Annotated in this window: 53 protein-coding genes, 7 tRNA genes, 1 pseudogene and 1 other annotated feature (2 of these 62 running past the window's edge); of the genes and pseudogenes, 19 read left to right on the forward strand and 42 right to left on the reverse strand. The window is 32.2% G+C overall.

Features of this window, described 5'->3' with window-relative positions:
• From SYNTR_RS07100 to SYNTR_RS07205, 22 genes are all read right to left on the reverse strand, one after another.
• On the reverse strand, positions 1 to 1168 hold the 5' portion of the coding sequence (locus SYNTR_RS07100; RefSeq protein WP_156203866.1) for an Rne/Rng family ribonuclease. It extends 242 nt beyond the left edge of the window; the window shows 1168 of its 1410 coding nt (coding positions 1-1168); it begins with the start codon at positions 1166 to 1168; the stop codon falls past the left edge of the window.
• 2 nt (positions 1169 to 1170) lie between these two features.
• Positions 1171 to 1851 (reverse strand): TIGR03936 family radical SAM-associated protein, encoded by a 681-nt coding sequence (locus SYNTR_RS07105; protein ID WP_156203867.1) that lies wholly within the window; start codon positions 1849 to 1851, stop codon positions 1171 to 1173.
• Positions 1829 to 3688, reverse strand: coding sequence for a TIGR03960 family B12-binding radical SAM protein (locus SYNTR_RS07110; RefSeq protein ID WP_156203868.1), 1860 nt, complete (start codon positions 3686 to 3688; stop codon positions 1829 to 1831). Before SYNTR_RS07110 ends, SYNTR_RS07105 begins: the two co-directional genes overlap by 23 nt.
• 319 nt (positions 3689 to 4007) lie before the next feature.
• Positions 4008 to 4868 carry a M50 family metallopeptidase gene (locus tag SYNTR_RS07115; RefSeq protein WP_156203869.1) on the reverse strand — a complete coding sequence of 287 codons (861 nt, stop codon included), beginning with the start codon at positions 4866 to 4868 and terminating at the stop codon, positions 4008 to 4010.
• Between the two features lie 5 nt (positions 4869 to 4873).
• Entirely contained in the window at positions 4874 to 5470 is a 597-nt protein-coding gene (locus tag SYNTR_RS07120) for a M23 family metallopeptidase (RefSeq protein ID WP_156203870.1), read from the reverse strand.
• A gap of 197 nt (positions 5471 to 5667) precedes the next feature.
• Positions 5668 to 6804 (reverse strand): rod shape-determining protein RodA, encoded by a 1137-nt coding sequence (gene rodA / locus SYNTR_RS07125; protein WP_156203871.1) that lies wholly within the window; start codon positions 6802 to 6804, stop codon positions 5668 to 5670.
• A 164-nt stretch (positions 6805 to 6968) separates the two neighbouring features.
• The gene (gene minE, locus SYNTR_RS07130) at positions 6969 to 7244 is read right to left on the reverse strand and encodes a cell division topological specificity factor MinE (RefSeq protein ID WP_156203872.1); all 276 of its coding nucleotides are present in this window, start codon (positions 7242 to 7244) and stop codon (positions 6969 to 6971) included.
• Between the two features lie 14 nt (positions 7245 to 7258).
• On the reverse strand, positions 7259 to 8059 hold the full coding sequence (gene minD / locus SYNTR_RS07135; protein ID WP_156203873.1) for a septum site-determining protein MinD: 801 nt from the start codon (positions 8057 to 8059) through the stop codon (positions 7259 to 7261).
• A gap of 16 nt (positions 8060 to 8075) precedes the next feature.
• Complete coding sequence (gene minC, locus SYNTR_RS07140; RefSeq protein ID WP_156203874.1) at positions 8076 to 8717, reverse strand: septum site-determining protein MinC; 642 nt, start codon at positions 8715 to 8717, stop codon at positions 8076 to 8078.
• A 159-nt stretch (positions 8718 to 8876) separates the two neighbouring features.
• Positions 8877 to 10943, reverse strand: a complete 2067-nt coding sequence (locus tag SYNTR_RS07145) for a penicillin-binding transpeptidase domain-containing protein (RefSeq protein ID WP_156203875.1) — start codon at positions 10941 to 10943, stop codon at positions 8877 to 8879.
• 11 nt (positions 10944 to 10954) lie between these two features.
• Entirely contained in the window at positions 10955 to 11449 is a 495-nt protein-coding gene (gene mreD, locus SYNTR_RS07150) for a rod shape-determining protein MreD (protein WP_156203876.1), read from the reverse strand.
• 6 nt (positions 11450 to 11455) lie between these two features.
• The gene (gene mreC / locus SYNTR_RS07155; RefSeq protein ID WP_156203877.1) at positions 11456 to 12316 is read right to left on the reverse strand and encodes a rod shape-determining protein MreC; all 861 of its coding nucleotides are present in this window, start codon (positions 12314 to 12316) and stop codon (positions 11456 to 11458) included.
• An 18-nt stretch (positions 12317 to 12334) separates the two neighbouring features.
• Positions 12335 to 13339 carry a rod shape-determining protein gene (locus tag SYNTR_RS07160; protein ID WP_156204724.1) on the reverse strand — a complete coding sequence of 335 codons (1005 nt, stop codon included), beginning with the start codon at positions 13337 to 13339 and terminating at the stop codon, positions 12335 to 12337.
• Positions 13340 to 13383: 44 nt separating this feature from the next.
• Positions 13384 to 14067 carry a RadC family protein gene (gene radC, locus SYNTR_RS07165; protein ID WP_156203878.1) on the reverse strand — a complete coding sequence of 228 codons (684 nt, stop codon included), beginning with the start codon at positions 14065 to 14067 and terminating at the stop codon, positions 13384 to 13386.
• Positions 14018 to 14659 carry a Maf family protein gene (locus SYNTR_RS07170; protein ID WP_156203879.1) on the reverse strand — a complete coding sequence of 214 codons (642 nt, stop codon included), beginning with the start codon at positions 14657 to 14659 and terminating at the stop codon, positions 14018 to 14020. Before SYNTR_RS07170 ends, radC begins: the two co-directional genes overlap by 50 nt.
• Before the next feature lie 18 nt (positions 14660 to 14677).
• Positions 14678 to 14938, reverse strand: a complete 261-nt coding sequence (locus tag SYNTR_RS07175; RefSeq protein WP_156203880.1) for a DUF4321 domain-containing protein — start codon at positions 14936 to 14938, stop codon at positions 14678 to 14680.
• 126 nt (positions 14939 to 15064) lie between these two features.
• Complete coding sequence (locus tag SYNTR_RS07180; RefSeq protein WP_156203881.1) at positions 15065 to 15694, reverse strand: redox-sensing transcriptional repressor Rex; 630 nt, start codon at positions 15692 to 15694, stop codon at positions 15065 to 15067.
• 122 nt (positions 15695 to 15816) lie between these two features.
• Positions 15817 to 16806: an inorganic phosphate transporter gene (locus SYNTR_RS07185; protein ID WP_156203882.1), complete on the reverse strand. Its 990-nt coding sequence runs from the start codon at positions 16804 to 16806 to the stop codon at positions 15817 to 15819.
• Complete coding sequence (locus tag SYNTR_RS07190; protein ID WP_156203883.1) at positions 16799 to 17431, reverse strand: DUF47 domain-containing protein; 633 nt, start codon at positions 17429 to 17431, stop codon at positions 16799 to 16801. The genes SYNTR_RS07185 and SYNTR_RS07190 overlap by 8 nt, the downstream gene beginning before the upstream one ends.
• A gap of 84 nt (positions 17432 to 17515) precedes the next feature.
• Entirely contained in the window at positions 17516 to 18832 is a 1317-nt protein-coding gene (locus tag SYNTR_RS07195; protein WP_156203884.1) for a Mur ligase family protein, read from the reverse strand.
• Positions 18799 to 21450, reverse strand: a complete 2652-nt coding sequence (locus SYNTR_RS07200) for a valine--tRNA ligase (protein ID WP_156203885.1) — start codon at positions 21448 to 21450, stop codon at positions 18799 to 18801. The genes SYNTR_RS07195 and SYNTR_RS07200 overlap by 34 nt, the downstream gene beginning before the upstream one ends.
• A gap of 153 nt (positions 21451 to 21603) precedes the next feature.
• Positions 21604 to 22350, reverse strand: a complete 747-nt coding sequence (locus tag SYNTR_RS07205) for a YlmH family RNA-binding protein (RefSeq protein WP_243140275.1) — start codon at positions 22348 to 22350, stop codon at positions 21604 to 21606.
• Positions 22351 to 22536: 186 nt separating this feature from the next.
• On the opposite strand from SYNTR_RS07205, the pseudogene SYNTR_RS11770 reads away from it, so the two are divergent.
• Both SYNTR_RS11770 and SYNTR_RS11815 read left to right on the forward strand, forming a co-directional pair.
• Positions 22537 to 22596, forward strand: a pseudogene (locus tag SYNTR_RS11770) (SEC-C metal-binding domain-containing protein); the annotation flags it as partial.
• A 21-nt stretch (positions 22597 to 22617) separates the two neighbouring features.
• Complete coding sequence (locus tag SYNTR_RS11815) at positions 22618 to 23781, forward strand: DUF7986 domain-containing protein (protein WP_478210246.1); 1164 nt, start codon at positions 22618 to 22620, stop codon at positions 23779 to 23781.
• 47 nt (positions 23782 to 23828) lie between these two features.
• Here the strand turns inward: SYNTR_RS11815 and yihA are convergent, their stop codons facing one another.
• The 8 genes from yihA to SYNTR_RS07250 form a co-directional block, all read right to left on the reverse strand.
• Positions 23829 to 24407 carry a ribosome biogenesis GTP-binding protein YihA/YsxC gene (yihA, locus tag SYNTR_RS07215; protein WP_156203887.1) on the reverse strand — a complete coding sequence of 193 codons (579 nt, stop codon included), beginning with the start codon at positions 24405 to 24407 and terminating at the stop codon, positions 23829 to 23831.
• Positions 24408 to 24420: 13 nt separating this feature from the next.
• The gene (gene lon / locus SYNTR_RS07220; RefSeq protein WP_156204725.1) at positions 24421 to 26724 is read right to left on the reverse strand and encodes an endopeptidase La; all 2304 of its coding nucleotides are present in this window, start codon (positions 26722 to 26724) and stop codon (positions 24421 to 24423) included.
• A gap of 136 nt (positions 26725 to 26860) precedes the next feature.
• On the reverse strand, positions 26861 to 28519 hold the full coding sequence (gene lonB, locus SYNTR_RS07225) for an ATP-dependent protease LonB (RefSeq protein ID WP_156203888.1): 1659 nt from the start codon (positions 28517 to 28519) through the stop codon (positions 26861 to 26863).
• A 242-nt stretch (positions 28520 to 28761) separates the two neighbouring features.
• The gene (clpX, locus tag SYNTR_RS07230) at positions 28762 to 30012 is read right to left on the reverse strand and encodes an ATP-dependent protease ATP-binding subunit ClpX (RefSeq protein WP_156203889.1); all 1251 of its coding nucleotides are present in this window, start codon (positions 30010 to 30012) and stop codon (positions 28762 to 28764) included.
• A 24-nt stretch (positions 30013 to 30036) separates the two neighbouring features.
• Entirely contained in the window at positions 30037 to 30636 is a 600-nt protein-coding gene (gene clpP, locus SYNTR_RS07235; RefSeq protein ID WP_156203890.1) for an ATP-dependent Clp endopeptidase proteolytic subunit ClpP, read from the reverse strand.
• A gap of 73 nt (positions 30637 to 30709) precedes the next feature.
• Positions 30710 to 32023 carry a trigger factor gene (gene tig / locus SYNTR_RS07240; protein ID WP_156203891.1) on the reverse strand — a complete coding sequence of 438 codons (1314 nt, stop codon included), beginning with the start codon at positions 32021 to 32023 and terminating at the stop codon, positions 30710 to 30712.
• 387 nt (positions 32024 to 32410) lie between these two features.
• Positions 32411 to 35266 (reverse strand): DUF7986 domain-containing protein, encoded by a 2856-nt coding sequence (locus tag SYNTR_RS07245; RefSeq protein WP_156203892.1) that lies wholly within the window; start codon positions 35264 to 35266, stop codon positions 32411 to 32413.
• Between the two features lie 269 nt (positions 35267 to 35535).
• Positions 35536 to 36744 (reverse strand): tetratricopeptide repeat protein, encoded by a 1209-nt coding sequence (locus tag SYNTR_RS07250; RefSeq protein ID WP_156203893.1) that lies wholly within the window; start codon positions 36742 to 36744, stop codon positions 35536 to 35538.
• Positions 36745 to 37122: 378 nt separating this feature from the next.
• On the opposite strand from SYNTR_RS07250, the gene SYNTR_RS07255 reads away from it, so the two are divergent.
• A tRNA-Pro gene (locus tag SYNTR_RS07255) sits at positions 37123 to 37199 on the forward strand.
• A 210-nt stretch (positions 37200 to 37409) separates the two neighbouring features.
• Here the strand turns inward: SYNTR_RS07255 and SYNTR_RS07260 are convergent.
• Positions 37410 to 37817: a PaaI family thioesterase gene (locus SYNTR_RS07260; protein WP_156203894.1), complete on the reverse strand. Its 408-nt coding sequence runs from the start codon at positions 37815 to 37817 to the stop codon at positions 37410 to 37412.
• Between the two features lie 438 nt (positions 37818 to 38255).
• Between SYNTR_RS07260 and SYNTR_RS07265 the strand changes: the two genes are divergently transcribed.
• From SYNTR_RS07265 to SYNTR_RS07290, 6 genes are all read left to right on the forward strand, one after another.
• Complete coding sequence (locus SYNTR_RS07265; RefSeq protein WP_156203895.1) at positions 38256 to 39566, forward strand: cyclic 2,3-diphosphoglycerate synthase; 1311 nt, start codon at positions 38256 to 38258, stop codon at positions 39564 to 39566.
• A gap of 91 nt (positions 39567 to 39657) precedes the next feature.
• Positions 39658 to 39731 (forward strand) — tRNA-Gly (locus tag SYNTR_RS07270).
• 13 nt (positions 39732 to 39744) lie between these two features.
• Positions 39745 to 39821, forward strand: a tRNA-Arg gene (locus tag SYNTR_RS07275).
• A gap of 18 nt (positions 39822 to 39839) precedes the next feature.
• Positions 39840 to 39916: transfer RNA gene (locus tag SYNTR_RS07280), tRNA-His, on the forward strand.
• A 57-nt stretch (positions 39917 to 39973) separates the two neighbouring features.
• A tRNA-Gln gene (locus SYNTR_RS07285) sits at positions 39974 to 40048 on the forward strand.
• A 6-nt stretch (positions 40049 to 40054) separates the two neighbouring features.
• Positions 40055 to 40130, forward strand: a tRNA-Lys gene (locus SYNTR_RS07290).
• A 170-nt stretch (positions 40131 to 40300) separates the two neighbouring features.
• Here the strand turns inward: SYNTR_RS07290 and SYNTR_RS07295 are convergent.
• The 3 genes from SYNTR_RS07295 to fdhD all read right to left on the reverse strand — a co-directional run bounded on the left by SYNTR_RS07295 (position 40301) and on the right by fdhD (position 44456).
• A complete protein-coding gene (locus tag SYNTR_RS07295) occupies positions 40301 to 42292 on the reverse strand; it encodes a methyl-accepting chemotaxis protein (RefSeq protein WP_156203896.1) in 1992 nt (663 codons plus the stop codon).
• Between the two features lie 213 nt (positions 42293 to 42505).
• Entirely contained in the window at positions 42506 to 43654 is a 1149-nt protein-coding gene (locus tag SYNTR_RS07300) for an aminotransferase class V-fold PLP-dependent enzyme (protein ID WP_279285944.1), read from the reverse strand.
• A gap of 13 nt (positions 43655 to 43667) precedes the next feature.
• Positions 43668 to 44456, reverse strand: coding sequence for a formate dehydrogenase accessory sulfurtransferase FdhD (gene fdhD / locus SYNTR_RS07305; RefSeq protein ID WP_156203897.1), 789 nt, complete (start codon positions 44454 to 44456; stop codon positions 43668 to 43670).
• A 378-nt stretch (positions 44457 to 44834) separates the two neighbouring features.
• Positions 44835 to 45090, forward strand: a binding site (T-box leader).
• Positions 45091 to 45234: 144 nt separating this feature from the next.
• On the opposite strand from fdhD, the gene SYNTR_RS11775 reads away from it, so the two are divergent.
• From SYNTR_RS11775 to SYNTR_RS07330, 6 genes are all read left to right on the forward strand, one after another.
• Positions 45235 to 45342, forward strand: coding sequence for a symporter small accessory protein (locus tag SYNTR_RS11775; RefSeq protein ID WP_338140454.1), 108 nt, complete (start codon positions 45235 to 45237; stop codon positions 45340 to 45342).
• Between the two features lie 34 nt (positions 45343 to 45376).
• Entirely contained in the window at positions 45377 to 46948 is a 1572-nt protein-coding gene (locus SYNTR_RS07310) for a sodium:solute symporter family protein (protein WP_156203898.1), read from the forward strand.
• Positions 46949 to 47142: 194 nt separating this feature from the next.
• Positions 47143 to 47490, forward strand: coding sequence for an ArsR/SmtB family transcription factor (locus tag SYNTR_RS07315; RefSeq protein WP_156203899.1), 348 nt, complete (start codon positions 47143 to 47145; stop codon positions 47488 to 47490).
• A 47-nt stretch (positions 47491 to 47537) separates the two neighbouring features.
• Entirely contained in the window at positions 47538 to 47861 is a 324-nt protein-coding gene (locus SYNTR_RS07320; protein ID WP_156203900.1) for a rhodanese-like domain-containing protein, read from the forward strand.
• 72 nt (positions 47862 to 47933) lie between these two features.
• Positions 47934 to 48098, forward strand: coding sequence for a hypothetical protein (locus tag SYNTR_RS07325; RefSeq protein ID WP_156203901.1), 165 nt, complete (start codon positions 47934 to 47936; stop codon positions 48096 to 48098).
• 127 nt (positions 48099 to 48225) lie between these two features.
• Positions 48226 to 48310 (forward strand) — tRNA-Leu (locus SYNTR_RS07330).
• 51 nt (positions 48311 to 48361) lie between these two features.
• Here the strand turns inward: SYNTR_RS07330 and SYNTR_RS07335 are convergent.
• The 4 genes from SYNTR_RS07335 to SYNTR_RS07350 all read right to left on the reverse strand — a co-directional run bounded on the left by SYNTR_RS07335 (position 48362) and on the right by SYNTR_RS07350 (position 51032).
• The gene (locus SYNTR_RS07335) at positions 48362 to 48772 is read right to left on the reverse strand and encodes a hypothetical protein (protein WP_156203902.1); all 411 of its coding nucleotides are present in this window, start codon (positions 48770 to 48772) and stop codon (positions 48362 to 48364) included.
• 269 nt (positions 48773 to 49041) lie between these two features.
• Positions 49042 to 49851 (reverse strand): CoA-transferase subunit beta, encoded by an 810-nt coding sequence (locus SYNTR_RS07340; RefSeq protein ID WP_156203903.1) that lies wholly within the window; start codon positions 49849 to 49851, stop codon positions 49042 to 49044.
• Positions 49851 to 50825, reverse strand: coding sequence for a CoA transferase subunit A (locus tag SYNTR_RS07345; RefSeq protein ID WP_156203904.1), 975 nt, complete (start codon positions 50823 to 50825; stop codon positions 49851 to 49853). The genes SYNTR_RS07340 and SYNTR_RS07345 overlap by 1 nt, the downstream gene beginning before the upstream one ends.
• A 60-nt stretch (positions 50826 to 50885) precedes the next feature.
• Positions 50886 to 51032 carry a hypothetical protein gene (locus SYNTR_RS07350; protein WP_156203905.1) on the reverse strand — a complete coding sequence of 49 codons (147 nt, stop codon included), beginning with the start codon at positions 51030 to 51032 and terminating at the stop codon, positions 50886 to 50888.
• A gap of 238 nt (positions 51033 to 51270) precedes the next feature.
• On the opposite strand from SYNTR_RS07350, the gene SYNTR_RS07355 reads away from it, so the two are divergent.
• The 3 genes from SYNTR_RS07355 to SYNTR_RS07365 all read left to right on the forward strand — a co-directional run bounded on the left by SYNTR_RS07355 (position 51271) and on the right by SYNTR_RS07365 (position 53684).
• Positions 51271 to 51513 carry a hypothetical protein gene (locus SYNTR_RS07355; protein ID WP_156203906.1) on the forward strand — a complete coding sequence of 81 codons (243 nt, stop codon included), beginning with the start codon at positions 51271 to 51273 and terminating at the stop codon, positions 51511 to 51513.
• 88 nt (positions 51514 to 51601) lie between these two features.
• Positions 51602 to 52948 carry a CAP-associated domain-containing protein gene (locus SYNTR_RS07360; protein WP_156203907.1) on the forward strand — a complete coding sequence of 449 codons (1347 nt, stop codon included), beginning with the start codon at positions 51602 to 51604 and terminating at the stop codon, positions 52946 to 52948.
• A gap of 70 nt (positions 52949 to 53018) precedes the next feature.
• Positions 53019 to 53684 (forward strand): DUF1287 domain-containing protein, encoded by a 666-nt coding sequence (locus SYNTR_RS07365; protein WP_197079055.1) that lies wholly within the window; start codon positions 53019 to 53021, stop codon positions 53682 to 53684.
• A gap of 13 nt (positions 53685 to 53697) precedes the next feature.
• Here SYNTR_RS07365 and SYNTR_RS07370 read toward each other — a convergent pair whose 3' ends face one another.
• Both SYNTR_RS07370 and SYNTR_RS07375 read right to left on the reverse strand, forming a co-directional pair.
• Positions 53698 to 54798 (reverse strand): HD-GYP domain-containing protein, encoded by a 1101-nt coding sequence (locus SYNTR_RS07370; protein WP_156203908.1) that lies wholly within the window; start codon positions 54796 to 54798, stop codon positions 53698 to 53700.
• A gap of 113 nt (positions 54799 to 54911) precedes the next feature.
• Entirely contained in the window at positions 54912 to 55658 is a 747-nt protein-coding gene (locus tag SYNTR_RS07375; protein WP_156203909.1) for an acyl-[acyl-carrier-protein] thioesterase, read from the reverse strand.
• Between the two features lie 150 nt (positions 55659 to 55808).
• Between SYNTR_RS07375 and SYNTR_RS07380 the strand changes: the two genes are divergently transcribed.
• The gene (locus tag SYNTR_RS07380; protein ID WP_156203910.1) at positions 55809 to 56684 is read left to right on the forward strand and encodes an MBL fold metallo-hydrolase; all 876 of its coding nucleotides are present in this window, start codon (positions 55809 to 55811) and stop codon (positions 56682 to 56684) included.
• A 50-nt stretch (positions 56685 to 56734) separates the two neighbouring features.
• Here SYNTR_RS07380 and aroF read toward each other — a convergent pair whose 3' ends face one another.
• Positions 56735 to 57556: a 3-deoxy-7-phosphoheptulonate synthase gene (aroF, locus tag SYNTR_RS07385; protein WP_156203911.1), complete on the reverse strand. Its 822-nt coding sequence runs from the start codon at positions 57554 to 57556 to the stop codon at positions 56735 to 56737.
• A gap of 16 nt (positions 57557 to 57572) precedes the next feature.
• Positions 57573 to 57671: the 3' end of a tryptophan synthase subunit alpha gene (trpA, locus tag SYNTR_RS07390; RefSeq protein WP_156203912.1), read on the reverse strand. The gene runs 684 nt beyond the window's last position; the window shows 99 of its 783 coding nt (coding positions 685-783); its start codon lies beyond the right edge, outside the window — the gene reads right to left on this strand; it ends in the stop codon at positions 57573 to 57575.

Here is a 57671-nt window from a genome sequence, read left to right on the forward strand (position 1 = left end):
AAGTAATGCAGTCATCAGTAAAGAATTCTGAAACACCATAGCGAGATTTTTTCCTAGTCATTTCTAGAAAACCAAGTCCAGTCATTCCAATAACTCTAGTATGAGCTTTATCTTTTTCTAATTCTTTCTTTAACACATATAAAATTTCATTTTCATTATCTTTATTTTTCATATCTATAAAATCTATTAAAATGATTCCACCAATACTTCTTAATCTTAATTGTCTAGGAATCTCAACAGCTGCTTCTAAATTTAGCTTATAAACAGTTTCCTCAAAATCATTTTTTCCTGTATATTTACCACTATTTACATCTATTACTGTCATCGCTTCTGTGTCATCAAAAATTAAAAAACCACCATTTTTCAGCCATACTTTGCGTCTAAGAGCACGCCTAATATCCTTTTCTAAACTATATTTTTCAAAAAGATCACCTTCATCATAATGTACGATAAACTCATAAGGGTTTATTTTAGAATGTAATTTTTTATTTATTTTTTCTTTAAGTTTTAGATTGTTTATTATAATTTTACGAAGGTTCCCATCTAAGTAATCTCTTAATGTTCTCTCAATTACATCAATATCTTCATATATTAGATTAGGTGATTTATTTTTATTAAACCGTATATATATTTCTTGCCATTCGTCTAACAAATCATTTAATTCTTCAATTATTTCATCATCATCCGCTTCTAAGCAAGCTGTTCTTAAAATCACCCCTACATTTTCAGGCTTTTTTTCTTCGATTAAATTACGAAGATTGTTTCTCCTTTCATTATTTGTAATTTTTCTAGATATAGAAACTTCATTTTGATAAGGTAATAAAACAATTAAATGACCAGGTATAGTTATCTGTCCAGTTACTCTCGCTCCTTTTTCAGAAAAAGGCTCTTTTTTCACTTGAACTAAAACATCCTGTCCACTCTTAATGCTAGCTGGTCCTTTCTGAGGCCCTGGCAGATCACCAAAATATAAAAAAGCATTCTTGCTTAATCCAATATCTACAAAAGCACACGAAAGACCAGGAAGAATATCTTTTACCTTCCCTTTATAAATATTACCTACATTTTCATTGGGATTTGCCCAAAACACTTCTACTACTCTTTCATCTTCTAAAATAGCAACTCTTGTTTCCCATGGATATATCTCTGCAATAATATCTCGTAACAAACCTATTTCACCTTCTCAAGTGGATTGTAAAAATAATTTCCTTCTTTAACAAAATTTCCATACCTAAATAAGTCTACAATATTATCTTTATTTAGTCCAAAATCAATAATAACTGTTTCTAATTCATCATATCTAACATTTATTTCATCACCTGTACTCACCCATATGTTTATAATAACAGAATCTTTAGTTTGAAGCATATTAATTGAATAAATACCAGGTCTTATATCTTTAATAACATTTTTTTTCTTTCCTTTTCCTTGAACTTTAATTTCTTTAGAGTTAATTATTTGTGAAACTATTTGCTCTAAGTTTTTTTTGGTATCATTAACTACAATCGAATAACAAGCAGAATTTATTATTTTCATTAAGGATGGTGCTTTAGCATTGATTTCCATACACTGATTAATTTTTAAATTATCTGGTAATGTGTTATTCATTTTACTTATAAATTCATTTGGCTGTAAATATTCTTTAAGCTCTAAATCAAAATACTCTCTCTCCCCCCAAACACCAACAGGTAAAACAGTACCCATAGATAACTTTACATTTGGATTATAGCCACCACCTAAAGCATATGGAATATCAGCGCGTCTAAGCGCTCTTTTCATTAAATTTATCATATCTAAATTACCGAGGAATCGAAGCTCAGGACCAACTTTATATTCTACTCTCAGCCGCATTTTTGCCTTCCTCCTCTATTTCCATTTCAACTTCAAATGAAGGGCATATTCCACAACCTACACAGCCAACATCTCTACAGTTAGGAGTTTGTGCCTCTTGTATCGCCTTTTCATTTTCTATTTGTAAATATTTTTCACTTACACCAATATCTATAAAATCCCACGGCGTAATTTCTTCATAGCTTCTTTTTCTTACTGTATAAAAGTTAGGATCAATATAATGTTCTTTAAAAGATTCTAACCAAGGCTCAAATTTAAAATATTCTGACCAACCATCAAACTTGCATCCCTTTTGCCAAGCACTATGTATTACTCGAGCAATTTGACGATCACCTCGGGAAAAAACACCTTCTAAATAGCTTGTTCTACTATCACTAAAGCTTAGTTTAACATTTTTTCTCTTTTTAGATTTCAAATATTTCTTCTTGGCTTCTATTTCTTCCATACTATCTTGTAGATGCCATTGAAAAGGCGTATGAGCCTTTGGTACAAAATTTGATAAACTAGCTCTAATCTCAATGTTTTTCTTGGCATGTTCTTTTCCAATAGCTCTTATTTTATCAATCAAAATCAGTATTCCATTTAAGTCTTCTTCTGTTTCAGTAGGTAATCCTAACATAAAGTAAAATTTTAATGATAGCCAACCTGATTTAAATGCTGCTTCAACTGCCTTAAAAAGGTCATCTTCATTTACATTTTTATTAATGACATTACGAAGTCTCTGAGTTCCAGCTTCTAGAGCTAATGTCAATGTAGTTTTACGTACTTTTTGCACTTCATTAGCTAGTTCTATTGAGAAAGCATCAACTCTAAGGGAAGGTAATGAAACACCTATACCTTTATCACCATATTGTTCTATTAAATCTTTAACTAGTTTATCTACTCTAGAATAATCAAGTGTGCTTAATGAGCTTAGAGATATTTCATCAAAACCTGTATTACAAAGTTGATTTTGTGCTTGTTCCTTGAGAGTATTTAAACCTTTTTCTCTCACTGGCCTATAAACCGTCCCTGCGTGGCAAAAACGGCATGCCCTATGACAACCCCTCATCACTTCTAATACTGCTCTATCATGAACTACTTCCATATAGGGTACAATGGGTTTGTCAGGAAAATAGGATTCATCAAAGTTTTTAACGATTCTTTTTCGTACTGTTGTGGGCACAGACTCTATATTGGGCTTAAAGCTATTAATTGTACCATCAGTATTATACTCTACTGAATATAAACTTGGCACATAAACCCCTTCTACTTGTGAAAGTTTAATTAATTTATCATAACGACTTAATTGTTTATTTTGGTACAATTCATCCAAAAAATCTGGCAATAGCTCTTCACCGTCACCTATCAAAAAAGCATCAAAAAAATCAGCAAATGGCTCCGGATTGAATACTACTGGTCCCCCCGCGATAACTATTGGATGCTCTTCGCCTCTTTGAGTATTGAATATGGGAACATCACCTAAGTTAAGCATGTTTAATACATTAGTAATAGATAATTCATATTGAAGTGAGAAGCCTATAACATCAAATTGACAAATAGGCTTATACGATTCTAGGGAATATAATGGTATATCATCCTCTCTCATTACTTTTTCCATATCAGGCCATGGTGCAAATGTTCTTTCCATTATGTGATTAGTTTTTTCATTTATTAAACCATAGAGAATTTTGCTTCCCACATGTGACATACCTACTTCATAGACATCAGGAAAAGCAAAAACCATTTTAATTTGAGCTTTATCCCAATCCTTTTTTATTATATTTATTTCATTGCCTGTATATCTTGCTGGTTTTGATACTTTTGGCAATATATTTTTAAATAATTTGTCTTTCATTTTTTTCCTCCATAACTCCAAATATTAGTATTATGATACCACATATGATAATTTAGAATTATGAATTATAAATTTTTAATTTTGATTTCAATGCGAAAAGTTAAACTTAAATTATGGAATCGGCTGACCAAACCTGTTTATCACGCCTTGCTATTCGGGACTTAGATAAACATGCTTGCTCAGCCTTAAGTTTTTTGTAGTTGCTTTTTGCAACAGAATCAATTTTTAATTAATAAAAAAAGCATAGCTTTCCTTTTCGTTATAAAAAGAGAACAATATTTCTCTTCCACAATTAAGAATTAAAAATTCATAATTATCTTTAACAATCTCCTAGTTTAAGGTTCGGTCCTTTTGTCAAGAGCAATTCTATTAGTTCTGCTTCTGTTTTCATTGCTACTACTTGGTGGTTATCATCAATTACTACTACAATGAGATAAAAGTTAGGTCTAGTATTATTAAGTAGTTGCTTTACTGTTACATCATAATTACTTACTATTTGCCGTGCTGGTAAATAACCGTTTTTTGATAAATCTTGCTTTTTATTTACTAAAAAACGCATAAATGCATATGCTAATAACTTGCCCTCACGGTGAGCTGCCCAGAACAAAAATACTCCTAAAACAATGAAATTAATTCCAGTATTGTGAAAGTAAGTTTGGTATGAGCCATATCCAATTAATGCTAATGCAAAAACTTTTCCCAGAAGCGATAACCATTCTGTAGCTTTTTTATAACCTATTAATGTTGATAATAATGCCCGTACAACTTTGCCTCCATCAAGAGGAATAATAGGAATTAGGTTAAATATCCCTAATAATGCATTAATCTTAACAAGTAAACTAAGGTAGGTTGAATTGATAGAAGGATTCAGAAAATATAAAATACCGGCAAGAGATAGGCTTATTATTGGCCCTGCCAGTGCTACATATATTTCTTTTTCGGGATCTAATCCCATAAAACTTTCTATTTTTGCTTGACCACCAAAAGGAAAAAGCTCTACTTCAATAACTTTTATTCCCATTAATTTAGCAACAATAATATGTGCTAATTCATGAATAATAACAGCAGAAAATATTATAAAAACTTCTATTAGCAAGCCTAAAAGGCCATATAGAATACATAAGAAAAGTAAAACAGGGTTAATTTTAAATGTAATCCCGGCTATACTAGCAAGCTTCATTTTTTTTATTCAAATATACTAAGTGGGTTTAATGGCCCATCCTGATTTCTTAATTCGAAATAGAATTTTGTAGAAGTCTTTCCTAAATATTCACTAGGTTCAACAACAGAATTTTCTTTTACAAGAACTTCTTTTATACCACCGTAAATTGTAAACAGATAATCATTATGCTGAACTTTTACTTTACGTTCATCACTAGCACCTGTTATTTCAACAACAGTTCCCCTAAGAACAGGTTTAACAAGTGTATTATCTTCAACTGCAAATAATACACCCGGTGAAAACTCCTGTCTATTTTTTTCACTGTTCCAGTACCAACCATAGCTTTTTTCTATAGATTCAAAGTTGCATGGAATTTGTATTACATTAGCATTGGATGAACCAGCTGGTACTGCCACATTAGATATATCATCATCCTTGTTTTGTTGTTCTCTATTAGTAAAAACAGCTACGACTTGCTCTATACGATCATCATCTTGCATAATATAACTTAATGTAGACTCAACATAGTCTTTACTAAAGTGATTTGTTTCCATTATTAATGCAACTATAGTTACAAGAACTATAACAAGAAGCATTCTTATCTTAAAACTTCTTAACATATTTATCCCACCTTTATATTTAAACTAAGCAGTAATAAAAACAATTTTAGTATTTTATTTGCTTACTAATATATAGTAACAATGCTATATTTTATGACCGTATAATTATATTTAAGGCCTGAGCATTATACTCAGGCCTTATTTTTATGGGTTAATTTTTCTTTATTTGATTTCTATTTAAGGATAAATAACGAATATTAAAACACAATTTTTTTCCCTCTTATATTTATACTTAGTATTAATCCTACTGCTATAAGGTTACTTAACATATTACTACCTCCATAACTAATAAAAGGCAAAGGTATACCTGTTATTGGCATTATACCAATACTCATACCAATATTTTCCACAACATGAAATAACCACATAGCACAAATGCCAGTTGCTACTAGGGTCCCATATAAATCTCGCGAATTTGCAGCTATATACAATACTCTAACTAGCAGAAAACCAAACAACATAATAATAGTCGCTCCACCAATAAACCCTAACTCCTCAGCAATAACAGCAAAAATAAAATCAGTATGATGTTCAGGCAAAAATCTGAGTTGGACTTGTGTTCCTTCAAATAAACCTTGTCCTGTAAGACCACCAGACCCTACAGCAACCAATGACTGAATAGTATTCCATCCAGCTCCTCTACCACCTTGTCCATCTTCGTAAGGATTAGCAAAGGCTGTTAACCGATTTAATTGGTAATCATCCATTGGTATCCATGTATCAAATTTAAAATGCATAAAAAGCGTAAGACTTATTAGTAAAACACCTGTTACTAGTAATGAAACTAATATTTTGGGATTAGCTCCAGCAATAAACATCATAATTAATGTAATTGCTATAAAAACTAACGATGTTCCTAAGTCCGGCTGCGCCATAATTAAAAGAGTAGGAATTCCCATATAAACAAAACAAGGGATAAATTGACCTATAGAATTAAGAGAACCTCTGCGCCTATTTAAAAAATCAGCAAAAGAAAGAATTATAAATATTTTAACAAACTCAGTAGGCTGAATTGCTGGTAAAAATGCAATTTGAATCGCTCTAGTACTACCTTTCACTTCATCTCCAATAAAAAGTATAGCTATTAAAGTAATAATAGATACAGCATATAAAATACGGCTATATCTCCCTAGCTGAGTATAGTCATATCGAATTATAAAAATTATTGCTACAACCCCTATCAAAGTAGCAAATAATTGATTTTTTAAAAATGAGTAGGGGTCACTTGAAAGTCCATAGGTTGCACTAGTTAGAGTTACAAGACCTATAAGTATTATTAAAGATAATGCTATTATAAAAGGTTTATCTGTAAATTTTAAACGTTTACCATTCAATATCTTGTCCTCCCTGTGCTAATTATAAGTGTTATAAAAACGTAATGTCTATAGTTTAAATTTAGCCAATAAGAAATAATATTACTATTACATTACATAAAAAAAAGGCGTTTTTACGCCTTTTTAAAAAAATTGTTTTTTTTAATTATAAATATACCTTTAGCTTATTGATTAACAGCTCTTTTAAATCCCTTTACTGGAATGTTAGCTACTAAGGCTATAGAATTATCCTCATTAGACAAGTCAACTGATATTGCATCATCATCAATATCCATATATTCTCTTATTACTTTAATAATGTCTTCCTTCATTTGGTTAAAAAATTCTGGAGTAACTGATGCTCTATCATGGACTAAAACTAGTCTTAATCTTTCTTTTGCAAGCTCTTTGCTACCAGCTGATTCCTTTCCGAAAAATTTGTTCAAAACATCCAAAAACATTTAACCTCCTCCTCTTACCTAGCTAACTTAAGCATCTTCTTAAATCTGTCTACAAACTTCATAGATTCGTCTAAGGCTGCTATTGGGACTTCTTCTCCTGTCACTCGCCTTGCAATACGCTTATAAGCCCCTCCTGCTCTAGAGCTATTTTCAAGTACTGCTGGTTCCCCCCTATTAGTTGATATTACAATCGTTTCATCTTCAGGAACAACTCCTACTAAGTCAATTGATAGAATATCAATAATATCATCAATATCCATCATGTCACCTTGCTTAACCATTTTACTTCTAAGTCGATTAATAATCAGATTAGAACTTTTTAATCCAGCTGCTTCAATCAAACCAATTATACGGTCTGCATCCCTTACCGCAGACACTTCAGGAGTAGCAACAATAATAGCATGGTCTGCACCTGCTATTGCATTTTTAAAACCTTGTTCAATGCCAGCAGGACAATCTACTAAAATAAAATCAAAATCTTTTCTTAATTCATTAGTTAAGTTCTTCATTTGATGAGGTGTAACAGAATTTTTATCCTTAGTTTGAGCTGCCGGAAGAAGATATAAACCATCAAAACGTTTGTCCTTAATTAATGCTTGTTTTAATTTACAGTTGCCATTAACAACATCAACAATATCAAAAACTATTCTATTCTCTAACCCCATTACTACATCTAAATTTCTCAACCCAATATCAGTGTCAACAAGAACTACTTTTTTATCCATCATTGCTAAGGCTGTACCTAAGTTAGCTGTTGTAGTAGTTTTACCTACACCACCTTTACCTGAAGTAATAACTAAAACTTTACTTTTCATTTGTTAAGCCCCCATTTCATATTTTTAACTTTTCAATTACTACCTTCCCACTTTTAATCCGGGCTCGTTCCGGATTATCTACTATTATTTTTTCTCCATCTGGAGGTCTAGTTATATGGTTTGCAATTCTTAATTGAGTAGGACTTAATCTATACGCTGTTATAACCGCTGTTTCATCTCCAAAGCAACCTGCGTGAGCCATCCCCCTTAATGATCCCATAACCAATATATTGCCACCTGCAATCACCTCCGCACCTGGATTAATGTCCCCTAGAATTACAATATTCCCTTCATTAAAAAATTTTTGACCTGACCTTAAGTGTCTGTTAATCAATATGGTATTTTCGTAATAAGGAATTTCATCAAAAATATTTTCTTCTATATTAACTCTTTCCTCTTTTTTAGTTTCTTCATTGCTATTTATAATATCTTTTAAATGAAAACCATAGTTTAATAGTATGTCCTCAATTTCCCTAAGCTGCCGATGAGTTAGTCTTCTATTCCCTATATTAATAATTACTTGTGTTCCTATATGTCCTTCCCCAAAAGCTTCTAACCGGTTTGCTAAATTATCTTTTAATTCGTAAAAGGTAGCTACAGATTTTAAGTCAACGATAACTTCTCCTTCTTTATTTTTAAATGCTTGTTGTATTGACATGGAATGGCCCCCCTATTTTTGGAAAAATGACTTTCCATCTTTGCTTTCCTCATAATTCTATAGTTTACATTTTTTTCCTTCAATGAAAAATAAAAAATTAGGGGAAATCATCACTAATTTCCCCTATTAAAGTCGTTTTGCTATAAGAAAATTATGCTTTTATTCGTCAATGCTAATGTCGAAATTTAATTGGTCCTCATCAGCTAAATGGTCTACAATGCCAAAGTATTGCTCAAAAACATCTTTAGCAACCTGTCCGGCTGACCCACCACCACTTTGCCCATATTCTACTACCCCAGCAAAAGCTATTTCAGGATCATCATAAGGTGCAAAAGCTATAAATACACCATGAAATTCTTTTAGTTGTTCATCTCCAGCTCTACCTGTTTCCGCTGTACCAGTCTTTGCAGCTACTGGGACATCCTCTGGAAAGTGATGAAACAAATGATAAGCTGTTCCACCAGGTCTAGCTACTTCCCACATAGCTCTTCTAGTTTCTGCAATATTATACGGTGAAACATCTGCTTTATTAATAACACTAGGTTTAGTTTCTTTTAAAACTGTACCATCTGGAGATAGAATCCTACTTACGATATAAGGTCGCATTAGATTTCCACCATTAGCTATAGTACTCGTATAATTAGCAAGTTGCAAAACAGTAAAGTCATTGGATCCTTGACCAATAGAAACATTAAATGTATCAAAAGCCTGCCAAGTTGTGTTAAAATTAAAATCAATTTGGTATTGAGCCTCTAACTGTGCTTTTTCGTTTCTGTATTGTCTTTCTAATCGACTTAGTTCATCTTCATCTTCAGCATTTCTATATAGTTCTTCATATTTATCCTCTAGTTGCTCACGACGAAAATCATATTGTCTATCAGTTAGTATTTGATTAATTTCTTGTTTCCACTCTGGTGTTGGCATTAACCCTTTAGCTTCATGAGGCAAATCAACATTAGTTCTTTCTCCTAATCCAAATTCTTTAGCAACTCTAATTATTTCTTCCTTATTTGCTCTTCTCCCTATTTCTTGAAAATATACATTACATGATGTTCCCATCCCTGAATAATAATCTACATTACCATGAACTCCAGTACATCTAATATACGGAGCTATCCAATATCTCCCTTGACAATTAACATAATCATCTACAGAAGTATGACTGTGTTCTGCATCAAGAGCAGCCATGCCAGTTATAGGTTTAAAAGTTGATCCAGGTGGATAGGTTACCTGTAAAAATCTATTTAATGATGCTCCAGGGTCCATCGGATCATAGGTTTCGGTTTGTGGAAAGTAATAACTAGCTTTTTCTTGATTTATATCACCTTTCCAATCATCAGGATACATTTGGGGATAACTGACAGCTGAAAGAATTTCTCCTGTTTTAACATTCATTACTACAGCAGATCCAACCTTAGCTTTAGGGTTACGCTGTTCTTGAAGGTTATTTAAGATTTCTTCCATACTATTTTCCATAACTTGTTGTAATTCTAAATCTAAAGTTAACTGCAAATTATTCCCAGGTATTGGTTCAAGAGTAACTAACTCGCCCACAGGTCTACCTCTAGCATCAACTTCAACTCTTCTAGCTCCAGCCTTTCCTCTTAATTCATCTTCATATTGTTTTTCTATCCCTGATTTACCTATAAGACTATTCATAGTGTAAAAATCACTATCAACTCGTTCTAATTCTTCTTTGCTGATTGAATGTATATATCCTAGCACATGTCCAGCTAAACCTTCATGAGGGTAATCACGAAATGGCTCAACTAAGATCATCACACCAGGTAGATTTTGCCGGTTTTCTTCAATTTGTACTACTAAATCCCAAGGTATATCCCTTATTATTGTAATAGGTTCAAAAAGCCTAAACCTCTGGTTATCAATTTTATCTTGGATATATTCTGGTGTTACTTCTGGAAAGTAGTCTATTAGTATATCCGAAAGTTCCTCTATAATCAGACTGTGGTCTTCAATGCCAGTGTAAGTTATGCTTACTGTATAAACTAACTGATTTGCTGCTAAAATCTCACCTTGATTAGCATAAATTTCCCCACGCGTAGGCTGTATAGACAATAACCGTATTCGATTTTCTTTAGCTTGGGTTTCAAAAATTTCGCTCTGAAATAATTGTACAACAGCAAGTCTAACACACAATATAGCTATAAGTGCAATAATTATATATTTAAAAACTTTGATGTTCTTTTTGAAAACTTCTGGTTTCATTTAGCTCTCCCCTATTGTCCACTTAACAAACCTTTTTTTGACGAATAATAGTACCAAATATAAATTGGAATAGATAATAAAGCATTATATAAAGTTTGATATAATAAAGTTAAAAATAATACTTGGTCTATATTTAAAACTTGAATAGTTATAGTTGATATTATAACTAAAATAAAAGTATTCATAATTGTTCCTACAATTATAGATAAAACTCCTACAAAAATATTTTCATTAAAAACAATAACTTGTAATCTACCAATTAAATATGCAGTCAATGCTTTCGCTAAAGCATTAATTCCAATAAAGCGCCCCATATATAAGTCTTCAAGCAAACCACAATAAAACCCATAAACTGCACTCTTTTTAGCATCATTAAACAAAGCATAAAAAACCACAAAAACTAAGACAAGATCCGGTATAACACCTTTTATACTGTATTCACCAAAAAATGTGGATTGCAAAAATATAGCTATAAATGGCAATAAGATAAGAATTAAATAACGCAAACAACCCTACTCCTCTTCACCCTCTTCTTCCTCTATTAACGGTGCATAATCGTTTATTACTAGAACTTCTTCAAGTTTATCAAAAGCCACAGCCGGTATTACTGATGCTGAAAGCAACAATCCATTTGGCTCGGTTGTTATTTTATTTATATATCCAATCAATATTCCTTTCGGATATATTTCTGACAAACCTGAAGTGATGACTCGGTCACCTTCTTCAACATCAGAATAATAGGGAATATTTACCATTCTTAAAGATAAGTTATCTCCAGTTCCTTCTACTATACCATTAGTTTCTCTAGTTTCTTGTAAAATTGAACCTACTGCTATTTCTCTGTCAGTAATTAAATACACCTGAGAATTATTATTACTAACATTCATTACTCTGCCCACTAGACCATCAGCATTGATAACAGCCATGTTTTTCTCTATTCCATGTTTTGCACCTTTATTGATAGTTAAAGTTTTATACCAATTATTAGGACTTCTTGCTATAACCCTTGCTGGTATAAAATCATACCTATCTTGACTATCATCAATAAATTCAACTATTTGCCTTAGTCTAATAACTTCTGCTTCAAACTCTTTTAATTGCTGATTTTCTATTTTTAATTCTTGTATATCCATACGCAAATCATCTATTTCTTGCATAAGGTGTCTTCTTTCAGTAAATACATAATTAAAACCAGCTATATAATCAGTTAACTCATTCATCCCTCTTTGTAGCGGAGCAAATGCATCTCCAGTAATTTGTTCTATAAATGTTATTTCCTCTCTATCAGAAGATGTAGCAGTAATCATGACTAATATCAGAATTAATGTAACAGTAACTATCCACAATACTTTATTTTTGATTAACTTTAACAATTCTCCTCACCCGATTTTTTAAAAAGATTTTTTAGGTGTTATTAATACCCTTTTTAATACTTCAATATTTTCCAAAACTTTTCCAGTACCATTAGCCACCGCAAAAAGTGGATCTTCACATACATAAACTGGCATTTCAGTTTCATTACTAATTAATTTATCTAACCCTCTTAATAACGCACCACCACCAGCCATTACAATCCCTCTATCCATTATATCAGAGGCTAGTTCTGGAGGAGTTTTTTCTAGGCAAACCTTTATCCCTTCGATAATGTGCTCTACTGGCTCCTTAAGTGCTTGTTGAATTTCATCAGAAGAAACCTTTACTGTTTTAGGTAAACCATTAACTAAATCACGTCCTCGCACTTCATAAAACTCTTCAGGCCCTTCCCAAAGTGCTGAACCTATACTAATTTTTATGTCTTCTGCAGTCCTCTCGCCAACAAGTAGGTTATAGTTTTTTCTAAGATGCTGAATAATAGATGTATCCATTTCATCTCCTGCAATCCTTACAGATTTAGCGGTCACTACACCTCCAAGTGAAATTACAGCAACTTCAGTTGTACCTCCACCTATGTCAACTATTAGATTACCTGTTGGTTCATGCACAGGTAATCCTGCTCCTATAGCTGCAGCCATAGGCTCTTCTATAAGATAAGCCTCTTTTGCTCCTCCTTGCAATGCAGCTTCTCGTACTGCTCTCTCTTCTACAGTAGTACATCCTGTTGGTATGCTTATTATTACTCTTGGTTTAGTAAATGGTGTCCTTTGTCCTAAGGCCTTAGTAATAAAGTATTTAAGCATGGCTTGAGTTATATCAAAATCAGCTATTACCCCATCTTTCATTGGTCGTATGGCAATTATATTTCCAGGTGTTCTTCCAATCATTTGTTTCGCTTCATCTCCAACTGCTAAAACATCACCATTATCGTTCTGGATAGCCACAACAGAAGGCTCTGTAAAAACAACTCCTTTTCCCTTTAAATGAACTAAAGTATTTGCTGTTCCTAAATCTATTCCCATGTCTTTTCCAAAAATCACTTTTAATATCCTCCCTAAATCTCTCTTTAAATTAATCCTTTTTCTTTCAGGCTATTATATTTTAATTCACCAATAATTATATGATCTAATACTTCTATCCCTAATATTTTACCAGCTTCAATAAGCCTTTGTGTAACATTAATATCTTCCAAACTTGGTGTTGGATCACCACTTGGATGATTATGTATCAAAATAATGGAAGCTGCACTTCTTTTAACCGCTGTCTTAAATACCTCACGTGGATGAACTATTGAGCTATGTAAACCACCTATAGAAACATCCTGCATAAATAATAGTCCACCTTTGCGATCTAAGTACATAACTCTAAAATGTTCGCGATCAAAATAACGCATTTCTTCCATAACAATATTTTTTACATCCTCGGGTGATTTTATTGGTATTTTTTCCTGAACCGTTAAAGCTATTCTTCGTCCTAATTCCATAGAAGCTTTTATGCTTACTGCTTTTGCTAATCCTATACCCTTTATATTCATTAATTCTTCTAAACTAGCCTCTTTAAGGTATCTTAAACCACCGTGAAATGCTAATATATTATGTGCTAAATCTATAGCACTTAAATTTTTTGTACCCATGCCCAAAATTATAGCTAATAATTCTGCATCATTTAGGCTAAACTCATCTTTGTTTATTAGTTTTTCTCTAGGCCTCATGTCCTCTGGCATGTCCTTTATAGTAACTTTGTAGTCCATTAACCCTACCTTCTCCCCCCATTAGATTAACCCCCTGAGATATAAGCAATTCATATAACCTATGTAACGGCAAACCAACTACATTAAAATAGCACCCTTCAATTTTTTTTATAAATACAGAAGCAAAACCCTGAATGCCATAAGCCCCCGCCTTATCCATAGGTTCCCCTGTTTTTATATAAAAATCTATTTCTTCATTAGTTAAGCTTTTAAAGTGAACCATAGTTTTTTCAACTATTACTAGTTCATTATCTAAGTCTTTATTTATTAAACATAAACCAGTTTGAACTTCATGAATATTATTAGATAGGGTTTTAAGCATAGCTTTAGCACTGTCTCTATTAAAAGGTTTTCCAAGTATCTGTCCATTTAATACAACAATAGTATCAGCTGAAATAATAATTCCACTTTCTACTTTATTTGCTATATGACGTCCTTTTAGTATTGCTAACTTTTGGACAAGTTCATCTGGAGAATTTGCAGTTAAACCTTCCTCATTAATACCAGCAGGAATCACTTCAAATTCTAATCCTATCTTAATTAGAAGTTCCTTTCTTCGTGGAGATTGTGATGCTAATATAATTCTTGGCAAAACTACACCTTCTTTTACTTAAAGTTTTCTAAAAGCAAGAAAAGCTAAAATGAAACCTATAATAGTAAAAATATTTATATGCAACATAAAACCAAATGTTAAGGTAAACACTTGTAAATCCATAGTAAATGGTGGTAACCCAACACTTTGTGCATTCCCTAAAATATTCATTTGTGGCCATAGCTTAACTATAGCATCTCCTATAAAACCTCCAACAATTCCACCTATAGCTAAAAGCAATAATAATATCTGCCATGAGGTCCTTGACCTTCCACCCACAACCCTACCTCCATTTTTTTCAAGTTTAGCATTAGTATTTCTTGAAAACAAGATAACACCTTTAATAAAGATACTATCATAAAAAACACAAAAAAAAGCCCTCTTTAAGAGAGCTTTTAAATATTTTTACTTATGAAACGATAGATTAAAACTCAAAACCTCTAAATTGACTGATAAATCAACATTTCTAAGAATAATTTCATTAGGAACTCTTAATACATTCGGTGAAAAATTTAAAATTGCTTTAGCACCCGCTTTTATTAAATCATCTGTAACTACTTGAGCAACTGATCCTGGAACAGTTATTACACCTATTTCTACATTGTTTTCTTTAACTTTCTTACTAAGTAAATCAATATGCTCTACCTCAATATCCATGAGCTTTTTACCTATTATGGCTTCATCTATATCTAAAATAGCAGTTATATTAAATCCTCTATCAATAAATCCTTGATATGTTGCTAAAGCTGAACCTAACTTTCCTGCTCCTATAATTATAACATTCCATTTTTCATCTAAGCCCAATATTTCCATTAAATGATTAAAAAGCTCTTCTACATTGTATCCTACACCACGAGTACCAAACTCACCAAAATAAGCTAAATCCTTTCTAACTTGCGCAGAACCTACGCCAACCCCATTTGCAATTTCTCCAGAAGAAATTGTTTGAGTACCATTTTCTATTAGTTTCTGCAGATACCTAGAATAAATTGACAACCTCATAACAGTAGCTTCAGGTATTTTATAAGCTTTCAAGCTTCCACTCCTCTTCTTAATCATTTATAACTGTTATTGTATCATATTTGTGAAAAATTTAATAATGTTTTTATTAGAATATTATAAATTAATATTATTTTTATCATTCTATCTGGATTTTATTAAAAAAGCTTACTAATTATTTCAAACATTGCTATAGCCACAAAAGCTGAAGAAGGAATTGTTATAACCCAAGCTGCTATAATTTGAATTGCTACCTGCCACCTAACCCCCTTTGCACGTTTAACTGTTCCTGCACCCACTATAGAAGAGGAAACTATATGAGTAGTACTTACAGGTGCACCTAATAAAGTTGCTGAATATATTACAATTGATGAAGTAAAATCAGAAGCAAACCCATTAATTGGTTCTATTTTAAATATTTTTGAGCCTACAGTTTTTATAATTCTCCATCCACCTTGTGCTGTTCCTAATGCCATTGCAGAAGCACAAGCAACCTTAACCCATAAAGGCACTTCAAAAACAGTTATTATCCCAGCCCCAAACAACACCATAGTAATTATCCCCATCGATTTTTGCGCATCGTTTGAACCATGTGCAAAGGCTACCATACATGCTGATAAAACCTGTAGCTTTCTGAACTTATTATTTGTTTTTAAAGGTGAGTGATTTTTAAATAGCCAAAAAAAAACGGCCATAAAAATTCCGCCTACTAAAAAACCTACAACGGGTGATATTATTAATCCTGCAAAGATTTTCACAAAGCCTAACCACTTTACTTGAGTAACTCCATAGCCAGCTATAACTCCACCTACTATACCACCAATCAGTGCATGTGAAGCACTACTTGGTATACCTAAGTACCAAGTAAAAGTGTTCCAGAAAATTGCTGCAGATAGAGCAGCTATAATAACTATAGGGGTTACAAGGTCAGGAGAGACAAGGCTTGTTCCAATAGTAATTGCTACGGCTGTGCCACTTAAAGCACCTAAAAAATTAAAAACTGCTGCTAAAATCACAGCCATTCTTGGGCTTAAAGCCTGGGTGGCAACAGATGTAGCAACAGCGTTTGCTGTATCTTGGAATCCGTTTGTAAAGTCAAATATTAGTGCTAATATTATTGGGATAAGTACTAGTGTAATACTAAACATATTTGACAGTTATAGCTTTAACAACATTACTGACATTTTCACAATAATCAAAGGTTGTTTCGAGATGTTCATATATTTCCTTCCATTTTATAATATCAATAACATTTTCAGTTTTATCAAATAGGATTGCTATACCTGTTCTATACAAGTAATCACCCTCCTGTTCAAATAAACGTATTTTATCACACTGCTCAAGAATTTGGTCATGATTGGAACGTAGTTTTCTAAGATGTGTCATAGCCTCTCTAATTTCATCAGTAGCTTCTTCTAAAACACTAACTAATTTTAATATATGTTTTTCTCTAGGATGGCCAGCTTTATAAAGAACTATTTTGTCCATAGTACCATGTATGTGGTCAAGTATATTATCTAATTCTTGAGTTAAATTTATTATATCCTCCCTATCAAAAGGAGGCATATATGTATTATTAATTTGTTTAATTGTGGTTGCAAATATTTGGTCACCACGATGTTCTAAGTCTAATAGTTTTTCTAGTGTTTTAATTGGATCGTGCTTTTCCTCAAAATAAGTTTTTAATATTTTTGATGCTTCACAGATAATATCTGCCATTTCTTCAAAGTATTCGTAAAATCTTTCATCACGTGGTTTTAGTCTAAAAACCAAATTTATACCTCCTAAAATATCACTATGCAATACTTTGTAAATTTATTATAACAAACACCTAAAAATACTACTGTTAATAAATTGTTAATTTTGTACAAATAATTGTCTTGCTTCACTCAATAAATAGAATGAACCTGCTATTAGAAGATATTCGCCTGTTCCCACCAAACTAAATCCTTTTTCAACTGCTCGTTGTATATTTTCTTCTACTATAAATTTAATATGCGGAAATTCCTGTTGCCAAATAAAGGCTATATTATGCCAATTACTAGACCTATGACTCTTAGGTTTCGTAATTATACAAATTTTTGTTTTGTTCCCCAATGGTTTTAAGTTTTCTTGGATATCCTTATCATCAAGAAATCCACATACTAAAACTTTCTTTTTATTAGGTAGCAATGTCTCAAGTGATCTTGCTAAAGCCTGTGACCCTTGTGGATTATGAGCAACATCAACTATTACAAGAGGATTATTACTAACTATCTCTAAACGACCGGGGTGTTTTAATGAAGGGAATGTTTTAGCTATTATTTCATTAGTAATCTTATACCCATTGTTTTTTAGTATTTCTAATACTAAAATGGAGACAGAAATATTGGTAAGCTGGAAATCCCCTAGTAACGAAATTTTAACCGATTCTATATTAATACTTAATCCTTTAATATCAATAGTAAATCCGGATAAATCTGGGGGTTTAAGAAGTTTTATTTTTATTTCATTGGCATGAAATAAGCGTGCATTTAATTGTGTCGCCCTTTTCCTTATAACACTAAGTGCATCATCATTTATTTCCCCAGTTACTACTGGTACATTTGTTTTTATTATACCCGCTTTGTTATGTGCAATCTCCTTTAAGGTATCACCTAAATATTGAGTATGATCACACCCTATGCTTGTTATAACAGATACTAAAGGAGATTCAATTACATTTGTTGAATCATATATTCCACCCATACCCACTTCTAAAATAGCTATATCTACCTTGTAATCTTTAAAACACTTTAAGGCTATAGCAGTCAATATTTCAAACTCAGTAGGATACTCATGACCTTCATCCTCTAGACTTTTTGCATGATTTTTAACATTATACAAATAGTCCATAAGTATACTAGGCTCTATTTCATATTCATTAATAGTTATTCTTTCAAAATACGAGTATAGATGGGGTGAAGTAAATCTACCCACTTTATATCCCGCAGCTGATAAAACACTTCCAACTATTAGCGATGTAGAACCCTTTCCATTAGTACCCGCAATATGTATACATTTTAGGTCCCGTTCTGGATTCCCAAGTTTTTTCAGTAACTGCTTAATCCTGTCTAATCCCGGCTTGCTTCCAAATAAACTTAATTCTGCAAGCTCCTTTTCTACTTGCCTTTTAATATCTGTAGACGATTTAATATACCCTCTTTCTTTAAATTTGCTTCTTGTGCTTTAGCCTTTTCTTTTTCAATAACTTCTGCTGGTGCACGAGATATAAAGTTTTCATTATTTAACTTTGCATTTGCCTTTTCATAATCTTTAAGTGAATTGTTTAATTCTTTTTCAAGTCTAGCTATTTCCTTTTTTACATCAATTATTCCTTCTAATGGCACATATATCTCCGCAAACGCAGTCACTGCTGATGCAGCTTGTCCTGGCTTATTTTCGAGTTTATTTACTACTTCTACATTTAACATATTAGCCAAATCTAAAATGTAATCTTTATTTGCTTCTACATTTTCTCTTTTTGTTTCATCAGGTATTACAATTATACTAGATATTTTAGAGCTTGGATTTACATTGAATTCAGCTCTTATATTTCTAGTAAGCCTAATTAATCGCATTAAATCATTCATGTTTTCCACTGCAACATCATCTATTAATTGGTTATTTACTATTGGCCATCTGTCTAACATAATTGTATTATTATGACCCGGTAAGTTTTGATATATTTCTTCAGTAATAAATGGCATAAATGGATGAAGAAGTTTTAAAATGCCCATTAAGGTATTTCTTAATACATTTTTTACTACTAGCTTTTCTTTAGTGTTATTATTAAACAACCTTGGTTTTGCCAGTTCTATATACCAGTCACAAAACTCGTCCCAGATAAATTCATAAAGCCCACTTGCAGCCTCACCTATATCATAGCTTTCTAATAACTTTGTTACCTGTTCAGCTTTAGTATTAAATCTAGAAATAATCCATTTATCCACTAGTTCAAGTTCATCATAGTTTATATCAATTTCCTTAAAATCATCGAGATTCATAAGAACAAACCTAGAAGCATTCCAAATTTTATTAGCAAAGTTACGTGTATTTTCTACCTTCTCCCAATGAAAACGCACATCATTACCAGGAGTAACACCAGTTATAAGTGAAAAGCGCAAGGTATCTGCACCATATTTATCTATTACCTCAATTGGATCAATACCATTATCAAGAGATTTACTCATTTTTCTTCCTTGTCCATCTAGAATCAAACCATGAATATTAACATCTCTAAAAGGGACATCATCAGTATGCTCTATACCAGAAAATATCATCCTAGCTACCCAGAAGAAAATTATGTCCCTGCCAGTAACTAGAACACTAGTTGGATAAAAACATTCTATATCTTTAGTACTTTCTGGCCATCCTAAGGTTGAAAAAGGCCATAAGGCACTACTAAACCAAGTATCAAGAACATCTTCATCCTGTATTAGCTGTAGTGAATCACATTGATTACAGTTTGCTGGATCTTCCTTACTACAAATAACTTCTCCACATTCTTGGCAGTACCAAACAGGAATTCTATGTCCCCACCATAACTGACGAGAAATACACCAATCTCTTATATTCTCCATCCAATTAATATATGTTTTGGTAAATCGCTCCGGGATAAAATTTATTTCACCATTTTCTACTTTCTCTATAGCAGGTTTTGCCAGTGGTTCCATTTTAACAAACCATTGCTTTGAAACCATTGGTTCAATGATATTAGCACAGCGTTGACAATGTCCAAGTGAATGCATATGATCATCAATATTTATTAATAGTTCTTGATCCTTTAATATTTCAATTAGTTTCTTACGACATTCATATCGATCCATTCCTTTAAAAATCCCAGCATTATCATTCATTTTAGCAGTTTCATCCATTACAACTAATTGTTCTAAATTATGTCTTAATCCCATTTCAAAATCATTAGGATCATGAGCCGGTGTAACTTTAACTACACCTGTTCCGAAATCTTTATCTACATACTCATCTGCAAAAATAGGTATTTTTCTGTTGATTATTGGAAGTATAACCTGTTTTCCTATAAGATGGTTGTATCTATCATCTTCTAAATGTATAGCAACACCAGTATCCCCTAGCATTGTTTCCGGTCTTGTAGTAGCTACAACCACGTATTCATTACTATCCTCAATAGGGTATTTAATATGCCATAAATGGCCATCGTTTTCTTCATGTTCAACTTCAATATCTGATAGAGCTGTTTGACACTTAGGGCACCAATTAATTATGTAATCACCTTGATAAATAAGCCCGTCTTCATACAAGTTTACAAAAACCTCTCGTACCGCTCTAGAACAACCCTCATCCATAGTAAATCTCTCCCTAGTCCAATCACAAGAAGAGCCTAGTAAGCAAAGCTGATTTGTTATCCTATCACCATAAAGATTTTTCCATTCCCATACTTTTTCTAAAAACTTTTCTCTGCCTAGCTCATGCTTGTTTAAACCTTCTTGAGCTAAAGATTCTTCAACTCTCGCCTGAGTTGCGATGCCTGCATGATCAGTACCTGGAAGCCATAACGTATTATAGCCTTGCATTCTTCGCCAACGGGTTAAAATATCTTGTATAGTATTATCTAATGCATGTCCTAAATGTAGAGATCCTGTTACATTTGGTGGTGGCATGACTATAGAAAACGGTTCTTTTGTATAATCATTATCTGGAGTAAAACAATTATTTTCCATCCAAAATTTATACCATTTTCCTTCAACATTTGATGAATTGTATACAGTAGGCAAACTATGATTATTAGACATATATATAAACCTCCTCATTAAATCTATATAATAATATTATTTACCATTATTGCTACATTTTAAATTGTACTTAAAAACACTACTGGTGTGCAAGTTATATAGTCACTTCTTGTTAAAGACAGTAATTGGTGTAGTGTTAATCCAAGTGAGCATTTATAAGGAGAGTAATACATGATGTCTATTTTTACGTGTTATTCCACCTAATTCTTCTACTGTAACTCGCCCTTTTCCACGTACTGATATAAGATCTTTTTCATTAACTATATGTGAATTTTTTATAATAGTCTTTTGATTCACTTTTACATACTCACCGCTTATAAGCCGAGAAGAATCTGACCTGGGCATATTAAAAGCTGCTGATACTACTGCATCTAAACGTAGTGAAGGTATCGTGGTTTTTATATATTTTTTTCCTGGATTTATGTACTCAAATTCCCCAAAAAATTGTTGCAAACGAACAGTAAGTTTCTTAACTTTAGTTAAGTTTATAATTATATAATCTACAAGCAAAGAATCCACAAATAGATATGCACTACCATTTTGTATAACTATATCCCCTAACTTTTCACGCTTAATACCTAAATTAAGTAGTGCTCCTAGGTAATCACGATGTTCTAAATAACCATTTTTACCTATTGGTTTAATTTCAATACATTTAATTAAGTTATCTGGGTTTTCTTGCCATTGAGGAGATATAATTAAGCGTTTTCTTTCTGCTTCTGAAAAACCACCATAAAAAAAATAATCAAAGTTAGTGTTTTTAATATAATTTATTACTAATGAGGCTAGCTCTTGCTGCCTAAGGTCTAAAAAATCACTAACTACTACATTACCTCTAGAAGCCTGTTTACATAAATCTTGAATTCTAGAAATTAGTATTTTTTCTTCCACATTTTGCACCTGTGTCAAAATAAAATTGTTTATTTTAATCACCTACTTTTATTGACTCTTAAATTTTATTATATATACGTTATAGTAGATTGCTTTCTAACACATTTTTAAGGTATATTGAAGTAGTGTTTAACTATATGCTAATCTTAACATGTAAAAAATATAAGTGGGTGAAGATTTATGAGTACAAAAGATATAGGTAGAAATGATCCTTGCCCTTGTGGAAGTGGGAAAAAGTATAAAAAATGTTGCTTAGAATTAAAGGACATAGTTGATGTGCCTGTAGATGATACATTTAACTTTTATAATCAATTACTATCTGTTCTAAAGCTAAAGCTTGATAGTTATTACAATACTGAAATAAAAAAACACCGTAAAGATTCTCTATCTCGCTTTGTGAGATTTACTGTAGATAAAGATTTATCCCAAGATAATGAATCTTTTTATTCTGACTGGCTCTGGTTTGATAAGCCTTTTAAAAACAATCAGAGTTTAGGTTGTTTATATATGAATGAAAATGGGAAATATATTGAAGATAAACTTTTAAACTGCTTAAACTCTTTAAACAACTCCTATTTATCCGTTTTTAAAGCTGTTAAATCTAAGGATAAGTCATTGTTTGTCTATGATATTATCTTAGAAAAAGATTATAGCTTAGTTTTAAAAGAACCTTTAGAGTTAGACCTTTTTAAAAATGACATCCTACTATTAGGAAGAATTTTAACAATTGATGATGTCAATATGTTTTCAGGTATGGTATTAATGCTTAAAAATGAAAATAATCAAGAAGCTTTTATTAAAAACCATATAAAATACCTTAGTGATTTACACCCAAGAGAAAGCTTAATCGAAATATTAAAAGAAAAAGCTGATATAGTTTATGGCATATTTGATCATGCATGTAGAAAGAAATTTATAAATTTAAATGATATTCGTTTAGCAAGCTTAGATGAAGATAAATATTTATCTTTGATCGAAATACTAGATAAGTCTGATCAGATAGAATTTGTTCATGATATTAATAATTATAAATGGTATAAACCTAAAGAAGATAAGTATGGTTATGTTAGAATAGCACTACAAAGTGATAAAGTTATTTTGTCTGCTGATGTATTAGAAGATATAACTTATCTACAAGACCTCATAGCAAACACTATTAATCCTAAAGAATTTATTTTAATCAGCAGTTTCTTTTCTGCTAAACCGCCTGACGCTAAATATAACCAAGTTTGGTTTGATATATTAAAAGACCAAGAAACAGAAGCATGGTTAAATGCGCCACACAGTGAATTCGAAAATAAAACACCTCTTGAATTATTACAAGAAGATAAAGGAAAAACTGAATTAAAGAATATGATTAATTCCTTGTATAACTCAGTTAGTGATGAACAAAAAGAATTATTAGAATATATGTTACAAAGAATAGAAAAAACCTCATAAATATATACCCGTTGTTTTAAGATATATAATCTAACAACGGGTTTTTTCTAGCCAATTATCTCTGATATTGCTTCTTTTACCTCACTTACTCCTTCACCGTTTTGCGCTGAAAAGCAAATTGGCTCAAAATCTAAGTTAAGATTCAATTTTATTGGTTTAAGATGTTTTAATCTAGCACCTTTAGAAATTTTGTCTGCTTTAGTTACTACAACTAAAACAGGTAGACCAAAATGTAGTAACCATTCTTGCATTAAAATATCATCTTCACTAGGTGGGTGTCTGATATCAATTAATTGTATTACTCCTTTTAACTGTTTGCGTTGACTTAGATATTTTTCAATCATTTTTTTCCATTTTGCTTTTTCAGTTTTGGATACTTTTGCATATCCATAACCCGGTAGATCTACAAAATAAAATTCATTATTTATAATATAGTAGTTTATGGTCCGGGTTTTACCTGGTGTTGAACTTGATTTAGCTAAATTTTTTCTATTTACAACCTTATTAATTAAGGATGATTTTCCTACATTTGATCTCCCAACTAAAGCAATTTCAGGCATATCTTCTTCTGGCAAAGATTTAATATCAACAAAAATGCCTGCTAATTCTGCTGTTTTAATATTCACTTACTTTCACACCTTACTTTTCTTGATCAGAATTTACAAGCGTATTTGATAAAACTTCATCCATATGGCCAACCAAGACAATCTTAATTTTTTTCTTAACATTTTCAGGTATTTCATCTAAGTCTTTTTTGTTATCTTGAGGTAATATAACTGTGTTAATTCCAGCCCTATGAGCAGCTAAAACTTTTTCTTTTATTCCACCTATAGGTAAAACTCTACCTCTTAAAGTTATTTCACCAGTCATTGCTACATCATTTCTAACAGCAATATTAGACATAGCTGAAGCTAGTGCAGTAGCGATAGTAATACCTGCAGATGGACCATCTTTAGGAATTGCACCTTCAGGCACATGTATATGAACATCATAGTTTTCTATAATTTCAGTTGTAATACCTAATTCTTCTGCTTTAGCTTTAACATATGTTAATCCAGCTTGGGCAGACTCCTTCATAACATCGCCTAGCTTCCCAGTTAAAGTAAGCTTTCCTTTTCCCTTTAATAGTGCTATTTCTATAGATAATATATCTCCACCAGTTTCTGTCCATGCTAATCCCGTAGCTACTCCTACTTGTTTTTCTTTTTCTGCCATGCCATATCTATATTTAGGTATTCCCAAAAACTTAGGGATATTATTAGCTGTAATGTTTATAGATGTCTTTTTATCCTTAACTACTTCACGCGCTACTTTACGACAAGCTGATGCTATCTGTCTTTCTAAGTTTCTTACACCAGCCTCTCTTGTGTATTCTCTAATAATTTTTCGAAGCGCTCCTTCTGAAATATTAATATTATCAATTTTTAATCCATGTTCTTTTATTTGTTTGGTAACTAGATATTCATTTGCAATACATACTTTATCTTCTTCTGTATAACCTGCTATTTCTATAACTTCCATTCTATCTAACAACGCTCTTGGTATATTATAAGTTGAATTAGCAGTAGTAATAAACATTACTTTCGATAAATCAAATGATGTTTCTAAGTAATGATCACTAAATGTTGAGTTTTGCTCTGGATCTAAAACTTCTAATAATGCAGATGCTGGATCTCCTCTAAAATCCATAGTCATTTTATCAATTTCATCTAAAAGAAAAACTGGATTTCGAGAACCCGCCTGCTTCATTCCTTGTATAACTCTTCCTGGCATTGAACCTACATACGTTCTTCTGTGCCCTCTTATTTCTGCTTCATCTCGCACACCACCTAGTGACATGCGTACAAATTTACGCCCTAGTGAACGTGCAACTGATTTTCCCAATGAAGTTTTACCAACACCAGGAGGCCCAACTAAGCATAATATTGGTCCTTTCATTTTCTTTGCTAGTTTACGTATAGCCAAATATTCAATTATTCTTTCCTTTGGTTTTTCTAAACCATAATGATCTTCATCTAAAATTCTTTCAGCTACATTTAAATCCAACCTATCTCTTGTCTCTATTGACCAAGGCAAAGAGAGCATCCAGTCTAAATAATTTCTTACTACAACTGCTTCTGCAACCATTGGGGGCATTTTTTCTAATCTTTCTAGTTCTTTGGTCACTTTATCTAAAGCATCTTTAGGCAGTTTAGCTTTGTCTATCCGCTCTCTAAGTTCTTCTAATTCGTTAGCTTTATCGTCTTTTTCACCTAGTTCTTTTTGTATAGCTTTCATTTGCTCTCTTAAATAATATTCTTTTTGAGATTTTTCCATCTGCTTACGTACTCGAACATTTATCTTTCTTTCTAACTCTAAAACTTCCATTTCTTTAGCAATTATTTCGCATAAAAATTCGAGGCGTTTAACAATATCTAATGCCTCTAATATTTCTTGTTTTTCTGTTATTTTTAAATTTAGATGAGAAGCAACTACATCAGCTAACCTACCAGGTTCATCAATTGCTACAACCGAAACAACCGTTTCGGGTGATATTTTTTTGCTCATTCGAACATATTGTTCAAATTCATGAATTAGAGTTCGCATTAAGGCTTCAGTTTCAGAAGTTTTCTTGTCTTCAATATCCTTATGTTCGTCTATTTCAACTTCAATAAACTGATCATTAGATATATATTCTTTAAGTATAGAGCGGTGTAGTCCTTCGACTAATACACGCATTGTTCCACCAGGCATTTTTAACACCTGTTTAATTTCTGCTACAGTACCTACTTGATAAATATCTTCTATAGAAGGATCATCAGTTTGCGCTTCTTTTTGTGTTGCTAGAAAAATTTCCTTTTTATCTAACATCGCTTCTTCTATAGCATTTATAGATTTTTTCCTTCCCACATCTAGATGAATAACTGTATATGGAAAAACAATTACACCTCTAAGTGGTAACATTGGTATTTGACGATAAGTTTTTTCATTTTCCTGCTGCAAAAAAACACCTCCAGCAAATTATATTCTACTATATATTGGTCATTATCAGCAAGAACGGGATTTTTAAAGATATTTTAATAAATATATTAATAACTTATTATAACGAAACCTTTTGAACATTTGTATTATTTTCAACTACAATATGATTAAAAACTTCATTGATATCAGTAACCGGAACAATTTTTATATCTTCAAACTCATCAAATATACTTAAGTAATTATCTTTAGGAATAAGCACTTTTGCTATACCTGCTTTTCTAGCTGCTTCAATTTTACTTACTACACCCCCTACAGGCTTAACCTTACCCTGTACTGATATTTCCCCGGTCATAGCTATCAAATTATTAACTTTTAAGTTTTTACAAGCTGAATAAATTGCTGTAGCTATAGTAATTCCTGCTGAAGACCCATCTATTGGAGTCCCTCCGGGAAAATTTATATGAATGTCATAATTCTTATAATTTAAATTAAAATTATTTTTTAATGTAGTTAATACATTTTCTATCGAGCCTTTAGCCATACTTTTACGCCTTATTGTTCTTTCCCTTCCTCCCACTTCTTCCTCTTCAATTATCCCAGTTACAGTCCAAGTTCCTTTTTCATTGACAGCGCGTTGTGCAGATGCTTCAACTTCAATTAGTGTTCCAGTATTAGCACCGTAAACTGCCAACCCGCTAACAACACCAACTAAAGGTTCATTTTGTGGCCTAATATCAACTCTAGGAGTAAATCTCCCATTATTTAATACTTTTTCAATTATATTTAAATCAATAATTGTCTTTTTTTCAATCATTGCAATACCTGAAGCTAACTGTACAATATTTACAGCCTCTCTACCATTACTAGCATATTTAATCATTTCTTCTAGTGCATCATCTTTTATTTCAAAATTCACCTTGTTTATCGCATTTAAGGTTATTGATTTAATGTCATCTTTATCTAAAGGCTTGAAAAAAACTTCTAAACATCTTGATCTTAAAGCTGGTGGAATTTCTTCAGGCGTTCTTGTTGTAGCTCCTATTAATCTAAAATCTGCTGGAAGTCCATTTTTAAAAATATCATGTATATACAAAGGTATATTTTTATCATTTTCTGAATAATATGCACTTTCTAAAATTACTTTTCTATCCTCTAATACTTTAAGTAATTTATTCATTTGGACTGAATGTAATTCACCTATTTCATCAATGAACAACACCCCTCCGTGAGCTTTTGTACATGCACCTATCTTCGGCTGTGGAATGCCAGCTGTTCCCATTGGACCTGCACCTTGATATATGGGATCATGAACTGAACCTATTAATGGATCCGCAATATTACGCTCGTCAAACCTTGTTATTGTTGCATCTACTTCAACAAAATTAGCATTTTCTTTAAATGGCGACATACTATTTTGTTTTGCCTCTTCTAAAACCAATCTAGCCGCTGCTGTTTTGCCAACACCTGGTGAACCATAAATTATTATATGTTGAGGATTAGGTCCACAAAGTGCAGATCTTAATACATCTACACCTTCCTTTTGACCTATAACATCATTAAAATTAGTAGGTCGGGTCAAACTAGACAAGGGTTCAGTTAAATTGATATTACGCATTTGTTTAAGCTTTAAACTCTCTTTATCAGATTCACGAACTACAACGCTTTTTCTATTCTGTTGATTTTTAAGTAAAGTCCAAAAATATAGACCTATAATAACAGCAAAAAACAGCTGTATTAGATATAAGATTCCGCCATATTGCATAAATAATTCATTCATAGTTTTTTTCCTTTCCTATTAGGATTGATTTTTATTATTCCCTTGATTACCTTATAGGATTAGAAAAAAACACAAGTAAAAAAAGGTAGCATAGCTACCTTTTGAAAATTTCAATTTAAGTTTAAAACTAAAATTTGGTTTCACTGCGAAAAGCTAAACTAGACTATGGAGTGGCTATGCATTTTTATCACGCCACTCATCGGTCTTATCTCCATTTTAGCTTAGCGCAGAATGAAATTTAATTAGTTTACTTTTCTTTTAGCATCAACTGTCACTAGCAGCGGTTTTTCTTTTTTAGCAATTACATCTGTTGTTATAACAACTTTCGTAACATCAATACGAGATGGCACATCATACATGACATCAAGCATAATGTCTTCTATTATTGCTCTTAAACCTCTAGCTCCTGTATTTCTACGTAAGGCTTCCTGAGCTATCGACGATAATGCTTCATCCATAAACTCAAGGTCAACTCCATCAAGTTCAAAAAGTTTTTTATACTGCTTTATTAATGCATTCTTAGGCTCTGATAATATTTGTATTAGTGCCTCTTCATCTAAAGCATCAAGAGTAACTACAATTGGCACACGACCCACAAATTCTGGTATTAAACCATATCTCAGTAAATCCTGAGGTAAAATCATGTCTAGAATTTCCCCAATTTTCTTTTCTTCCTTACTCTTAATATCAGCACCAAATCCCATTATTTTTTGACCAACTCGATCTTGAATTATTTTATCAATTCCTTCAAATGCACCACCACAGACAAATAAAATGTTACTAGTATCTATCTGTATAAACTCTTGATGTGGATGCTTTCTTCCACCTTGAGGAGGAACACTAGCTACTGTACCTTCAAGTATTTTCAACAATGCTTGTTGTACTCCTTCACCAGATACATCTCTAGTAATACTTGGATTATCAGTTTTCCGTGTTATTTTATCAATCTCATCAATATAAACTATTCCTTTTTCAGCTTTTTCTATGTCATAATCAGCTGCTTGGATAAGTTTAAGTAGTATGTTTTCTACATCTTCACCTACATATCCAGCTTCTGTTAATGACGTAGCATCTGCTATAGCAAAAGGAACATTTAAAATTCTTGCAAGGGTTTGTGCTAATAATGTTTTACCACTACCTGTTGGTCCTAACATCATAATGTTACTCTTTTGCAATTCAACATCATCTAGCTTCATACCTAAATTAATCCGTTTATAATGATTATAAACAGCTACTGCTAATGATTTCTTTGCTTCATCTTGACCAATTACGTAATCATCTAAAATACTTCTTATTTCTTGGGGTTTCGGTATATCACCCAGCTCAAAGCCAAAATCATCTGCTAATTCCTCTTCAATAATTTCATTACACAGTTCTATACATTCATCACAAATGTATACACCCGGTCCTGCAACTAATTTTTTGACCTGATCCTGTGTTTTTCCACAGAAGGAACACTTAAGCTGGCCTTTTTCGTCCCCATATTTATGCATAAACTCCACCTCTCTTTGAAAAGGCTATTTAGTGTTCTTTTTAGGATGTATTAGTACTTCATCAATAATACCATACTCTTTAGCTTCCTTTGCAGACATAAAATAATCCCTTTCTGTATCTTTTTGGATTCTCTCTAATGGTTGCCCAGTTCTTTCGGAAAGGATTCTGTTTAAATCCTCTTTCATTCTAATAATTCTTTTAGCGTGTATCTCTATATCTGTTGCCTGACCTTGAGTACCTCCGAGGGGTTGATGTATCATTATTTCTGAATTTGGTAGTGCAAACCTTTTACCCTCTGCTCCAGCGCCTAGTAAGAATGCTCCCATACTTGCTGCCATTCCAACACATATAGTAGTTACATCTGGCTTGATATATTGAACAGTATCATATATAGCCATACCTGCACTTATTGATCCACCAGGACTGTTTATATATAATGATATATCTTTATCTGGATCCTCTGCTTCTAAAAACAAGAGTTGTGCAATAACTAAATTGGCTACAGTCTCGTCAATTGCACTGCCTAAAAATATAATACGATCCTTTAACAGTCTTGAGTAAATATCATACGATCTTTCACCGCGATTAGTTTGTTCTACAACCATTGGTACTAGATAAGACATTTTTTCACCCCTTTATTAGAAAACTATTCTTTAGTTTACCTATATATTATTCTTTTTAATCGTCAAGTTCTACTTACTTTATTTCTTCTTTTTCCACTTCTACTTCTTTAATATTTGCATTAGCTACTAGATATTCAACTGCTTTTTCTAACTTAAGTTGAAAAACAACATTGTCCATAACACTTTCTAAACTTTTTTTAGCGTCTTCAAATTCTAGTCCCGTTCTTTCAGCAGTTTCTTTTATGTTTTTATCTATTTCTTCATCTGTTACTTCAATACCTTTTTCCTCAACTATTTTTTCTAACATTAAATTTATACTTGCATTTTTCTTGGCTTGTGGCCATAATTCCTTTTTAAAATCATCCATATTACTATTAGATAATGCTAAATATTGTTCCAATGAGATACCTTGCATACTTAATCTTTGTGAAAACTGGTTTACCATAACATCTAATTGTGATTCAACCAATGCATCTGGTAGTGGAATTTCACATTCTTCAACAGCTAATGATAGCACTTCCTCTTTCATTTGTTCTGTTTTTGTTTGCTCAGACATTTCATGAAGGCTTTTTCTAATATCATCTTTTAGTTCATCTAAAGTATCAAATTCACTTACTTCTTGTACAAAATCATTATCTAATGGCCTTAATTCTTTCGTTTCTATCTTTTTAACTTTCACCTTAAAAACTGCATCTTGTCCAGCTAGTTCTTCAGCTTGATAGTCTTCAGGAAAAGTAACATTAACATCTTTTTCTTCACCTGATTTTATGCCAACTAACTGTTCCTCAAAACCAGGTATGAAGGTATTTGAACCAAGTTCTAAAGCAAAATCTTCACCTTTTCCACCCTCAAATGCAACATCATCAACAAAGCCTTCAAAATCAATTATTACATTATCACCTAGCTCTGCTGGCTCATCAACTTTTTCTACCATTTGAGCATATCTAGCTCTCATTTCCTCTAGCCTATTATTTACATCCTCTTCTGATACTTCAACTTTTGGTACAGATACTTCTATACCCTCTAGTTTTCCAAGTTCAACATCAGGCTTTATAGCAACCTTAGCATTAAACTTCAATGGTTTACCTGCTTCTATTTCAACAATTTCAAAATCTGGTTGAGCTATAGCTTCTACATTCAATTCATTAACTGCTTGTTCATATGCTTCAGGTATTACAAACTCTAATGCATCTTCATATAAAATTTCTTTTCCATAATGTACTTCTACTAAAGCACGTGGAGCTCTACCTTTTCTAAAACCTGGTATGTTTACCTGCTTGACAATTTTACGATAAGCTTTTTCTAGACCTTCTTCAAATTTTTCAGAATCCACTTCAATGTTTAAATAAGCTTCACTATTTTCTATTTTCTCTAACTTAGCATCCATCTATGCTCCTCCTTATGTATATGGTTTTAATCTCTGGATTTTTTATCATGTAAGATCGATAAAGCTTTCGCTTTCCTACTAATCCAAAATAATCCTTACTAGAATTTAACCTAATTCGATAAAAAACACAACACCCCGGCACGAGCCGAGGCTTATTTTTTATGAAACGGATAAAGAGCTCATGACTTTCGCTTTGTCAGACACTGAGCTACTTCCGCTAACATTTCCCTATAGTTAAGAATAAATAAACTATACATATACAGTCAAGTGTAAATTGCCTTTTTATTCAAAAAAATGCAATTGCAATTATTAATTACTTTGTATCAAAATATAAATTAAGTCTATTTTATTAGATTATACCCTTATGTAACTAGATTAATCATAATTTTATTTTTTTTTGTTTTGCTCAACCTCCTCCATTAAAAGTGTACCGAGCTTAAGTAAAAATATACCTTGGAGTAATTCTAATTCTTCATCTTCAAGTTCATCTTGCCTAAGTAATGCTAAAGATAACTCTGGTTGGTTGTTAAAAAAGGTAGCTAAATCTGATATAAAATATCTTTCTAATTCTTTAGACGTTTTATATATAGTTTCATATTTTCTAAATGCCACTACAATATCAACTGTTTTAAAACTTCTATAAACTTCTTTACTAAATCTAATCAAATCTTTCCCTGGGGGTGCACAAATTAAAATCTTATTATCTTTAACCAATAGATAACCCCATTGGGACATTTGGGTTGAGTTATTACACATCCAGATATAAGCAGTTCTATCTTCATCTTGATGTACTAATTCAAACTGTTTATTATGTCCTATCCTATCAATTGCAAATTGGCTATCATTTATATCTGCAACAAACCAATCAATTTGTATAGGTTGATTCATTAAATCAACCGTATCTTTTTCAACTTCATCTAGTGCCATGAGATAAGCCTTGAGTGCGCATTCCCCTCGTTGTTTCAGATATATATAATCTCCTTCATCAAAAAGATGTAGATTTTCTAAAAGCATATCTAAATACTTATAAAATATATCTGTTAAATCATTCAATAATATAAACATTGGCTCACTAGCCCAAACATATTTACCTAGAGGAAGTACACGAGTTAGTACTATCATACCCGGATCAATATCATCATGAACATCTTTATTGAACCTACCATATACCTCACTTTGCTTACCTGTAAATATATCTTCAAATATTACACTGCTACTCCCTGCAGGTAAAACTCTATATGCTCCTACATAACTAGTCATAAGATTAAATGCAGCTGACCTCAAGTAAGGTTGAAAGCGCTTCGCCTGAGTTTCCCAAAAGAAATTAGCAATAGTTTCTCCTCTATCACTGCGATTATCTAAAACCCTATTATCTAAGTAAAAATCCTTATATTTTTTCTCTTTTCCTTCATCCCAAAATGTAGCTTCCGTATTAATACCTTCATAGAACTCATTGCGAATATCTTCATCGGTTTTTGGCCATCTAGGTTTTATAGCGTATGAAAAGATAGAAAGATATTGTTTTACTTCTTCATAAGCTTCAATCATTTTTCGATAATCTAGTTCATCCCAATTGGGGTAGACCTTGGGCTGTATGCTTATGTCAATAGGATGTTCTGTAAAGTGCTTTATCAATAAATAAATGTTTTTATTTATAATCCCAGGAACCCCTAGCAATTTTTTTAGTGTTCCGCTTTCTTTTTTATCCTCAATACAATATGATAAACAACATTCAATTGATGATACCCAAGCCTTAATTTTTGAAACCTTTGGTCTATAAATAGTGGAATATTCATTCCAAATAAACAATAACCATGCAAGCCTAACCTCGTCTTTTTCATGTTGAGTGTAGTAGTCATATAAACTTATAGCAACTTGATTATAATCATTACTTAACCAATTATAAGAATTAGGATAAAAGCTTAATTCCTGACGTTCTCTATGTTTTTGAACTTTTAATGTAACTGCCTCAGAATCAAGCATTTTTTTGGTGCGACTATTTAATAATCCTATTTTAGTACGGAGTATTTCAATAGGAAAAATACTTTCTTCATTGCTTTTTACACTTAGATCCATATCATTTAATAAATTTTCTAATAAAACTCTGCCTTTAACATCTCTAATAGCTTGTAGAGGGGTCATACCTTCAAGTTCTTCCTGCTGAGTTTCAAGCCATTCTTCTAAATACTTATCATGCATTATTTCTGTTAATAATTCTTCAGCATAATCATCTGATATTGCCGTATATCCATCATACCATTTGTAGTGTGGAAGATTTAAAGCTGATTCTAATGATAATTTCCCTTTAGTTAACTCGGTTGTCTCTTCTGCAGCAATAACAGCTAAAGAAGAATTAACATAAAATCTTAAAAACTTTTTATTTGAAGTTAGTGTAAACTTTAAAAAATTATTGCTTTTTTCAATAAAAGCAAAATCTTTACGGCTTGATATTTTATCTCTTATTTTTTCTAAATTATCATTTAGCAATATTGTTTTCATTTTTATACTTGGTTTTTTGTTGCCACAGCTAACATCTATAATTAGACTGCAAATAACCTGTGAAAACTCTCTGCAAAATAGGTCTATATCTTCAATACCTTCTAAACTTTTTATTGAATTTATTTCATCAATTAAATATCTTTTTTGATCTGAAAATATTACATAAGGGGTTTGGGCAACAATAGCAGTATTTCCAATTTGTACAATACGAGTTAGCAATAATCTACCTTCTTTAATATCCCCTGTTGCATTTCCAAAATCCCTTTCTACAATGTAGGAAATATTATTGAAAATATCTTTAAGTGCAACAGTATTATTTTCTATCCACTCAACTTCAAAAATTGATATATGTGAATTTTTTATAGCTGTTAATATCGGTCTATAGTTGTCGTCAATTATTTCGTCATTTTCGGCTATATAAAAATCTATTATGGGTGAGACATCTTTATAGAATCTATAGTTTATAGCAAACCAAGTTCTAAAAAACGGCATAAAGTTTTCGTTTAGTCCCTCTGTTTGACTATAAGCGAAAAATTTAGCTTTAGCAGCACTTTCCCAACTATAAAAGTATTTAAAAGCATAACTGGTTAAATCTTCTAAAGCTTTATTTATTTGTACCTTATAATTATTTTTTTTACCAAGTGAAAAATGAACTATCTGACCTTTATTTGTCAAATAACAACATTTCTCCCGTTCTATACCACTCCCACAATCACACGGAATCTTTCGTAATGAATCCACCATTAAGCTCCCCTCCATTATAGAATTCCCCCATGAAATTCTATATAAACCCACTGATTTTATGATAAAGAAATTACTAAGTTATAATATATTAGCTATGTTTTCATTTAATATAATAACAAATTTTTTTTTATAAATGTGGATATTATTATAAATAAATTTTATTTGACATAATAAACACAGAATAAAGCAGTCTTTATAACTCTTGTTTAAATATTCACAAAAAAAATGGACAAATATTTGTCCATTTTATAATATTCCAACTAGTAAAATTATTTCATAACTTTTTTATATAAATCTTTTGCTATATAGCCACTGGAAGGATTGTATTCTTTTAATCTTTCAAAGGTAGCTTTAGCCTTATCTATATCGTTATTCTCATAATAAACACACCCTAAAAAATATAAACTATCATCATAATAATTAGTATTAGGAAAATCACTTAAATAGTTTAAATAATATTTTTCTGCCATTTGCAAATCCTTTATTAAGTAGTAACACCTAGCTATATAGTACGCAGCTTCTCTATTTATATAACTCTTTGTATCCATAGCAACTACAACACTAAGATTATTAATAGCTGTTTTATAATCATTAGAAAGATAAGCATCATAACCAGCATCAAAATAATGTCTTTCTTTACTTATATCATAATTAGACCCAGCTAATGTGTCAGCATATTTTTCATCAGTATTACTAGTATTTGAATTAGTAATTGAAGAGACTGCAACTGCTAATTCATTCTTTTGCTGATCTAAACTTTGTGAAAGTTGATTTACTCTATACTCTAAATTGTTTATAACTTCATTGTTAACACGATTGTTATTTAGTGCAAATGCTCCTTGTACTAAAATAGCTACAACTAATACCCCTGCAACTGGCCAAGCCCATTTAACCTTTTTACTATTTGTAGAACTTTGATCAACTGTTTTGTCTATTAATTTATGTTCAGTTTCAAACTTACTTTCTAGTAACTTGTCAGGTTGTAATGATAGATAATCTATTAACTGAGTATTAGACTTATCTAGCTCTAGACCCTTCTCCCAAATTTTACGAGCTTGTATTTTTTCTCCTTGAGCTAAATAACACAAACCTAATAATTGATAAATAGTTATAATTTTATCATTTTCCTTTAAAAGCTGGATTAATTCTTGCTGTGCTGATTCATAACTTTTATTTTCTACTAAATTTAAAGCATTTAGATAACGTTTAATCCAAAAATTAAATGACGGACTCGCAATATAGTTGATCTTATCTTTTGCCTCTTTGTTGTCTGCATCAATTTGTAAAACCTTATACCAAAGCTGTTCTGCTTCTTGCAATTCACCTAAAGTAAAATAACAACTAGCTAATAAGTTCATAATTTCTACATTATTAGGTTCTATCTCCCTAACACTATGCAATTGCTTTAAAGCTTTTGTTAAGTCCCCTTTCAATATGCTATCTAAAGCTTGGTCATATGTTTCATTATTTTCTTTCATACTCTTACCACATCCTTGAAACTTAATTTAATATTATTTCCACATAATATTCCAAAACCCTTCCATGTTTGGAAAAATTTTCTAAATTTTATAAAAAGTTATTAACATTTTTTGCTTTGTAGGAACCAAACTCAATATTAAATATGAAATAGTGATTCTGTTACAAAAAGCAACTACAACAAACTTAAGGCTGAGCAAACATGTTTGCTCAGCCGATTCCATAGTCTAAGTTTAGCTTTTTGAAGTGGCATCAATAGTAAAATAATATATTTTAATTACAAATTAATAATTAATATATACAGTAAAATAAATTTACATAAAAAAAGTACTTTTTTAAATTGACATTTAGACCTGAAAGATGTTATTATTTATATCGCGCGGGGCGTGGCGCAGTTTGGTAGCGCACCTGGTTTGGGACCAGGGGGTCGCAGGTTCGAATCCTGCTGCCCCGACCATCTTAAAGAAAAAAAACCATGCAGGATAGCATGGTTTTTTTATTTTCTGTACTATTTTTTAATATATCTAATAAAAAAAACTATTAATACTCTTTAGCATATTCCTTTTTCTATCACTTGTTCAATAAATTATATATTACAGATACCTTTATTATAATGTTGACGCTGATTCCATAGTTTAAGTTTAGCTTTTAGCAGTGAAACCACTGTTTAATTCGTCTTAACATACGTAGTGTTTGCTGTTGCAATTAATTTACCTTCATTATTGTAAGCTTCAGCTATCATATGTATCATTGTACGCCCCTTCATTTTGACCTCAGCTGTAATTTTTATATTATCTCCGGAAAAAATTGGTCGGTGGTAATTAGTTGATAGCATAATAGTTGCAACACCAAAACTCTGAAGTGTTAGCTGAGCCAAAGGCCCAAATACATTATCAAAAGCAGCCGTGATAAATCCCCCCTGCATTGCACCTCCTGGGTTAAGGTGCTCTTCTAAAACTGGCAATACCACCGATATACTTTCATCTGGTACATATTTTAAAAATTCTGCATTCATTGTTTGAAAACAGTTTGGCAGTTCTCCAAAACTCTTCTCATAATACAGCTTTACATCCATATTCTCACTCCTGTTGGTTCGAAAAGTTTTTATATACTATTTATCTTTTAGCTTTTTTTAGAAAACCTTATATATTTATTAGTTATTGTACCGAGAACGAAAGAAATAATTAGAGTAAAAAAAACTAAAATTAAATATATAAATCCATTTAATATACTTACATTTAGAACTAAAAAATAAAATATAATCAAAAAAAAGAATATATAATCAAAAAATCGAAATTTTTTCAAAATTTGTTCCTCCTTAGTTTTTAACTAGTATAATTATAATCTAAGCAAGAGGTTTTTACAGTGTCATTGTATAAAAAACACTCAAATATAACAAAGTAACAGAAGAATTACAGTATACATTAAATTTATAGTGAAAATCATGGTAAAAACAGTTATTATAGTTTTGTAAAATAATTCGCTTAATATTCTTTAGGAGGAATGATATATAATGAAACGCAAAGTTATTATTATGGGAGCTGCAGGTAGAGATTTTCACAATTTTAACACTTTTTTTAGAAACAATGAAAATTACGAGGTAGTTGCTTTTACAGCTACCCAAATTCCAGATATACATGGTCGTAAATACCCACCTGAATTAGCTGGCCCTCACTATACTGATGGAATATCAATTTACGATGAATCTGAATTAGTTAGACTAATTAAAGAAAACAATATAGATGAAGTTGTATTTGCATATAGTGATGTTTCTCATGAATATGTTATGAATAAGGCTTCCACAGTCATGGCTGCAGGTGCTGATTTCAGGCTAATGGGACCTAATTCTACTATGCTTGAAGCAAATGTACCCATAGTAGCAGTTTGTGCAGTACGCACAGGTGTAGGAAAAAGCCAAACTACTAGAAGAGTAGCAAAACTGCTCAAAGACATGGGTAAAAGAGTAGTAATAGTAAGACATCCTATGCCATATGGAGATTTAACTAAACAGGTATGTCAACGTTTTGCTTCTCACGATGACCTAGATAAACATAACTGTACTATTGAAGAAAGAGAAGAGTACGAACCTCATTTAGATAAAGGCTTTGTAGTTTATGCTGGTATTGACTATTTAGAAATACTTAATCAAGCCGAACAAGAAGCTGACGTAATTTTATGGGATGGTGGTAATAATGATATCCCATTTTTTAAACCAGATTTACATATAGCACTAGTAGACCCACATAGACCAGGCCATGAACTTGCATATCATCCTGGGGAAACAAATTTGCGCATAGCAGATGTTGTAGTTATAAATAAAATTGAAACAAGTATACCCGAAAATGTTGATAAAGTTAGAGATAGCATTTATAATGTAAATCCTGAAGCAACAATTGTTGAAGCTGCTTCACCTATATTTGTTGAAGACTCACACCTTATTAGAGGAAAAAGAGTCTTAGTTATAGAAGATGGTCCAACTCTTACCCACGGTAATATGTCTTATGGTGCTGGAGCAATAGCAGCTAAAAAACACAACGCAAATGCATTAATAGATCCACGTCCTTACGCCGTTGGTGATTTAGTTGATGTATTTAAAGATTATGACCATATTTCATATATTCTTCCTGCCATGGGTTATGGTAATAAACAAATAGCTGAATTACAACAAACTATAGAAAACGTTGATGCAGATGTTGTAATAATTGGCACTCCTATTGATTTAAGAAGAGTGTTAACCATTAATAAACCAGCACTAAGAGTAAGATATGAGCTTCAAGAAATAGGAGAACCAACACTCGAGCATATTATTAAAAATATGATATAATAGGAATTTTTAGGTCAGCAAGAAAAATAACAATATTTTAGATTTTTTTCTTGCAATGAAATACTAAACGATGTTATAATACTTTTTGCGGGCGGGTGTAGCTCAGTGGTAGAGCCCCAGCCTTCCAAGCTGGTTGCGAGGGTTCGATTCCCTCTACCCGCTCCATTTTTATGTTTATGTCCCTGTAGCTCAGCTGGACAGAGCAACGGACTTCTAATCCGTAGGTCGGGGGTTCGAATCCTCCCGGGGACGCCACTTATAATAATTATTATGGTGGGTGTAGCTCAGTCGGCAAGAGCACCAGATTGTGGCTCTGGGGGTCGTGGGTTCAAGTCCCATCATCCACCCCAAATAATAGAAATTAATTCTTGACATCCAACCTAATAAAGTAGTATACTCACAACCGTTGGGGTGTCGCCAAGTGGTAAGGCAACGGACTTTGACTCCGTCACGCGTAGGTTCGAATCCTGCCACCCCAGCCATATAGTGGGCCATTAGCTCAGTTGGCAGAGCACCTGACTTTTAATCAGGGTGTCCCAGGTTCGAATCCTGGATGGCTCACCATCTTAAAAATTAACACCCGTCAAGCTTGACGGGTTTTTATCTTTTCTGAAAAGATATCACGGGGACGGCTCCACTGATATATATTCACTAATTAAAAAGCTGCAGCTATAACATATGTAATAACTGCAGCTTTTTAACTTTTATACTCATAAGGCAAAATAATTTAAAAATTAATACTTAAACTGTTTAACTTGTTCTTGCATCTCTTCTGCTAATTTAGCAAGTCCTTGAGCTGCACTTGCAATTTCCTGGATTGAGGCTGTTTGTTCTTCTATAGATGCAGCCGATTCCTCTGTTCCTGCTGCATTTTCTTCTGCTATAGCTGACAAGCTTTGGACTACTTCGATTATCTCGTTTTTCTTATTCTCCATTTCTGCTCCTGATGCATTTAGTCTTTCTATAGCTTCTTTAGTGTTTTCTATAGCCCCAGCAATACCTTCAAATTTGCCTTTGGTATCGGTTACACTAGCAGTTTGTTCATCAACTATGGTTTTAACTCCTTCTACTGTTTTAACTGCTTGGTTAGTTTTAGTTGAAAGATCATTTATTATTGTTTCTATTTCTTGGATTGAATTATTTGATTGTTCAGCTAGTTTTCTTACTTCCTCAGCAACTACGGCAAAACCTTTACCATGTTCACCTGCTCGTGCTGCCTCAATAGCTGCATTAAGTGCAAGTAGGTTTGTCTGTTCGGCAATACTCTTTATAACTTCACTAGCTGTTTTAATTCCTTCTGCACTAGTATTAGTTTCTTGTATTACACCATATATTTCATCTGCTGCTTCATTATTTTGGTTTGCTTTAGTTACTAGAGTTTCTAATGTTTTAAATCCTTCGTCTTTTAGTTTGTTTACTTCATCAACTGTTTGATTTACTACTTGAACATATTCTTGCTCTTTATCCATTATATTGCCTAGTTCATCAATTTTGGCAGCCCCTTGTTCAGTACTTTTAGCTTGATCACCAGCACCTTTGGCCATTTCTTCTATACTTCTAGCCACTTCATCTGCTGTAGTTGATGTTTGGTCACTAGTTGCAGTCATCTCTTCTGAGCTTGCTGCTACTTGATCAGAAGCTTGTGAAATTCTATTAATTGTATCTCGTAATGCTTCAATCAAAGTTTGGAATGCTTGAGCTAATTGACCTATTTCATCTTTTCTGTTTAGGTCTTGCTCAGGTACATCCTTACTTATATCTAAGTTAGCCATTTCTTTTGCTTGATTTACTGCTCCTGTAATTGGAACTGTTATCTGACGACCAATAAAATACGCAACTGCTAAGCCTAAAGCTATGAAAACTAAGGTTACCAATCCTATGATGGTTTGCAAATTAGCTAAACCTGACATCACATCACTGCGTAAAGCAGCTACACCAACACTCCAATCGGTTCCTTCAACTGGCGAAAACCCCATATAGACTTCTATTCCTTCCAAGTTTACATAACTACCAAAATCTCTTTCACCTTGTATCATTCTATTGTGTACTTCAGCTAGTGGTGCCAGGGTTTCATCTTCCCTTGCTTCTGCTATAAAGTTTCTTTGGTCAAATATAAAGTCTTCATCTGGATGAGCAATAATAGTACCATTTTCATCAAGTAAATAAGCATATCCACCGTCACCAAAATCTACTTCATTAGTTATTGCACTTAAAGCCATTCCATCCATTGTTGCCATTAATACTCCAGCAATATTTTCATTTTCATCATAAATTGGTGCAGCAGTAACTAATACTATTGTATTATCTACCCTACTTACTACAGGCTCCATAACTGAATTGCCTTGCATAGCTTCTTGGAAATAATCTCGGTCATCTATTTGGTTTTCTTCTCCATTAGTCATTCTTATATGGCCATCAGGAGTAGCTACACCCATAAAATCAAAATTGTTCCGCTGTGCTTCCTCGCTAAGTGCTGGAAATTGTTCTTCCCAGTCCATACTTCTGACAACATCACGATTTGCTACACCCTCTACAATATTAGTTTGAGCATCATATCCTCTTGCTACTACTGCTGCAACTTGGTCAGCCAACTCGGGCAAATTTTGCCTTTGATTATCTTCTAAGGCATTAGATGCACTATTATAAGCAATTAAACCTAAACCACCTGCAACAACTAAAAGAGTTATTGCAAAATATACCATCAGTCTGCTACCAATACTCTTCATAATAAGCCCCCCCTTTATAAATTACCCTCAACTTGTCTGCATTTAGCATAATTGTTCAATTTTTTGTCTAATAATTCATATTTTTCCTATTATAATAGTAGTAAAATTTCAACATTTTAATTGTAAATTCCTTCTAAATATTTAAAATATGAATAAAAAAACAAGTAACCGCACTTTATGAGCACAGTTACTTGTTCTTATTAATTTATATCCTTAACGATACATTTTCTCTATATCAAAAATAGCTCCCACTACTTTATTTATATCTTCCAAAGTGTGAAAATATCCAGGACTTAATCGACATGATCCACTGGGAAAAGTTCCAATAGTTTTATGAGCTAAAGGTGCACAATGTAACCCTGCTCGACATGAAATGTCATAAACATTATCAAGCAAGTGACTTACAACACTACAATCAACATTTTTTATATTAAATGATAATACAGCAGATTGTCTGGTTGGATCTAAAGGCCCATATAAAATAACATTTTCTATATCTTTTAAACCTATAATTAATGCTTCAATTAAACTTTCTTCGTGTTTTTGTATTTTTTCAAGCCCTACTTCCTCAATGAATCTAACACCCGCACCTAACCCCACAATTCCAGGGGTGTTAGCAGTACCACTTTCAAATTTATCAGGCATTTCTTCTGGCTGGGCATGGCTTTCTGAAGCAGAGCCCGTCCCCCCTTCTAACCAAGATCGAATTTCAACTCCAGATCGTAAATAAAAGCCTCCTGTTCCTTGTAAACCAAGTAAACCTTTATGACCTGTAAAAGTTAAAATATCTAAATTAAATTCAATTACATCAATGGGAATAACACCAGCTGTCTGAGCTGTATCAAGCATAAATAGGATTTCGTGTTCTTTAGCAACATTCCCTATTTCCTTAATTGGTAGAATAGTACCAGTCACATTAGAAGAATGCAAAACACAAATTAGCCTAGTATTACTCTTGATTTGGGATTTAACTTTTTGAGGATCAAGCTCCCCGTTCTGTGAGCACTCTATAATAGAAAGTTCTATCCCTTTTTGACATAGTGCCCATAAAGGACGTAGTACAGAATTATGCTCCATGCTGCTTATAATTACGTGATCCCCTGAATTTAAGATTCCCTTTAAACAAATATTAATTGCTTCTGTTGCATTACTACTAAATACTAATCTTGAGGAATCCTCTATATTAAAAAAATTAGCTAGATCCTTACGAGTTTGCTCGACTAGCCGTCCCGCTGCAACTGATTTTTTATGACCTCCTCTTCCAGGGCTAGCACCATTATATCTTAAGTAATCATTTATTTTCTCATATACCATCTCCGGTTTAGGCCATGAAGTAGCTGAATGATCCATATATAAACTCAAAAATCTTCCCCCTCTATTCAGAATAAACTCTCTCAGGATGTGAATATAAATTAAAACGCTGTCCACGCACAAAGCCAATTACAGTAATCCCTAGTTCTTTAGCAAAATCCACCGCCATTGCAGTTGGAGCTGAACGTGAAGCTATTATACCTACTCCCATTTTAGCTATTTTTAGCATTACTTCTGATGATATTCTTCCACTTGTTAAAATTATTTTATTATTAAGATATATATCGTCTAAAAAACACCTTCCAGCAATCTTATCAATGGCATTATGTCTTCCTATATCTTCTCTAACTATTAAAGACTCTTTATTAGTACACAATGCTGCACTATGTACACCACCTGTTAGCTTGAATAAATCTGAGTTTTTTTGAAAATCTCTCATCAAACCAATTATTTCTTGAACAGAAATCTTGTAGCCCTCATCAGGTCTTTTTATTATCATAGCATCAACAGCATTAAAAAAGGTCGTTCCCTTGCCACATCCAGTAGTTATATAACGCTTCATGAAGCTTTTTTCTGCTATTACATTCTCATTTTTGCTAGTGACATAAGCTAATCCTTTTTCTTTATCTACTTCAATTTCAGATAAATCCTCTCTTTTTTTAATAAATCCTTCTGCTGTCAAAAAACCTACAGTTAGTTCTGCTAAGTAATCAGGAGTACACAGCAAAGTAACTAGCTCATTATCATTCAAATATATAGTTAAAGGCTTTTCTTCAACTAGTACATCTTCAAATGTATTTGCCTCATTGTCTTTATATCGAAATATTTCCATACCCCTTATTTTATCACCCATTATACCTTGCTCCTTTGTGTATTAATGTATATCTTGTGTATATTTTATAATTCTATCACTTAATTCTATATACATCACTTGATTCTACTGCAAAAAGTAACTACAACAAACTTAAGGCTGAGCAAATATGTTTATCTAAGTCCCGAATAGCAAGGCGTGGTGCATAGATCACGGCTAAGTATAAATAAAAAATCATTTTAGATAATAAGTGCTAAGCTAAAATGAAGGTAAAGACCGATGAGTGGCGTGATAAACATGTTTGCTTAGACTATGGAATAGCTGAGCAAACTTATTTATATGCAAACTTATTATTAGTAAAAATTTTTTTCTAATATTCTTGAATATTTAATGTTTTTACATTAAAATAAAAATACATATCCAACGACAATGATGAAGGAAAGTAGGTCTTTCCCAGCCTTTCAGGGAGAAAGAGTCATGGACTGCAAGCTCTTTCAAGGTATGGCTGACTGAAGTTCCCTTCGGAGTTGCTATGCTGAATCTTTTAGTAGGTGTAGTCGGGAATTCTCGCCGTTAAAAGAGAAGGGGTATCGGATTAATAGTCCCGTACCTATCTAAAGTGGCACTATATGTGTAACTAAGGTGGTACCGCGAAATAATGCATTTCGTCCTTATGGATGAAATGCTTTTTTTATTTTTATGACTATTATCCTGTACCTTTATGAGGTGGTTCTATGGAACAACTTGGGTGGTACCGCGGAATATCAATCCGTCCCTTTTATAAGGGGCGGATTTTTTATATTGGAAAGGGGGTTAGAAAATGCTTGGTTTAGAGTCATTATTAATTCTTTGTGCTTATATCTTATCTATAACATCATGTGGATTATGTGTTATTTATGGAATTAAAAACTGGAATGAAAATAATTAAAATCTTATATATAAAGGAGGAGGTAGTTTTTTAGGTGAAATACGAATTATTACTAGCTATTTTATTAGCTTATATATGTGTAACAATATTACTTGCTTATATAGCTTACAAAAGAACAAAGTCATCCACTGATTATCTAATCGCAGGTGGACAAACACATCCATTTTTAATGGCTATGGCTTATGGCTCTACATTCATTAGTACTGCTGCAATAGTTGGATTTGGGGGTGCTGCTGGTGTATATGGTCTTAGTCTTCTTTGGTTAACATTTTGTACTGTTTTTTTCGGTATATTTATAGCCTTCGTTGTTTATGGTAAAAAAACATTATATATAGGAAGAATTTTAGGTGCTCAAACCTTTCCTGAATTAATGGGATTAAGATATAATTCTACATTTATACAAAAGTTTTCAGCTTTAGTAATATCGTTAGCTATGCCTTTATATGCTGCGGCTGTTATTATTGGTGCAGGTCGCTTTTTAGAACAAATCGCAGCTATAAACTATACTTCTGCTATTTTGATATTTGCGGTAGTAGTTGCGGCCTATGTTATTTCCGGTGGTTTAAAAGGTGTATTTTATAATGACGCATTACAGGGAACCATTATGTTTGTAGGTATGTTAATTTTAATTATAGTAACTTACAACAATCTTGGAGGAATAACTGCTGCTCATCAAGCATTAACCAATATATCAACAATGGTTCCAGAAAATCTAGCCGCTTCTGGACACCAGGGTTGGACTTCTATGCCTGCATTTGGCTCCGAAATATGGTGGGTTGTTGTTTCTACATTAGTTCTTGGAGTAGGTATTGGGGTTTTAGCTCAACCACAATTAATAGTTAGATACTTAACTGTCAAAGGACCTAAGCAACTTAATCAAGCGGTAGTTATTGGTGGAGTGTTTACTTTCTTCATGACTGGAGTAGCTTTCGTTGTTGGAGCTTTAAGTAATGTATATTTTATGGAAACACTAGGCAAAATTTCTTTGTTTGCAGTGGTTGATCCAATATCAGGAGTCCCTAACATAGATAATATAATACCGCTTTATGTTAGTTCTGCCATGCCAGAATGGTTTGGATATTTATTTATGTTAACTTTATTAGCTGCTGCAATGTCAACATTAAGTAGCCAGTTCCATGTTATCGGAACATCTTTGTGCCATGATTTATTTAACTATTCAAGTTTAACAATAAACCGCTTAGCCATCATTGCTAGTTTACTTATTTCGGTTTATTTGGCTTTAAAGCTCCCACTAAGTATTATTGCTATTGCTACAGCTATATTTTTTGGTATATGTGCAGCTACATTCTTACCAGCTTATACTGCGGCACTGTTTTGGCCTAGAGCTACAAAGATTGGAGTAATAGCTAGTATGCTATCAGGATTTAGTATAAGTGTTTTATGGATGACTTTTGTTCACGCTAATGAAGCAACTGCATTAGGAATTAGTAAAATACTTTTTGGCAGAGATACACTCTTAGAATTCCCCTGGGTAGTTGTAGATCCGATAGTTATTAGTTTACCTCTATCAGCAGTAGTATTAATAATGGTAAGCTTAATAACTGTATCTGAACAACCTAGTCATACTAGAAGTTTATCAAAATAAAACAAAATTTGATTACCCATAAAAAAATTAAAATGTAAATTAACAGAGTCAGCTGAGTAAACATTGCTTGTTTTAATGTTTTTATATATAAATGATAATTTTTAGGTTAAGCTAACACCATTGAAAAAGGCTATATTCTTTCATAAGATATAATTATATAAATACGCTTTCTAGCTGAAAGGATTGAAAATAAAATGACGTCATTTGAAAATATTTTTAAAGCTCTAGGTGAACCTACACGCATGAGAATAGTTAAGTTAATGGTAAGTGTTGATAGAGTGTGTGTTTGTGAGCTCCAAGAAATTATGAACATAAGTCAGCCTCGAATTTCACAACATTTAAAAATTTTAAAACAAGCTAATTTAGTAACAGAGCAACGAGAAGGTCAAAGAAGGGTATGTACCTTTAACAGAGAATATTTTAATGAAATTATTAGTCAGTTTAATCAATTTTTAGATACTTCTTTAGATGAACTTAATGATTATGAAAGTGAAGCAATTAAAATTAAAGACTTGTCCTTAGGTACTAACTGTACAAATTAATAATCATTATTGCGTTAAATTGAGTAATAAGGTTCAGGAGGTAGTGTATGCGTATTAGACTTGATGATAAAGATATTATAACTGTAGAGGATCTAAATAAACAGATTAAAAATAATAAAAAAATGAAAATTATTGATGTTCGTATTCCTGAACAATATAATGCTAGTCATATACCTAATGCTATTAATATTCCTCTTAAAAATATAACTAATCAATGTATGGTTTTAAATAAAAATGAAGAAATAGTAGTTTATTGTAATGGTGGAAATAGTGGAAGTAAAGCACAAAATTTGCTTCTAGATAAAGGTTTTATAAGAGTATATAATTTAGAAGGTGGACATAGGAAATGGTTAAATTTTAACAATAAGTAATTTAATAATATAAAAAATATTTAATACTAATCCTCCATTAGTGAAAAACTATCTTAAAAAGGAGGTGAAGTATTGAATAATCATTTTAATGATGAAGATCCTAAACGCTTAGTTAGTGTTCAAGATGTTATAAGTAATAGTTCAAATAACAAAGAGCTTTTATATGACCCTAATAATCAAGTATTAGATGAAAAAAACATTGATGAATACATTGATAGTTGGTTATTTAGAATTTAAAATAGCTAAAAGCAATATCCATAAAACGGTAATTATAAAATAGTAAAAAAAAATTATAAATTCATTAAATTTTAAGTTGAAATTCTTTTTATATGAGAGTATAATACTTCTTGTACGGTTCACATATGCGGGTGTGGCGGAATTGGCAGACGCACCAGACTTAGGATCTGGCGCCGCGAGGCGTGGGGGTTCAAGTCCCTCCACCCGCACCATTGAAAAATAACAAGGGCTATAGAAAACTATAGCCCTTTTTTATTTCATTTTTATAATCTTTCTATTTTAATTAAAATCGGCTGTCCCAAGTCACTAGGCACATAATTATATACAACTTCATCTCCTATATCGATGCCAGCTTCTTCAATCATTAATCTAGTTTCATCAGTTACTTGAAAAGCATTAATTCCTATTTCTACAGAATTATTATCAATCCAACCTCCAAACTCCCCTGAACCAGTCATGGCTATATCATCCTCAGGTTGAGTATAATTTTCCGTGTCTGGATCTGATAATTCTCCCTCCGACTGTGGAGTATCTCCATTTTCTGGGTCCTTAACATCACCATATTCTGTTGGGTCTTCATTATAATTATTTTCCGGTTGCCCACATCCTACTATTGTTAGATTAAACACTAATACCAGTACTAAAAATATAGTTAACCCCTTTGCTTTAAACAACAAGCACTCCTCCTTTTTAAATAAATAGCCATATATTGCAATTTTATAAATATATAGTGTAGATGTCAAAGCCTTTGTAAACAACTAAAGTTATTTAACTCTTATATTCTTATAAAAATAATTAGATATGCATTTAGACAATGTTTATTAGCACTAATTAATAGATACTATTTTGCAGTAGAATCAAGTATTTATCTTGGAAATATTTATTAATAAGGAGGAAAGAGAAAGAAGGTTCTGTTTTATAACAGAACCTTCTTTTAGTTACTTTAAGGTAGGAAAATTCCTTCGGGGTCTATAGTATTATAAAGTAGTTCTATTTCTTTATAGGTAGGTGGTAATGTTTCCCCACTTACTCTAGAAATATTTAAATCAAAACTACAGCTTTCTTTTACATCTTCAGGAGTATAGCCTGGATGAACTGTATCTAGATACATTTCTCCGTTTTCATCAAATCTAAATACTCCCATGTTAGTAATTACAGCTTCTGGTCCACCTCTATAAGCATTGTTATAAACTTCTTTTTTATGAACCATTTCGCCTGATGGCCATTTTGGTATTTTCCAACCAGGTGATGTAATATAATCAACTCTTTCTTTAAAACGGCGTTTTTCTTGTACCATTATAAAGACAGTTTTCTTTGCTAAACCGTTGATGTCTGAATTACCACCACTACCAGTTAAGCGTTTTTCGGGAACTATGCCATATTTACCCATAGCTGTTGTATTAACATTTCCATATTTATCAACTTCTGCTCCACCTAAGAATGCTAAATCAACAACACCTCTTTGTAGCTGACCAAAAACATCTGACAGCCCAGAAGCGATTGATGCTTGATATATACAACGTGGGTCCCCAACTGAACTAGGTAAAGATATTGGTTTCCCATCTACACTTCCAGCCTCATATATACAACAGGCATTTGGAGCTGTTGTTAGCTGTGCTACCATTATGGCAAGCATTGGTAATCCTGTTCCAGCAAACACAACATCTTGATCATTTACCTCTCTAGCAGCAGCTACTGCTAAAAGGTCGATAGGTTTAAATTCGCCTTGCTTTGCATATTCGTGATTAGCCATTATCTTTTCCCCCTTTTAACCTTAGTTGAATAACCGAGCGCAGGGTTAGCCCTAATAGTTTCAAGTCTTTCAAATCCTACTTTACTTAGATATTCATTAAAGTCCTTTACACCAAATACCCACTCATCAACCCAAGCATCAAGGCCTTCTTGAGTTCTAGTCGAACTAAAGAAGTTGCTTAAGAATGCTCCATCGGTTTCATAACAACCAAAGCATCCAGTAGGATGAGCTCCCCACGGTAATTCAACTATATAGTCTATCTGGTGTGGTGCGATTAAGTTTTTACTTGGCTCACGTCTTATATAGTCTTCTGTTACAACTTGCTCTGCTACAATTATTACATTATCTGAAGCTTTTATCGCTTCTTCATCACTGTAAAGCTGTCCTTCAACTCTTACTGTTCCTTCTTCACCCACCATCTGTACAAAAGCTATACACCAATCTGGGTTACATGCTGGTATATGCACTAATTCACTTCCATAAAAGGGGTCTTTAGCAATTTCGTATTTTTTCTTTGGTATTTTTGGGTTTGAGCCATCTCTTAAGCCTAATTTTCCTAAGTGATCATACTCTGGATTTAACATATCTGTACCTAAACTAGCATAAGTCGGCATATAAGGTATTCCTAAAGCACCTGCCGCCATACGATATAGTATTTGTACGTGACTGTAGTCTTCAATTACAACTTCGCCATTTTCAGCTTTTCTGGATAGATTTCCACCTATTTTTCCAAATAGCTCATGTCCTATCCAACATGATTCCCAAATTTTTACACACCCAGCACCTATTAATAGATCACTGTGTGTACCCCCATTTACTTCTACTAAATGAAGATCCTTTTTACCCTGCCTAATCATTTCATAGATTGCCGCCATTGGTCTTCTCCAAATAGTAAAACCACTAAATGTCAGCATATCGCCATCTTTAATTTGACTGACAGCCTCTTGAATACTAACCTTCTGTACCTTGGCCATGATTTCTCCCCCTTTATTTAGCATTCTCGGTATTAAGCAAAACCTACTTTTGCAGTATTATTAAAAATCACCATTTTCTGGCTCTACTACATCTTCTTGTTGTACATCTTCTTCATAAAGATCATCTGGTTGATCACACCCTATTACTCCAAAACCGAAGACCAATGCTAGTACTAAAATCGTGCTTATTGCCTTTGTTTTTAACACTCGATTCGCCCTCCTTTTTAATATAATTACCATACTTATAATAAATATGGTAATTCCATGCTAAATAAAAATTTTACTTCCTGTCAAAAATCATATAAGAGTCTGAAATTAACTCATCTCTTATATACAAGCTTAGAAAAAAATAGAGACAAGTTTTGGGCAATATTTATTATGTTAATTATTAATACTAAAAATATATATTAAAAAGATAATATAAAAAGTAGGAGGCTATACAGCAATGAAACGTAGATGTCCTAAATGTGAAAGCACTGAAGTAAAACATATTGGATCTAAAACAGAACGATTAATGTGGCCAGGGGTAGCCTTATTATTTACTGGTTTAGCAGCAATAAATAATGAATTTTTCAAGTATTTGTTTTTTATCGTACTTCTACTTACTGCATTAAGCATAAGGTCAGTTTTTGTAGCTAAAGAATTTAATTGCCAAAAATGTGAGTTTTCATGGGATGTTAAAAAATAAGCATTTTTTTGGCATATTTTTCATCTACGCAATAACCAATTTTTGTTCGATAATAGTTATACCTATAAAATTTTTGGAGTGAGTATTAGTGTTTAAAAATCTTATAAAATTCACATTATTTTTTCTCTTAGCTATAGCTCTAATAACATATTCTTTAATAGGAATTCCTATTAAAGCATCCAATGAAAACTATGTTCAGATTTTCGTTAATGGTAAGAACATAGACTTTCCTGATCAAAAACCTTATATTGATACTAAATCTAACCGCACCTTAGTACCTGTTAGATTTATAGCTGAGGCTATTAATAATAGTTCGGTAGAATGGCTACAAGAAACAAAGACAGTTAAAATAACAGCTGCTGATTCGAACATTAAGCTTAGTATTGGCTCTGCTAATGCATATGTTAATGGAATAACAACTCAAATAGATGCTATACCCAAATTAATAAATGACAGAACCATGGTTCCTCTGCGGTTTATTGCAGAATCCTTAGGAACCACAGTGCAGTGGGATGAAAAAAATCGTGCTGTCAATTTAGAAACAAAAGAGTTTTACAAGGTAAATAACAATAAATCCAAGAAGCAAACAACAATAAATGCCACTGAATTATCAATGGGAGATTCTAAGGAAAAGTTGTTAGAAATTCTAGGTCAACCTGCTCGGATAGATTTAAGTGAATATGGGTTTTATTGGTACATTTATAACCAAGATTATTATAATTATATTCAAGTAGGAATTAAGGATGGTAAAATAGTAGCCTTATTTACTAATTCTAGAAATTGGAGTTTATTAGATAATATATCAATTAATTCAACCCAAGCTAATATTAGAGCAAATTATGGAGAGCCATTGCAATATATTCTTAAAAATCGAACTAGATATTCTTTACTTAACGAGCAAAATACTAGAGATGTTTACCAAATTAATGATAACTATATTAGCTTTTTCTACGATGTACATAGCAATCATGAAGTATCTAGTATTTTAATTATTGATAAGAATATTGAAGAATCTTTTCGTCAAGATATACAGCCTAATAGTGAATTAAGAGTAAGCTTTGAAAAGCAAATGCTTGATATAACTAATGCTACTAGGGTTAAACATGGTAAAAGTCCTTTTAAATGGTGTAATAATGCAGCTCATGTTGCTAGAATGCATAGCTCTGATATGATGAATAGAGGTTATTTTTCACATGACACACCCAAAGGTAAAACCTTAGCTAATAGATTTAATGATTATGGAATCCGGTATAAAATGGTTGGTGAGAATATAGCCGCTGGACAGCAAAGTGCAATTCATGCTCATGAGAGTTTAATGAATTCATTAGGTCATCGAAAAAATATTCTAGGTGATTTTAAATATTTAGGAGTGGGAACAGCTTTCGGAGGATCCTATAATACTTACTATACGCAAAACTTTTATACCTCAAGGTAATAAGCTCAAGCACAAATAATAAAAGCAAGCTTTTTTATACACCTCTTGTTGGGGAAGGGGGCATTTAAATTTGTCTTTAAAATTCATTAGATATTTAGCTGTTATCTTAGCTTGTGTATTTATCTTAATCATATTTTATGGGGATAAGCTAAACATTGCTCATATTTATAATATTAATAATTTAAATTTGGAATCTCCTGTTGAGCAAATACCACCTGAAGAATTGACTACCCCCGATTTAATCTTGCTCGGTGCTCGGGAAGAAGTCAAAAACCAAACACGTTATGATGCATCTTATGTAGCTATTGATTACCCTGGAGGAGATGTTCCAGAGAGTAGAGGTGCATGCACAGATGTAATTATACGTGCCTTAAGAAATGTAGATATTGATTTACAAAAGCTTATTCATGAAGATATGAAAGATAATTTTGATATATATCCTAATAATTGGGGATTAACAGAACCCGATAGAAACATCGACCATAGGAGAGTGCCTAATCAAATGAAATTTTTTGAAAGACATGGTACACCACTGCCAAAAGATATTGAACCTGAAGAGCTTAGATGGGGTGATATTGTTTACTGGAAGTTTCCAGATGGTCAAGAACACACTGGTATAATAAGTGACAAGAGAACCTCCTCAGGTATTCCATTAGTTATCCATAATGGCTCTGTTGCCATTGAAGAAGATTGTTTATACAGATGGGAAATAATAGGTTTTTACCGCTATCCTTAAATTATTCTTAATGTTACACTTTTAAAATTTTCTTTATAGCTGGAGCTGATTTTTGAGTTAAATCATAATAACCACTATCTGTTCTAACAATAGGCTTACTTTTGTTAGCAGGGTCTAAATATATTATTGTTCCACGATCACCATTAGCAAGTTCAACTTTATTCTGAATATTACTTACTAACATTTTTTCATATAATAATCTTGTAATCTTAGCATCTAATTGACCGAAAGACTGGTCTTTAAGGTTTGCAATCGCTGCAAATGGGTTCATGGCTGTTGCATATGGTCTATTTGAAGTCATAGTATCAAATGCCCCTGAAACTGCTACAATTCTTGCATATAGTGGGATATCACTCCCGGGACAACCATATGGATAACCACTTCCGTCTAAGCGCTCATGGTGTCTTAGTACCCCAATAATTGTTTTTGGTTTTACCCACTCTGTTTTTGTTAAAATTGATGCTCCTATTATAGGATGTGTTTGCATTATCTTCCATTCATCAGCATTTAATTTACTACGTTTATCTAAAATTTTATTTGGAATCCTATTTTTACCAATATCATGTAAGCATCCCGTAATTGCTACCTCAACAACTTCCTCCATACTAAGACTAAGCCACTGACCAATCATGGCACATAAAATCCCTGTATTTAGAGAATGACTTTCATAAGTATACATGTTATTATCCTGCAAGCGTTTACATTTAAAATAGAAATCAATATGGTTATTTGCATTTGTCGCAAAAACAATTTTTAAAATATCAACTAATGAACTAACCAACTCTTTTTGTAGTTGCTTGTTATATTTGCCTCTTAATGCTGTTCTTTTTAATTCAAAAATAATTTCCTTATATACTTTGTTGAATTCTTGATGTGATAAGTTGTGTTGTTTAAATTCATTTATTTTTTTGTTAGTTTTTTGTTGCAATTTTGGTTCTTTTTCTTCATATACATCAATATAAACATTTTCTATTCCTTTTGTTTGTAGAGATTTTAAAAAATCTTCACTTATAAGTACCCCTCTTCTAAGAAGTAAGTTTCCAAAGGAATTATATATATCCTGTCCGAGAAATTCCCCGGGTTTTAAATCAACAACTTTAATTTGTTTTCTCATTATTAAAAGCTCCCTTTAAAATTGACTCATTAGTATTTTTATCGTAAAAATATAATATTGGTTTCACTGCGAAAAGCTAAACTTAGACTATGGAATCGGCTGAGCAAACATGTTTATCTTGCTTTTTCAATCTTTCCTTTTATAATTGCTGAAATAATATGATCCTCATTTGAAATTTGTCCATTATAGGTTACATATGCACTAGATTCTTCAATTTTCTTAATCTTTACTGTTATTTTTTGGCCATATCTTATTTCTTTCTTGTATAATATTTCCAGCTCCTTTATACTATAATTTTTCTCTCCCATCATATATATGGCTTCCAAAAACCAATCTGCATAAATAATATTATTTACATGCCCATTTGTATCAATATCATTTTGGCGAACATTAAAAGTACATTCATGTTCATAATTATCAAAAGAACTAAAATTACTAGGAACATATTCAATAGCTTGTCTTGGATTTAAAATCGAAGTATCAAAATTCTGTGAATCTATCTTTTTAGGTTTCATTTTTACTGTATCAATTAAAAAAGAAATAGACTTAGCTTTTGCAATTATATCATTATTTGAATTTTTAACTTCAAACTCTCTAGTACCTTTAAAACTTTTAGCCTGAGAAAGCCATGTTTCTATAAATAACTTATCTTGCCATTTAGGGCTCTGCTCAATTTTGATATAATATCTATAAATCATCCAAGTTTCTTGGTTTTCTTTTAAGGTATCCATACCAGCATTAATTGATTTAAGATGCAAAAAGGCAATTTCTTGAAAATAGTTCATTAAACTTGTTAATTTAAGTTTATTTAGATAATCTGTATCATGATAGTATATAATAAATTCTTTTTCGAATTTCATAATTTTCCTCCAAAGTTAATAAATTTATATTTCAAATGATACCGATATAACCCAAAATGTGCAAATCATGTTTGGTTTTTTAAAGTCCTTTTATTTAATATTAATGTTTGTTAAACTTATAGCGAATCAATAACATCCGGAGGTACTTTAATGTTTGAAAAAATTTTTGACGATACCTATATCGTCGCTAACAAAAATGGTAAATTTCCAGATTCTATTTGTACTTATTTTGATGACGAAGTTAAAACTCTTATCGACACAACTATGGACACAAGTTTTGTAAATTATTTTAATGATAAAAAGGTTGATTTAATAATTAATTCTCATTTTCATAAGGACCATTGTGGATCAAATCACCTATTCCCAAATGCAAAAATAATAGCTCATCCAGCTGACATACCTGCAATGCAATCTTTTACAACTTTTTGTGAATATTTTGGAATAAATGACTACTGTTCAGAAGAAGAAGCAGCCGAATTATTTTCTTGGTTAGATTTTCACCCCTCACCCATACATAATAAAATTGAAGATGGCGATATTATAGAATTAGGGAAAACCAAACTACAAGTAGTTCACACACCCGGACATACTCCGGGGCATTGTACATTTTTTTGGGAAGATAAAGGAGTCGTATTTAGTGGTGATATAGACCTTACTGATTTTGGACCTTGGTATGGGCATATAGTAAGTGATGTAGATCAAGTTATTAATTCTATTGAAAAAATTATGAAAATAAATCCAGAAGCAATTGTAAGTGGTCATAGAGGACTTATTACAGATAATATACAAGGGGAATTACGTAACTATTTAAATAAAGTATATGAAAAAGAAGAAAAAATCTTAAAAGCTCTAAAAAATCCTTTAACTCTAGATGAACTAACTCATAAGAAAATTATATATGGAAAATGGAGTGAACCTACTCATTTTTTCTATTTCTTTGAAAAACTCTCCCTACTTACACATTTAGAAAGACTACAAAAATTAGGATTGGTAAGTTTAGAAAATGATTTATATGTAACTAAATAAGTCATAGTTAAAAATAATAAAACCTGGGAATACCCAGGTTTTTATTATTTTTAATTAATCTGTTTATTTTCCAAATGCGAAAATTTTGTTAGCTCTAAATATAGACTTTTGTACTCCTTCGGAGTCAAAGACTGACTCCCATCAGATAATGCATCCTCTGGTTTCTGATGAACTTCTACCATTATTCCATCTGCTCCTGCAGCTAATGCTGCTTTTGCTACTGGCTTAATAATAGATCGTTTGCCAGTAGCATGACTAGGATCAACCAAAATAGGTAAATGTGAGAGCTCTTTAATCAAACTAACAGCTCCAATGTCTACTGTATTTCTGGTTAAAGTCTCAAATGTACGAATACCCCTCTCACAAAGAATCACCTGTTCATTGCCCATATTTAGTACATACTCCGCAGCAAGTAGCCATTCATCAATAGTTGCAGATAATCCTCTTTTAACAATAACTGGTTTATCTATTTTTCCAACCTCTTTTAGTAACGAAAAGTTTTGCATATTTCTGCTTCCTATTTGAATAATGTCACAATATTTATAAACATAATCTATATCTCTAACATCAAGAACCTCAGTTACTGCAGGGAGGTTAGTTAACATTTTTGCTTCATAAATAATCTGCAAACCTTCCTTCCCCATACCTTGAAAAGAATATGGAGATGTTCGAGGTTTAAATGCTCCCCCTCTTAGCATATCTACACCAATCTCCTTAAGTATTTGTGCTATTTCTAAATAATTATCTCTTGATTCTATAGCACAAGGACCAGCTATTATAGTACAATATCCTTCTCCTATTAATGTATCTTTAATTTTTATTATTGTATTTTGATTTAATTTTTCTTTGGAGGCTAATTTATATTCTCCCACTTTATACTCCCCCTTCCTATATCAAAGCCTGTTTGAAACTAATAGTTTCATTTTCAATTATGGCTGGTAAGGTATTTTTTTTATTATTTCTTTCTATCAAGTTAGCAAAGTGACT

The sequence above is a fragment of the Candidatus Syntrophocurvum alkaliphilum genome (assembly GCF_009734445.1).
In the GTDB taxonomy this organism is placed as follows: Bacteria; Bacillota; Syntrophomonadia; order Syntrophomonadales; family Syntrophomonadaceae; genus Syntrophocurvum; species Syntrophocurvum alkaliphilum.

Excerpts from the sequence above, each read along its gene's own strand:
- SYNTR_RS07250 (WP_156203893.1), bottom strand. The coding sequence starts at position 36,744 with ATGAAAGAAAATAATGAAACATATGACCAAGCTTTAGATAGCATATTG.
- SYNTR_RS07245 (WP_156203892.1), bottom strand. The coding sequence starts at position 35,266 with ATGGTGGATTCATTACGAAAGATTCCGTGTGATTGTGGGAGTGGTATA.
- SYNTR_RS07145 (WP_156203875.1), bottom strand. The coding sequence starts at position 10,943 with ATGAAACCAGAAGTTTTCAAAAAGAACATCAAAGTTTTTAAATATATA.
- lonB (WP_156203888.1), bottom strand. The coding sequence starts at position 28,519 with ATGAATGAATTATTTATGCAATATGGCGGAATCTTATATCTAATACAG.
- SYNTR_RS07200 (WP_156203885.1), bottom strand. The coding sequence starts at position 21,450 with ATGTCTAATAATCATAGTTTGCCTACTGTATACAATTCATCAAATGTT.
- SYNTR_RS07345 (WP_156203904.1), bottom strand. The coding sequence starts at position 50,825 with ATGGCCAAGGTACAGAAGGTTAGTATTCAAGAGGCTGTCAGTCAAATT.
- SYNTR_RS07370 (WP_156203908.1), bottom strand. The coding sequence starts at position 54,798 with ATGAGAAAACAAATTAAAGTTGTTGATTTAAAACCCGGGGAATTTCTC.
- minE (WP_156203872.1), bottom strand. The coding sequence starts at position 7,244 with ATGTTTTTGGATGTTTTGAACAAATTTTTCGGAAAGGAATCAGCTGGT.
- minC (WP_156203874.1), bottom strand. The coding sequence starts at position 8,717 with ATGTCAATACAACAAGCATTTAAAAATAAAGAAGGAGAAGTTATCGTT.
- SYNTR_RS07185 (WP_156203882.1), bottom strand. The coding sequence starts at position 16,806 with ATGTTTAGTATTACACTAGTACTTATCCCAATAATATTAGCACTAATA.
- SYNTR_RS07120 (WP_156203870.1), bottom strand. The coding sequence starts at position 5,470 with ATGTTAAGAAGTTTTAAGATAAGAATGCTTCTTGTTATAGTTCTTGTA.
- lon (WP_156204725.1), bottom strand. The coding sequence starts at position 26,724 with ATGTTACCACTTAGAGGTGTAATTGTTTTTCCATATACAGTTATTCAT.
- SYNTR_RS07295 (WP_156203896.1), bottom strand. The coding sequence starts at position 42,292 with ATGAAGAGTATTGGTAGCAGACTGATGGTATATTTTGCAATAACTCTT.
- SYNTR_RS07320 (WP_156203900.1), top strand. The coding sequence starts at position 47,538 with ATGCGTATTAGACTTGATGATAAAGATATTATAACTGTAGAGGATCTA.
- SYNTR_RS07115 (WP_156203869.1), bottom strand. The coding sequence starts at position 4,868 with ATGAAGCTTGCTAGTATAGCCGGGATTACATTTAAAATTAACCCTGTT.
- radC (WP_156203878.1), bottom strand. The coding sequence starts at position 14,067 with ATGGACTACAAAGTTACTATAAAGGACATGCCAGAGGACATGAGGCCT.
- minD (WP_156203873.1), bottom strand. The coding sequence starts at position 8,059 with ATGAAAAGTAAAGTTTTAGTTATTACTTCAGGTAAAGGTGGTGTAGGT.
- SYNTR_RS07340 (WP_156203903.1), bottom strand. The coding sequence starts at position 49,851 with ATGGCTAATCACGAATATGCAAAGCAAGGCGAATTTAAACCTATCGAC.
- SYNTR_RS07260 (WP_156203894.1), bottom strand. The coding sequence starts at position 37,817 with ATGGATGTAAAGCTGTATTATGAGAAGAGTTTTGGAGAACTGCCAAAC.
- SYNTR_RS07265 (WP_156203895.1), top strand. The coding sequence starts at position 38,256 with ATGAAACGCAAAGTTATTATTATGGGAGCTGCAGGTAGAGATTTTCAC.
- SYNTR_RS07110 (WP_156203868.1), bottom strand. The coding sequence starts at position 3,688 with ATGAAAGACAAATTATTTAAAAATATATTGCCAAAAGTATCAAAACCA.
- fdhD (WP_156203897.1), bottom strand. The coding sequence starts at position 44,456 with ATGGGTGATAAAATAAGGGGTATGGAAATATTTCGATATAAAGACAAT.
- SYNTR_RS07375 (WP_156203909.1), bottom strand. The coding sequence starts at position 55,658 with ATGAAATTCGAAAAAGAATTTATTATATACTATCATGATACAGATTAT.
- SYNTR_RS07380 (WP_156203910.1), top strand. The coding sequence starts at position 55,809 with ATGTTTGAAAAAATTTTTGACGATACCTATATCGTCGCTAACAAAAAT.
- SYNTR_RS11775 (WP_338140454.1), top strand. The coding sequence starts at position 45,235 with ATGCTTGGTTTAGAGTCATTATTAATTCTTTGTGCTTATATCTTATCT.
- clpP (WP_156203890.1), bottom strand. The coding sequence starts at position 30,636 with ATGTCTTATCTAGTACCAATGGTTGTAGAACAAACTAATCGCGGTGAA.
- tig (WP_156203891.1), bottom strand. The coding sequence starts at position 32,023 with ATGGATGCTAAGTTAGAGAAAATAGAAAATAGTGAAGCTTATTTAAAC.
- SYNTR_RS07355 (WP_156203906.1), top strand. The coding sequence starts at position 51,271 with ATGAAACGTAGATGTCCTAAATGTGAAAGCACTGAAGTAAAACATATT.
- SYNTR_RS07160 (WP_156204724.1), bottom strand. The coding sequence starts at position 13,339 with ATGGGAATAGATTTAGGAACAGCAAATACTTTAGTTCATTTAAAGGGA.
- SYNTR_RS07105 (WP_156203867.1), bottom strand. The coding sequence starts at position 1,851 with ATGCGGCTGAGAGTAGAATATAAAGTTGGTCCTGAGCTTCGATTCCTC.
- clpX (WP_156203889.1), bottom strand. The coding sequence starts at position 30,012 with ATGCATAAATATGGGGACGAAAAAGGCCAGCTTAAGTGTTCCTTCTGT.
- SYNTR_RS07315 (WP_156203899.1), top strand. The coding sequence starts at position 47,143 with ATGACGTCATTTGAAAATATTTTTAAAGCTCTAGGTGAACCTACACGC.